Origin of the sequence: Epilithonimonas mollis (assembly GCF_900142325.1) — a bacterium.
GTDB classification, from domain to species: Bacteria; Bacteroidota; Bacteroidia; order Flavobacteriales; family Weeksellaceae; genus Epilithonimonas; species Epilithonimonas mollis.
In genome coordinates this window covers 1,326,445-1,384,115 of sequence record NZ_FRAM01000001.1, presented here as the reverse complement: position 1 = coordinate 1,384,115, position 57,671 = coordinate 1,326,445, and the positions used below count along the sequence as shown (strand labels likewise).

Genomic DNA, 57,671 nt, shown 5'->3' with positions numbered 1-57,671 from the left:
ATTTCTCACCAAAACATCTTCAGGAAAATCTCTTTCCAAAACAGCAGAAATCTGAATGTTATTCGGCAATTGCGTCGGAACATCTTTCAGGGAATGAACGGCAATATCAATATCATTATTCAATAAAGCAATGTCCAAATCCTTCGTGAAAATACCTGTGATTCCCAAGGCGTAAAGCGGTTGATTCAGATTTTTGTCGCCAGAACTAACAATAGGAACAATCTCAGTCTTGAAACCAAGATTCTGCAGTTTCGATTCAACTTGGTGAGCCTGCCAGAGTGCAAGCGGACTATTTCTGGTTCCTATTTTTATTGTGTTCATCAGAGTCTTGTTTATGAATGTCGAGGATGTCTTCCATCATTTTTGTGATTTCGTCTGCGCGGGAAGGGTTTTCCAGAATATATTTTGCAAACCGGTTCGTGATTTTCTGTACCAGATTATTGGACAGTTCCATATCCTCAATTTTGGCGTAATGAAATTTCTTATGGATATTATGCATCTCGTGCTGCTCAATTCTTTTCAAAGAATTTTTGAAATGATTGATATTCGGAGCCAGTTTTCTTTTCTTTTCCCAGTCTACGAATTCCTTTGCCATTTCTTTGATGATACCTTCCGCTTTCGGGATTTCCTTTTTTCGCTGTTCCATCGTTTCCTTGATGGTTTGTGAGAGTTGATCCACATCTATCACTGTTACGTTTTCCAGATCACCAATTTCCTTCTGAACATTGTTCGGAATCGATAAGTCTATGACTAACATGGGCTTATTTTCAGGGAAATTTGATTCGTCAATGATATATTTCTGAGCACCGGTTGCAACAATCAGAACATCAGTTTGTTTCAGTTCTTCAGGGAAACTGTTGAAATCGATTTGAGGAATATTGTATTTGTCAGCAATTTTTTCGGCCTTCTCAAAAGAACGGTTTGCAATTTTGATTTTCGGCTGGTAGATGTGTTTTACAAGATTCTCTATCGTGTTTTGACCGATCTCTCCAACGCCTAAAAGAAGAATATTTTTTTCGTGGATATGTCTTGTATTGTTCAGTATATAATGAACCGCAGCATAAGAAACCGAAGCAGAACCTGTGCTGATGCCGGTTTCGTTCTTAATTCTTTTTGAAATCTGAATGGATGAATTAATAGCTCGTTCCAGATAGGGATTGGAAAAGTCTTTATATTTTTTGAACCGATGGTATGCGTTTTTGATTTGAGAAACAATTTCAAAATCACCGATTATCTGACTTTCCAGGCCTGCGGCCACACGAAAAAGGTGAAATAAAGCATCTTCACGCTGGATGACATTGACATATTTCAGGAATTCGGAAAGACTCACGCCTACAGTATTACAGTATAATTCCGCAATGTGAAGGTAATTTTTCGTAGTGGAATAGATCTCTGTCCTGTTGCAGGTGGAAACCACAAAGGCATCACCGTAATCCTGTTCATGGATCTGATTCACAAAAGATTTGATGTGCTCATCGAAGAATGCAAAACGGCCACGCGTTTCGGCATCGGCTTTTTCATAGCTGATGCTGAGAACAGCAAAATCAGAAGTCTGGTGAAATTTATTTCTCTGGCTCATTTTCAGTGAGCAAATTTACGATTTTTAAAACTAAGGCTGATGATGAATGTCAGTTTACCGAATTGAAAAAATCTATATTATTTATTAAAATACTTAAACCAACGATCATAACTAAACACGGATTTCATAAATTTTTTTTGCAATTTTGATAATTTACAACACGAAAATTTAATAAAATTTTAACCAAAAAAAATGGATTTGCATCTTTAGAATGTATCTAAATTTATATCTTTGTAAACTTAATAATTATTGAACGGAAATGGGTTTATTGGATATGTTCACGCAAGAGATTGCGATTGACTTAGGGACGGCAAATACGCTAATTATACATAACAACAAAATCGTTGTGGATCAGCCTTCTATCGTGGCGATAGAGCGTTCGTCCGGTAAGCCGATAGCAGTGGGAGAACAGGCAAAACATATGCAGGGTAAAACCCACGAAGATATCAAGACAATTCGCCCGCTGAAGGATGGTGTGATTGCAGATTTCCACGCTTCCGAACATATGATTAAGGAATTCATCAAGCAGATTCCGGGTATTAAAGGAAAGCTTTTTCAGCCAGCACTCAGAATCGTGATTTGTATCCCGTCTGGTATTACTGAAGTTGAAAAAAGGGCGGTTAGAGATTCTGCTCAGAAAGTGAATGCCAAAGAAGTTCGTCTGATTTACGAGCCAATGGCAGCTGCAATAGGTGTTGGAATAGATGTTCAGAAACCGGAAGGAAATATGATTATCGACATAGGTGGTGGAACAACGGAGATTGCTGTAGTAGCACTTGGCGGAATTGTTTGTGACAAATCTGTAAAAATTGCAGGTGATGTTTTTACCAATGATATCGCTTACTACCTGAGAACACATCATAATTTATATATTGGGGAAAGAACGGCTGAGAGAATCAAATTAGAAGTTGGTTCGGCAGTTGAAGAATTGGATGTTCCCATCGATGATATTCCTGTACAAGGTAGAGATTTGATTACAGGGAAACCAAAAGAAATTATGGTCAATTATAAAGAAATTGCCAAAGCGCTTGATAAATCCATTATCAGAATCGAGGATGCGGTGATGGAAACATTATCACTGACGCCTCCGGAACTGGCAGCTGATATCTACAAAACAGGTATCTATCTTGCAGGTGGTGGTGCGCTTCTGAGAGGTTTGGCAGACAGGCTTCACAGAAAAACAGGACTTCCTGTTTTTGTGGCTGAAGATCCGTTAAGAGCAGTTGTAAGAGGAACTGGAATTGCTCTGAAAAATATGGATAAATTCAATTTCTTAATCAAATAATAATCTTCTTAAAATTGCAATGATTGTAAATTTTTGATACTTCTGAAATCGAAGCCTGAAAAATTATTTATCAATCATCAATTATCATTTATAACTTAGATGGGTGCTCTGCTAAGATTTTTTTCCAAGAATGCATTATTTGTGTTCTTCATATTTCTACAATTGGTGGCAGTTGTATTGATATTCAGCAAAAATTCTATGCAGCAAAGTTTTATCGCTGCTAAAACAGCGGCTTTCAATTCCTGGGTTTCCGGGTATATTGATGAAGGAACTTCTTATCTGAAATTAAAACAAATCAACGAAGATCTTGTTGCCCAGAACAAATCACTGATGCTGGAACTTTACGGAAAAGAGAAATCAAAAAATCCAGAATTCCGGAGGGTTTATGATACCATTGGCGGCGGACAGATTTATACTTTTGTTGACGGCGAAGTGGTCTTTAACAGTATCAACAGAAAGGATAATTACTTTACGATCAACAGGGGCAGACTTCAGGGTGTCAATTCCAAAATGGGTGTCATTGCACCGAGAGGAATTGCCGGAATTGTGATTAATACTACCGATAACTATGCTTTGGTTCAGTCTGTTCTGAGTATGAATAAAATCAAAATCAGTGCGGCGCTCAAAAAGTCCGGTTATTTCGGAACATTGTCATGGAAAGGCGATGATTCCCGGACGATGACACTTTCTGACGTTCCGAAATATGTTCCTCTGAAAGTTGGTGACACGGTTGTAACAGACGGAAAATCTTCTATCTTCCCAGCCGGGATATTAGTAGGTACGGTTGCCGGTTATGAAGTGGACAGCAAAACAGGTTTCTGGGATATTTCTGTAGAACTCAGCGAGAAAATAGGAAAATTAAGCAAGGTTTTTGTGGTTAGAAACCTTAAAAAATCTGAGGTTCAGAAAATTGATGATACCTTAAAAGTACAAATCAAAAAAGATGGTCAGTAGAAACATTGCATCGGACTTGCTTCTAATAGCACTGCTTACAGCTTTTCAGATTTTTATTCTGAATAGGATTGCTTTGTTTGGACAGTATATTCCTGTGCTTTATCCTGTATTTGTCATGTTTTATCCGTTTTTCCGAAATCAGTTTCAGTTTCTGGGATTGAGTTTTTTATTAGGATTATGTATTGACGCATTTCTCGGAACTTGGGGGATCAATGCATTTGCAACTACGGTTATCGCATATTTCAGAACGATTATATTCAGAACTTCTACGGATACAACAACGGATTTTTTCTCATTCCAAAGTATCCAGTGGACACAGTTTATATTTTTTATAATAACCAGTATTTTTATCCACCAGTTTTTGGTGCAGTTTATTGAGTTTTTTAAATTCACCAGATTTTTTGAAATTTTATTCAATGTAATAGTAACCAGTCTAATTTCGTTTGTATTTATACTAGCCTATACATTAGCATTTAAAATCAAGCAAAAAGTTTGAAATCACAATATCTTAAAATCCTTCTCGCTCTTTCTGTTATTGCAATTATTTTCATTGCAAGGCTTTCGTATCTGCAGTTATTTACAGACAGATATGCACTTAACGCAGCGAATACTTCCATCAAAATCGAATACGTTATTCCGCCAAGAGGCGTCATTTTTGACAGGAACGGGAAGATACTCGTAGGCAATCAGCCTGCATTCGAGATCTCTTACACTGCCGCACTTCTGAAACCCGATTTCGACACCCTTGGTTTTTGCAAGCTCATGAATATGACCAAGCCGGAGTTCATCAGAACAATGAAAAATATTGAGAAGGAAAAATATTATTCCCGGTTGACACCGATGACGTTTATGAAGAATCTAAGCCGCGAAGATATGGCGAGAATTCAGGAACTGATTTTTAAATATCCGGCATTCAGCATTGTTCCGCGTCCCCAGAGACAATATGAAATCAACACTTCTGGCAATCTTCTGGGTTATACCAATCAGGTTAATGACAATGATATCAAAAAAGATTCACTTTATTATCTGCCGGGAGATATTGCCGGCAAAAGCGGAATTGAGAAAGCCTATGAAAAAGAACTTCGTGGTGAGAAAGGTATGAAATATATCCAGAAAGACATCCGCCAGAGAAGTATCGGATCATACAAAAACGGAGAGCTTGATAAAGAAGTCGTTACAGGAAAAGATTTGACGCTGACCATTGATTACGATTTGCAGCGAATGGCAGAAGAGATGCTGGTTAATAAGCATGGAGCGATCGTTGCAATCGACCCGAATAATGGCGAGATTCTGACAATGGCAACAGGCCCGGATATTGACCCGAATCTTTTTACAGGTCCGGAAAAATCCAGAAACCTTTACCGGTTAGCCAATGATACGATTTATGAAAACAAGCCTACATTTGATCGTTCTGTGCAGGCGGCTTATCCGCCGGGTTCTACTTTCAAGTTGTTGACGGCACTTGCAGCCATGCAGATGGGTGTGATGACAGATAAAACGATTTTTCCTTGCGGTGGCGGATTCAATTACAGAGGTCTCAGAATCAAAGGACATGGCGGTGCGGATCCGTTGATTCCTTCCATTCAGGTTTCCAGCAACTGTTATTTTACTTATGCGTATCTGAATATTATTAATAAATATCCAGGCAATCCGTCCAAAGGTGTAGATGAGTGGAAAAATATCATGAACAGCTTTGGAGTCGGCGAATTCCTGAATAATGATTTGGCAGTTGGAGCAAGAGGTAGAATCCCATCCGGTGAATTCTATGAAAAAAGAATGGCAGGTATTTATAAGGCCAGCGGTTCTAAAAAAGACCCGAAAAACTGGGATCCACTGGCAACAGGTGCGGTTTTCAACGGAATGGGTCAGGGTGACGTCCTGCTGACGCCTATTCAGATGGCCAATGTGGTGGCGGCCATTGCAAACAAAGGATGGTATTACACGCCCCATATTGTTAAATCTATTGATGGAAAACCAAATCCCGATAAGCGTTTTAAAAAGAAACATTACACGATGGTTCAGAATCCGCAATTCTATAATGTGGTGATTCAGGGTATGGAAGCTGTGATGCTGAGAGGAACGGGACGTGGATTGATGTCAAAAGATTTTACCCAACTGGCAAAAACAGGAACAGCACAAGTTCCGCAGGGAAAGGATAATTCGATTTTTGTTTTGATTGCACCTGCTGATAAGCCAAAGATTGTTGTCGCTGCGGTGATGGAGCATGCAGGATTTGGGGCAACTTGGGCCGGACCGGCGTGTACAACTATTGCAGAAAAATATGTCACAGGCGAACTGAAAAGGGAACATCTTTACAAGAAAATGATAACTTCCAGCTTTATGCCGGAGTATAAAAGACAATATATCGCCGATATGAAACGTAAAGGCTGGTACAAAGAACCACCTAAAGACTCGGCGCAGCTGAAGAGAATCAAAGACAGTTTGCAGGCTATTCAGAATAAGAAATTAAAGAAAGACAGTACCAAATTGAAACCTCTAAAAACCAATGCGAGATGAAGTGGGCGGAAGGAATAGATAAACTTGGGATATCTCTTTATGTCCTGCTTTGTGTTTTTGCTATTATTAATATTTATAGTGTAAAAGCAGAGTTGGGTCAGAAACAGCTGATTTTCTTCGGCATCTCCTGTTTTGTCGGGATCATCATATTTTTTATGAGAACCAAGTTCTTTGAAAATATGTCTGCCGTGATTTATGTTGGCGGTATTTTGCTGTTGGTGGGATTATTCCCTTTCGGAACAGAAATTCTAGGGCAGAAAAACTGGTATAAGTTCGGAGGATTCACGATGCAGCCGGTTGAGTTTGCAAAAATAGGAACATCACTGATGCTGGCAAACTATGTGTCGAATCAGGACTTTAATATCAGTAACAGAAGATCGCTCATAACTTCGATGGCTATCATTGCGATTCCCGGCGCCGTTGTCCTTATGATCCCGGATGTGGGTTCCCTTTTGGTATTTGTTGCCTTCGTAATAGCTCTGTACAGAGAAGGTCTGTCAGGAAAGCTGTTTGTAGTCGGGAGTTTATTCGCTGGTGTTTTCCTGATTGCAAATTACCTCAATGATCCTTTGAAAATCAGTCTTTGGTATTTCATGATAATCATTCTTGTTTTAGGCGCAATATGGTTTGCCTTCAATGTTTTCCTTCTGAATAAAAATATTTACAGTCTTTTGCCAGCTGCAGGGATTATTCTTTTGCTGGCAGGTTTGTCTGTGATCTCACCAATAGTTTTTGAAAAGCTTCCGAAGCACCAACAGGAGAGAGTCGAGGTTTTGTATAAAGGAGAAAGAGAATTCCGTGATACTTCGGGTTACAATTTGCTTTATTCCAAAACAGCCATCGGCTCTGGCGGTATGATGGGCAAAGGATACAAACAAGGTTCAGTAACGCAGGGCAAGTTCGTGCCGGAGCAGGAAACCGATTATATTTTCTGCACCGTCGGAGAAGAATGGGGGTTCGTCGGGAGTACAATTCTGATTCTGTGTTATGCCATTTTTATCGGCCGGATCTATTATCTGGCAGAAAATCAGAAAACAATATTTAACAGGGTCTTTGGCTATTGTTTTGCTTCGATTCTTCTTATTCATTTCAGCATTAATCTCGGGATGGTTATGGGGCTTTTTCCGACAGTTGGGATTCCTCTGCCTTTTTTCAGTTACGGAGGAAGCTCGCTTTTGGCCTTCTCAATAATGACATTTATTTTCTTCAAGCTTAATTATGCTGATAAAAACAGTCTGGTATAGGTACAGCTAATTACAATAGATAAATTCTCAAAAAGCCGTAAAGTTTATAGATTCAAAAACAAAAGCATCCCGAAACTCGAAATGCTTTTTTGTGTCAGTTTATTTTTGTTATTCTGGATTAAGAATACATCTGCTCTTGGAGTTCCTTTATCTTTTTGTCACCAAGATATTCATCATAAGTCATATCTCTGTCGATAATGCCTTTTGGCGTCAGCTCAATAATTCTGTTACAAACAGTCTCCAGCAATTCGTGGTCATGGGAAGAAAGCAAAAGATTGCCTTTGAAGTTGCTCAGTGAGTTGTTCAACGTTGTGATACTTTCCAGATCCAGGTGATTGGTTGGCTCGTCCAGAAGGAGTACATTCGCTTTCTGAAGCATCATCCTGCTGAACATACAACGCATTTTTTCTCCTCCGGAAAGCACTTTACAAGATTTAAGCGCTTCATCTCCGGAAAACAACATTCTTCCCAGGAAACCTCTCATAAATTCTTCATGACGCTCTTCGTCATTTTTCGTGAATTGTCTCAGCCAGTCTACCAGATTAACGTCATCCTGAAAATAATCTGTGTTGTCCAAAGGCATATAAGACTGGTTCGTGGTTACACCCCAGTTATAAGTTCCTTTGTCCGCTTGCGTAGTTCCGGAAAGGATCTGGAAAAACTCTGTGATGGCCAATGAGTTTCTAGAAATAACAGCGACTTTATCACCTTTTTTAAGATTAAGATCGATATTCGAGAACAATAATTCTCCGTCTTTTGTTTTTTCAAGACCTTTTACATCCAGGATCTGATCTCCAACTTCTCTTTCTATATCGAAAATAATGGCAGGATATCTTCTTGAAGATGGTTTTATATCATCAATGTTCAGTTTATCAATCATCTTCTTACGTGCTGTTGCCTGTTTTGCTTTTGCCACGTTGGAACTAAATCTCGCGATGAAATCCTGTAATTCTTTTTTCTTTTCTTCAGCCTTTTTGTTTGCCTGAGCTCTTTGTCTCGTTGCCAGCTGGGAAGCCTGATACCAGAACGAGTAGTTACCTGTATAAAGATTCAATTTTGAATAATCCAAATCTCCGATGTGTGTACAAACGGCATCCAGGAAGTGACGGTCGTGTGAAACAACGATTACGGTGTTTTCATAATCTGCGAGGAAATCTTCTAACCATGCGATCGTTGCGATATCCAGGTCATTGGTAGGCTCATCCAGAATCAAAACATCAGGATTCCCAAACAATGCCTGAGCCAATAAAACTCTTACTTTGTCCTTATTTTCCAGTTCCGACATCATTTGCCAGTGCATATCATCTTTGATGCCGACATTCGAAAGCATGGTCTGTGCATCAGCTTCTGAGTTCCATCCGCCCATTTCATCGTAGATTACACCTAGTTCCCCAGCTTTGATACCGTCCTCATCGGAGAAATCTTCTTTGGCATACAATGCATCCATCTCTTCTTTGATCTCGAAGAGCTTTTTATTTCCTCTCAGAACGGTTTCCAATACTGTGAAATTGTCGTATGCAAAGTGATCCTGCTCCAGAACGGACATTCTTTTTCCCGGCTCCAATGAAACATTGCCAGAAGTGGATTCCTGCTTTCCACTCAATATTTTAAGAAATGTGGATTTCCCGGCACCGTTTGCACCAATTATCCCATAACAATTTCCTTTCGTGAATTTTATATTAACTTCGTCAAAGAGAACTCTCTTCCCGAACTGTAAAGATAAATTAGATACTGTTAACATATAGTTTTGTAAATTTGTTGCAAAAATACGAAAATTAGTTGGGATAGTGAAGTGTCACCAATCATTAACATATGAAAGTTAAAATCGAAAAAACTGTTAATATTCTTAACAAGAGAGCACGGTTCGAATATGAAATTCTGGATGAATATGAAGCCGGGATTGTTTTGACGGGTACAGAGATAAAATCATTACGATCTTCCAAGGCATCCATTACAGAAAGCTTTTGCCAGTTTATAAACAATGAATTATATATCATTAATATGATGATAGATGAGTATAAACTTGGCACGTTTTATAACCACAAAACAAAAAGGGAACGGAAATTGCTACTGCATAATTACGAATTGCAAAAACTTAAAAAAAAGTTAAAGGATGTTGGGAATACTATAATCCCTCTTAAGCTATACATTAATAATAAAGGAAAAGCAAAATTGCTAATTTCTCTTGCCAGAGGAAAAAAACTCTTTGACAAAAGAGAAGCAATAAAAGAAAGAGAGACTAAAGTTAACATCCAGCGATTGTTAAAGAAAAACTAAAAAAACTTTGTTTATAAAGAAAAATTATATTTATTTTGCATTATCAATTATTTAATCATTTAATTCTATGAAAAATCTAAAATTAGGAATTTCAGCATTAGCACTTACTGTTGCTTCTACTGTTTTCGCACAAACTACGACCAATAAGTGGGTTATTGGTGTAGGTGCTCATGGAGTGAATCACGTTGCTCAGAGAGGTAACTTCAGCAACACGTTCTCATTCAACAATTTCAAAGACAATTTATTTGGTGTATCTAAATATTCTATTACACCTCCACTTTCTAAATTGACAGTTGCAAGAAGCCTTGGAAAAGGTTTGGTTCTTGACTGGCAAACAACAGTTGGGAATGTAGAGAATAAAAGATTCGCTATGGATAAGGAGTTTTTCCTTATGACAGGTTTAGGTGTTCAATTCAAAGCAGCTGGTTTGCTTTGGGATGAAGAGTCTTGGTTTGACCCTTACTTGAGAGTTGGTGCGAACTATTTGAGACATGACTATACAGGTCTTACTTTTCCAAAAACAGATACAAAAGGTGAGTATTATGGTGCTTACAATGAAGATGGAGACATGACAGGTAAAGCTAATCACTTTACGGTTAGTACAGGCGCTGGTATCAACTTTTGGGTAACTAAAAACTTCGGTTTAGGTGTTCAGGGAGATTATGTTACTACTCCGGTTGATAAATCAAATGTAACTAACTTCTGGCAAGCATCTGCTTCATTGTTATTCAGATTTGGAAATACAGACAGAGATAAAGACGGAATCCCTGACAAAGATGACAGATGTCCTGATACGCCAGGTTTACCTGAGTTCCAAGGATGTCCTGATACAGACGGAGATGGCATTCCAGATATCGATGATCAATGTCCAGACGTAGCTGGTCCAAAAGAAAACAATGGTTGTCCTTGGCCAGATACAGACGGTGACGGAGTATTAGATAAAGATGATGCTTGTGTTGACGTTCCTGGTCCAGCAGAAAACAAAGGATGTCCTTGGCCAGATACTGATGGTGACGGAGTATTAGACAAAGATGATGCTTGTCCTACTGTTCCAGGTCTTCCAGAATACCAAGGTTGTCCTAAACCTAAAACAGTAACAGCTACTCAAGTTGAAGCTAAACTAGGAAGCGTATTCTTTGATTTCAATAAAGCAACAATCAAAGCTGAGTCTAAACCAGCACTTGATGAAGCTGCAGAATTAATCAAAAAAGATGGAGGTAACTATCTATTAGAAGGTAGAACTGATGCTAAAGGATCTGAAGCTTATAATTTGAAACTTTCAAGAGAAAGAGCTGCTGCAGTAGTTGCTGCACTAGATTCTAGAGGTGTTGATCCATCTGCTCTTAAGTCAATTGGGGTAGGAAAAGCAAAAGCTACTGTTCCTGCAACTGCTTCTGATGCAGAAAGACAAGTTGACAGAAAAGTTGTTGTAACTGCTGTTGAAGATGCGGCTCAATGGAGTGCTCTTAAGAAAAGAGATTACGACGATCCAACTCCAGTAAAAGTTAAGAAAAAAGCTACAGCTAAGAAAAAAGCTCCGGCTAAAAAGAAAAAATAATTTTAAATAAATTAATTTTCTAAATATAAATACCTCCAATTTTATTGGAGGTATTTTTTTTGTTTTCAGATTTCAGTACTTTTGTAGTATAAAATAAAAACTGTAATGGGAAGAGCATTCGAATATAGAAAAGCTTCAAAGATGGCCAGATGGGATAAGATGGCTAAAACATTTTCAAAGATTGGTAAAGACATAGCTCTGGCGGTAAAAGCAGGCGGCCCAGACCCCGATTCTAATCCGGCCTTAAAAAGATGCATCCAAAATGCTAAAGGTGCCAATATGCCCAAAGATAATGTCGAAAGAGCCATTAAAAAGGCAAGTGGTGCAGATGCGGAAAACTATGAAGAAATCACTTATGAAGGCTACGGGCAAGGCGGAGTTGCTTTCTTTGTAGAATGTACAACAAATAATCCTACAAGAACTGTTGCCAATGTAAGAGCGATTTTCAACAAGTTCGACGGTAATCTTGGTAAGAATGGTGAATTAGCTTTTATCTTCGACAGAAAAGGTATTTTCACAATCGAAAAATCTCAGATCAAATCGGACTGGGATGATTTCGAAATGGAAATGATTGACGGTGGCGCAGAAGAAATCGACCAGGATGAAAACGAAGTAATGATCACAACAGCATTCGAAGATTTCGGCTCAATGTCTCATAAGCTAGATGAACTTGGAATCGAGGCAAAAAGTGCCGAATTACAAAGAATTCCTAACAATATAAAAGGAATGACCGATGATCAGTTCAAAGCCAATATGAAGATGCTAGAAAGATTCGAAGAAGACGATGATGTTCAGAATGTATTTCACAATATGGAGTTTACAGAAGAACAATTGGAATCTATGTAATTTAGAGATCAAATCATAAAAAATCCCAACTGAAAAGTCGGGATTTTTTATATTATAAAACGCTGTTGATTATGCGTTTGGCTCGATAGATACAAAAGATCTATTGTTTGCTTTCTTTCTGAAAACTACAGTACCGTCAACAAGAGCGTGCAAAGTGTGATCTTTACCCATTCCTACATTTTCACCCGGGTGGTGTTGCGTACCTCTTTGTCTGATGATGATGTTCCCTGCGATTGCAGTTTGTCCTCCGAAAATCTTAACACCTAATCTTTTAGAATGAGATTCTCTACCGTTTTTGGAACTACCAACTCCTTTCTTATGTGCCATTTTATTTTAAGCTTTTGGGGTTAAAAATTATTCAGCAGTTTCGCTGGTTTCAGTTGCTACTTCAGCTTTAGCCGCTTTCTTAGGAGCTGCTTTTTTAGCCTCTTTTTTCGCACCGTCAAAACCGGTAATACCAGTTACAACGATTTGAGTTAATTGTTGTCTGTGACCGTTTTTCTTAGCATAACCCTTTCTTCTTTTCTTTTTGAAAACGATTACTTTGTCAGCCTGAACGTGGTCAAGAATTTCTACATCTACGGTAATACCGCTTACAGCCGGGGCACCAACAGTTACTGCACCGTTCACAGTAAGAAGAACTTTGTCAAAAGAAACTTTCGCTCCTTTGTCTCCTTTCAAACGGTTCACAAACAACTTTTGGTTTTGCTCAACTTTGTATTGAAGCCCTGCTATTTCTACAATTGCAAACATTGTTTATAAATTTTTATAATTATTCGAGGTGCAAAAGTAATCTTTTTATTTAAAAAATACAAAACAATTTCTAAATATTTAATTTTCTGAATGTTAATATTTATTTGGGCAGCTTGATCCGCCTTCCGCTCCCAATCTTTTTTGCCGACGATATCAGCTTAGATATAATTTTAAGGATGGCAAAAAAGGATTTCCGCTCAAGTCGGGCTGCAGATTCGACACAAAAACAAACTTTAAAATAAGAAATAACATTTGTCATTGAAAATTATCTAGGCGAGCCCCCCTTTGTGACCTAAAGACATTTAGATATAAAAATCTTTGTGAATTTTGTGTTTAAAAACTATAATACAAAGTACCTTATATACAAGATAAACTCTAAATTTGAAAATCGAAATTTTTTTGCGAAATGCTAAATTTTATAAAGAAAAACATTGCTCTAATCTGGGCGAAAAAACATATTGAAAAATCCAAAAGTTTTAAAACCAATGCAATTCAAAATCAGCAGGAATTGCTTTTAGATTTGGTGAAAACAGCCGAAAAAACATTATTCGGAAGAGAACATCAATTTGAAGATATCAAAACTATTAAAGATTTTCAAAGTAAAGTTCCTGTTGCAGATTACGAAGATTTAAAATCTTATATAGAAAAAGTAAAAAAAGGACAATCCAAAATCCTTTGGCCAGATTTGCCGGAGTATTTTGCAAAAACATCCGGAACAACTTCCGGATCCAAATATATTCCAATTTCCAAAGAAGCAATGCCTTTTCAAATAGCTGCTGCACAAAGCGCCATTTTTCATTACATTGGAAAGAAAAACAACGCCGATTTTGTTAACGGAAAAATGATTTTTCTGCAAGGCTCTCCTGAACTGGAAGAAATCAACGGGATTAAAAACGGAAGATTGTCCGGAATCGTTGCCCATCACATCCCTGATTATCTCCAAAAAAACAGACTGCCAAGCTGGGAAACAAACTGCATCGAAGATTGGGAAACCAAAATCGGTAAAATTGTAGAAGAAACCGAGAACGAAAATATGACCCTAATTTCCGGGATTCCGCCGTGGTTAATCATGTACTTTGAAAAATTGATTGACAGACACAACAAAAAAATCACACAAATTTTCCCGAATCTCCAATTGATCATCACAGGCGGCGTAAACTACGAACCTTATCGCGATAAAATGAACGAATTGCTCGGAAAAACGGTTGATATTGTTCAGACTTTTCCTGCTTCGGAAGGTTTTTTTGCTTTTCAGGATGATTATCAGAAAGATGGATTGTTACTGCTGACTAATCACGGAATTTTCTACGAGTTCATTCCCCTCGAACAATATGGAAAACCCAATGCACAACGATTGACGCTTAAAGATGTTGAGATGAACAAAGATTATGCTTTGGTTTTGACTACCAATTCCGGACTTTGGGCTTATTCCATTGGTGATGTTGTCAGGTTTATTGATAAAAACCCGCACAGGATTTTGGTTTCGGGAAGAACTAAGCATTTTACTTCGGCTTTTGGGGAACATGTTATTGCGTTTGAAGTGGAAGAAGCTTTGAAGGCAACAGTTGATAAATTTCCTGCTCAAATTACGGAGTTTCATCTTGCGCCAGAAGTAAATCCAACCGATGGATTGCCTTATCACGAATGGTTCATTGAATTTGAAAAAGAACCGAAAGATTTTGAAGCTTTTAAATCTGAGTTGGACTTACAGCTACGAAAACGGAATACCTATTATGACGATTTGATTTCCGGGAATATTCTACAGCCTTTAATCATTACGAAATTGAAAAAAAATGCCTTTCAGGATTACGCAAAATCTGAAGGAAAATTAGGCGGACAGAATAAAATTCCTCGCCTGGCGAATGACAGGAAAATTGGAGATTTTTTGACGGAGTTCAAATTGTAATCTTATTTTTAATATTGTTAAAGATTCGGGACTTTGACAAAGTGTGGTTTTCAGCGGAAACGCCGATTGAAGGGCAATCTCATAGCCCCGATAAAAGCGGCATCCTTTTTTGTTTTTCTTTTGTTTTCTTTTTTATGACAAAACGTTCTTAACAAAAAAGATACAGCGGATAGCGGGAAGCAGCTCCTTAAAAAATCAATGACTAACGGCTTTCAGCCCGACAATGGAGGCAATCAGGGTGAAGACGAAAAATAGCCGCCAGAAGGTGGCCGGCTCTTTGAAAATCAGAATCCCGACAACAACGCCACCCACAGCGCCAATGCCCGTCCAGACAGCATATGCCGTTCCGATTGGTAAACCGCTCTCGCCGGATATAGCTTTGAACATCAGAAACATACTGGTGAAAAGACAAAGAAAAAATCCTATCCACCAATAGATGCTTTCTTTCCCCGAGCTTTCCTGCGCTTTTCCAAGGCAGGTTGCAAACCCCGTCTCGAAAAGTCCTGCGATGATGAGTATAATCCAATTCATGCTGCGAAGATAAAATTTTGAAAATTAATGTGTAATTGTATGCGATCGATTATTTTTGCATAATGATTTCCTTTACACCACTTCGAGTTTTAAAAAATATAGAATTCCGACATCTTTTGACAGGGCGTTTTTTCCTGATCATTGCTTTCCGGATGCTCGCTACTTTGTTGGGGTGGTGGGTTTATAAGTTGACAAAAGATCCTTTTTCTATTGGTCTTATCGGGCTTTCTGAGGTGGTCCCGGCAGTTTCCTGTGCGTTGTACGCTGGCCATATTATTGATATGAATGAAAAGAAAAAGCTGTTGCTGATCTGTAATTATGCTTACGTAGTTCTGATAAGCCTGCTATTGATTCCGGCTTTCTTTGGTCACAGAATGCATTTTACAGGTCACGAGATCACTTATTTTATCTATGGTGTGATTTTCTTCACAGGCATCTGCCGTTCGTTTTTGGGGCCATTGGTACCAAGCATGATTCCTAGGATTGTGAAGCGGGAGAATCTGCCATATGCTGTCACGCTTAACCAGGCGACATTTTTGATCGCATCGGTTTCGGGCCACGCTTTAGGTGGTTTTCTGATTGCACTTATTACAATAAAATGGACTTTGGTGGTCATCATAAGCAGTATTACGCTGGCATCCCTGTTTTTCTGGACCATAAACAGGCAGTATTCTGAAAACGAAAATAAAGATGTGAACGTCTTTGAGAGTATGAAGGAAGGACTGGCCTATATCTATAAAACTAAGGAGATCTTTGGTGCTCAGATGCTGGATATGTTTGCAGTTCTCTTTGGCGGAGCAGTGGCGATGATTCCGGTTTTTGCAAGTGACATTCTGAAAGTCGGCTCGGAAGGGTTTGGACTTCTGAATGCGGCTTCTGATATTGGCTCGATGTTGATTATCATTACACTTTCTCTGGTTCCACTTAAAAAAAATCAAGGGAAGATTTTGCTTTTTGTAGCAACTGGTTTTGGGTTGTGTATTATAGGATTCGGATTGTCAAAAATGTATTGGCTGTCTTTTGGATTCCTGGTTCTGAGCGGAATGCTGGATGGAATCAGCGTGGTAATTAGAGGAACGATTGTCCAGCTGAAAACACCTGAAGAAATCCGTGGACGGGTTCTGAGCGTCAATTCAATTTTCATCATGTCAAGCAATGAACTGGGACAGTTTGAAAGTGGATTGACAGCAAAATTAATGGGCGTTGTCCGTTCCGTAGTTTTCGGTGGAACGATGACCGTTTTGACGGCTTTGTTTATCGGTGCGACTTCTAAGAAGCTGAGGAAGATGGAGTATTAAAAGTCTTAGCAAATTGAAGTCTGCAAAGTACCAAAACAAGTCTGTTTGGAAACAAATAAGAACTACAGAAGTTTCCCGCAAGTTGTTTGAAACTAAATACAAAATACGGAAGTCTAAAACAAGTTGTTTGGAAACAAATAAGAACTACGGAAGATTCCCGCAAATTGTTTGGAACAAATTACAAAGTACGGAAGTCTAAAACAAGTAGTTTGGAAACAAATAAGAACTACAGAAGTTTCCCGCAAAATGTTTGGAATAAATACAAACTGCTTGTGTTTTAAAACAAGCGTGATTGTAACTAAAAAAGGAAGCAAAAATTGGCTTCCTTTTATTTTTATATTAAACTTCTGATTTTCGCAATCATATCATCGCCCAATTTATCAGCTTCTTCCTGAGAAAACGCTTCGGTATAAATCCTGATGATCGGTTCTGTATTAGACTTTCTCAAATGGACCCAATTTTCGGCGAAATCGATTTTTACACCGTCAATTGTGGAAACTTCTGTCACATTGAGCGAAGTCGAAATGTCTTCATTTTTAAATTCTTCCTGAACTTTTACCAGCAAAGCGTCCACGTCGATTTCCGGCGTCAGTTCGATTTTCTTCTTGCCCATAAAATAAACCGGATAACCTGCCCTGAGTTCAGAAACGGTTTTGTTTTCCTTTGCGAGATGCGTCAAGAATAAAGCAATGCCCACCAAAGAATCCCGCCCGTAATGCAAATCTGGATAAATAATTCCGCCATTTCCTTCGCCTCCGATTACAGCATTTTTTTCTTTCATAAGGTTAACGACATTTACCTCGCCCACTGCACTTGCAAAATATTCGGAGTTGTGATTTTTGGCAACATCTCTCAAAGCTCGGCTTGAGGAAAGATTGGAAATAGCCACGCCTTTTTTATCTTTTAAAAGGTAATCAGCAACGGCTACCAGTGTGTATTCTTCGCCAAACATTTCGCCTTTTTCATCGACCAAAGCCAGTCTGTCAACATCAGGATCCACCACGATTCCCATATCTGCTTTTTCTTTGATAACCAATTCGCAGATGTCGCCAAGATGTTCTTTCAAAGGTTCAGGATTATGTGGGAAATGCCCGTTCGGTTCGCAATATAATTTCACAACTTCAACACCTAGTTTCTCCAAAAGTGGTGGAATGGAAATCCCGCCGGTAGAGTTGACAGCATCCAAAACTACTTTGAATTTTTTAGCTTTTACAGCCTCAATATCAACTGCAGGCAAATCCAGAATTTGTTTTATATGAATATCGAAAGCATCATCTCTGGTTTCATACTTTCCCAAATCATCCACCTCAGCATAATCGAAATCTTCATTTTCTGCCAAAGCCAAAACTTCCGCACCATTTTTGCCGTTGATGAATTCGCCTTTGTCATTCAACAATTTCAAAGCATTCCATTGTTTTGGATTGTGCGAAGCGGTTAAAATAATTCCACCGTCCGCTTTCAGTTCAGGAACCATAATTTCGACCGTTGGCGTTGTGGAAAGACCTAAATCTATCACATTAATTCCCAAACCTTGCAAAGTGGAAGCGACCAGAGAAGAAACCATTTGACCGGAAATCCTCGCATCGCGACCGATAACCAAGGTCAGATCTTTTTTATTTTTATTGTTCTGAAGCCAGGTTCCGAATGCCGAAGCAAATTTTACCACATCCAGCGGTGTCAGATTATCATTGACTTTTCCACCGATTGTTCCTCGGATTCCGGAGATTGATTTTATTAATGACATTGTAAATTATTAAGGTTTTTCTGACTGCAAATGTATTAAAAAGAAGTCGTTTTGTTTTTAATTCTCTATTAAAGCTCAGGAATTTTATCCTGTATTTTTTCATAGACTTTTTTTATTTTTGAAGGGGCATTCATTCTATAACCGAGAAAGAAAAGTACATAGAAATCATTATTGGTGATATTCGAGCCAAGATCATCGTAATGATTGCCGGAATAATTGAACTTTGAACCAAAGAAAAATTTCTCAGAATTGTAGCCAAGATGTAACCCTGCACCGAAGTTTTGAGTGAAAAAGTTTTGTTTTTCTTTTTCAGATTCTGTGATGTCAGATTTATAAGTACTCCATTTTTTTCCTAATCCTGCAAATGCAAAAGGTGCAATGTTGAAGTGTTTTGTTACAACGTAATTGTAATAATAACCTAAATCAAAACTAAGATTCAGTTGATGTTCACGGGATTTTATAGAATTTAATTGGTCTGAAAAAATTACATAATCATAGTTCAAGGACGGTACAAAACTTCCACTGCTGTTTTTCTGCCATTCTTTTTGATAATAGATTCCCTTCAGAGAAAAATTATCGTTGAAAATATAAGAAGTAGAACCTCCAAAACTTTGAATCCTCAAATCCGGAAAAGTCAAATAAGCGTCTTTCCCTTTTTGCCAGATACTAACAAAATCGCTGGTGTTGCTCACATAATAACCTTTACTGTTCTTATAAGAAAGTGTCTGGATAATATTTTTCGGAAAGAATCGGAAAGTATAATTGGTAAAACTACTTTTTCCCTTTAAGCCGTTATTATTTCCCTGTAAAAAATCTGGAGCGAAAGAGATCGATGCGCTGATGATTTTATAGTCAAATCCAAAAGTGGTATTGATTTGATTGTTGAGATTCAATCTTGGTTTGATGCCTAATTCCTTAGCAGAAACCACATAATTATCTATGTTGGTGTCGAGGTTGAAACGAAGGATGATTTTTTCATCATACGAAATCACATTATGATTTAAGCTGTCAATCTGTGCAAATATAACGATGCAGAAATGAAGCAGGATAAAAGTAAGGATTCGCATTGATTAGCTTTAATATGAGCTAAAGTAAGATTTTTTCTATTATGAAGAACAACCGCAATCCGGACCGCAATTTTTTCCGTTATCTTTCTTCTTAGAAAATGTTTTTGAAAATTTGCGGATAATCACGTAAATAGCCGCTAAAACGATAATGCCAACGATAACATATTGTATGATTAGTGAATTGTCCATTTTAAAATCATTTCAAAATCTGATAAACAATCAGTGCCGAAAAGTATGCCAAAAACGTCATTGAAACCGTTTGTAATATTGTCCATTTCAGGCTTCGGGTTTCTCTGTAAACTACAGCAATAGTTGAAATACACTGCATTGCAAAAGCGTAAAAGATCAAAATCGAAACGCCTGTTGCAAAACTGAAAACCTTTTCACCATTGGGTTTGACATCCAATCTCATTTTTTCAATCAGTTTTCCTTCCGGTGCTTCATCGTCCAGGCTGTAAAGTGTAGATAATGTTCCCACGAAAACTTCTCTTGCCGCAAAACTTGTCAGGATCCCGATTCCCATTTTCCAGTCGTAACCAAGTGGCGCAATGGCAGGTTCCATAGTTCTCCCGATTCTTCCGAGATAGGAATGATCAAGCGAAGATTCTGTTGCGAGGATTTCGTTTTTATGCTGAGGCGGACCAAAATAACTCAAAGCCCAAAGAATGATGCTGACTGTGAAAATCACTTTTCCGGCACCTGAAATAAACTCCCAGACTTTCCCCAAGACCAATTTGAAATCATATCCGAATAAAGGCATTTTATAAGTCGGGAGATCCATCACCAGGAAACTTTTGATTTTCGTTTTGATGAAACTTTTCAGAATAAAGGATGAAATCAACGCCATCAAAAAGCCCAAAAGGTACATCAGCATCAAAGCAATTGCTCTGTATTTGATGCCGTAAAAATTGTTATCAGGAATGATTAATCCAATAATTATACTGTAAATTGGCAGTCTTGCAGAACACGTCATAAAGGGCGTTACAAGAATTGTAATTAGCCTTTCTTTTACATTTTCGATGTTTCTGGTCGACATAATCGCTGGAATTGCACAAGCTGTTCCGGAAACTAATGGAACGATACTTTTTCCGTTCAGTCCAAAAGGTCTGAGCATCCTATCCATCAGGAAAACAACTCTTGCCATATAGCCCGAATCTTCCAGAAGATAAAGGAAATACAAAAGAATTCCGATCTGTGGTGCGAAAACCATAATCCCGCCGATTCCAGGGATGATTCCGCTGGAAACGAGAGAGTTAATTGGTCCTTCCGGGAGATGTTCTGCAGATCGTTCTGATAACCAGGTGAAAAAACCTTCAATCCAGTTCATCGGATATTCTGCTAATAAAAAGACACTTTGGAATATTAATAATAATATTATTAAAAATACAGCGTAACCCCAAATTTTGTGTACGAGGATTTTGTCAAGTTTTTCTGTCAGTAGCTGTTTTTTCTGTGGTTTTTTCTCTGTGATCTGCAAAATAATCTTATCAATATTCTGATATCTTCTGACTGTTTCCTGAATCTGGAGACGTTTCGGAACACTGCATTTTGAATCTTCCTGAGTGATGATCTCGTGGATGTTGTCGATTTTTCCGAGGTAGGTATCTGCGGCAAGCAGCGTCCATATTTTATAAAGATTATTTTCAGACGTAGTGGTTGAAATTTTATAAACCAAAGCTTTTTGCTCTGTCGGAATTTCAAATGAATTGGCTTCAGAAACTTTGAAATCATTATTGAAAACGGCTTCCCGAACAGTTTCTATTCCAATATTGAGTTTTGCATTAGTTTCCAAAACCGGGATGTTAAGTATCTCAGAAAGTTTTGAAATATTGATTTTGATGCCACGCTTTTCAGCTTCATCGATTTGATTCACAACAATTATTGCCGGAATTCCCAGGTCCTGAATCTGCTGGAAAAGAAGAAGGCTTCTTCTCATATTAATGGCATCGGCAATGTAAACAACACCAAAATAATGTTCCTGTTCCTGGATCAGGTAACGGGAAAAAATGGCTTCGTCTTCAGAAGTCGGGTAGATGCTGTATGAACCTGGCAAATCTATAACTTCAATTGACTCATTTCTGTAAGTGTAATTTCCGGAATGGCTGGCAACGGTTACACCCGCATAGTTTCCTGTCTTTTGTTTTTTGTTACAAAGAGTATTGAAAAGTGTAGATTTCCCGACATTGGGATTCCCGACCAGTAAAATTTGTTTTTGCTTTTTCTGCTGCATTATTCCGATAATTCTACCTGTAAGAATCTTGCTTCAGCTTCTCTCAGGGCGATTCTGGTTTTTTCAGAGCCATATTCGATGTATAGCGGTCCGCCAAACGGAGCCTGATAAAGAATTTTAAAACTCGTTTCCGGAAGCAGTCCCATCTCGATTATTTTTGTCGGCATCTGAAGATTTTCATTATCATAACCAATGATTTTCCCGATTTTATTTTTCGGAAAACAACAGAGCTTATCAATATGCTTTTTTTGCAAGACTTAAATTTTGGACTACAAAGATAGCTTATTTTAAATAAATCTAAATAAGATATTTATCACAAAAAAACCGGAAACTAATTTCCGGTTGAATATTATTTCTTCTTTTTATCCGTGACTTGCACCACTTCTATCGGGTTGTCTGTAGATTTGAAAAAGTCATTGAGCATTTTTTCCTGATTCTTCAGCATCTCGCCGATGGTGAGATCGCTTCCAGGCATTTTCATTGAAAGCATGTTTTGTGGAATTTGCGTTCTTGCTTCTGCCATTGGATCTTGTTTGAAAGCGGCATAAGATTTTTCAAATTTATCTTTTGCAATGATTTTTTTCTCATTGCTCATTCCATATTTTGCATTGACTTCTTCTGCGTAAGTGAATTCTTTCCAATCCTTCACCGTTTTGTTACCGGACAGTAACCATGAATAATTTTTTTGATCATCTTCGATCTTTACAATCAGTCCCGGTAATCCGTAGAACTTATATGGTCCGTCCTGGAAAGGAATGTCTGTTGAGAACCAGGCTGTCCATTTTCTACCACCGAATTCTGTTGTAGCCTTCTGTGTATTATAAGTTCCGATCTTTTCTTTATCTGTAAGGATTTTCCAGTCAAATTTTAGGGTTTCTTCATAGGCAAAGAGATTTCTGCTGATTCTGTCCACATACATTTCTGTCATTGCAGGATAGGCCTTATAGATTTTATAAGAGAACTTCGGCCATTTGATCATTTTGGACATATCCTTGAAGGTTTTGGTTTTTTCCATCTCTTCAACAGCGGATTTTATGATAGAATCCTGAGCAGGTAAAGTAAAATCCTGATAAATTGATTTGTCTTTGGCAATGTCGAGAGTGGTCATTACTTTATCCAGCCTAGCAGAATCTTTTTTTGGCTTGTAGGTCAGTTCGTAAAAGAAACGGTTGGCGGTTTCCTGAGCTGAGGCTATTAATCCTAATAATATAACCGGAAGAATGATTAATTTTTTGAGAGATTTCATATTTTTTATTTTCTGTTCTGAACAATTAGTGTAAGAATCTAAAAAATGTTACATTATTTATCATACATTTTTTTGATGGATTCATTCATCATTTGATAGATTCTTAAATGTTCTTCTTTGGTAATAAGATCTTCATGAAGTTTCAGAACTCTTTCGTCACCTCTCACCGCAGGACCGGTCTGGGCAAGTTTTGGCTCCATATGATGTATTTTTTCTACAGTTTCATCAATTAATGGGATGAAATATTGAAAAGGCAAATCCTGAGAATCTGAGATTTCTTTGGCTCTGGCAAACAGGTGATTCACAAAATTGCAGGCGAAGACCGCAGTGAGATGAATATATTTTCTCCTTTCGTAATCAGAAGTTTCAACATTTTCTGAAATTATAGACGCAAGTTCAAAGAGAGATTTTTCATCAACCTGGCTTTCAGCTTCAATAAAAAAAGGAATTTTTGAATAATCGAGATTTTTAGTTTTTGAAAAAGTCTGTAAAGGATAGAAGCTTGCTTTTCTGTAATTGCCTTTCAGGATTTCCATGGGAAGAGAGCCGGATGTGTGAGCTACCAAAACATCGTCTTTTTTAATCCAGGAAGAAACTTCTTCCACGGCATTGTCAGAAACGGAAATCAGATAAAAATCCGCATCCTCCAATTGTTCCGTTGAAAAAGGAATATTGAATTTTTCAGATATATTTTCCAATTCGATGTCATTCCGGCCAAAGATCTGATGAACAGTAATATTATTTTGTTTAAAAGCTTTTGCAAGATGATAAGCAACATTTCCAGAACCGATAATAACTGTTTTCATAAGACAAAGATAAAATTTTGTGAGATAGGTATGATTTTTTATCATCAACAAGACAGTTGAACTATGTTTTTCAGATGAAATTCAAAAAATAATTTAACTTTGGTCTTATTTTTTAATCAAAACTACGAAACATCTGAATGAAGCTCAAAGATGAGGAGATTGTAAAACTTTTATTAGCGCCACCAACGCTGGAAAGAGGTTTGCGTGCAATGATGGATGCCTATCAAAGCAGGTTGTACTGGCATATCAGGCGTCTGATTGTGGATCATGACCTGGCTCAGGATGTTTTGCAGGATACTTTTATCAAAGCGTATCAGAACATCCATCAGTTCAAAAGTGACAGTAAGTTGTACACCTGGCTGTACAGAATTGCAACCAACGAATCTTTGCAGCAACTTAATAAAATGAACCGGATGAAAAAGACAGATGAAGATGCAGAATATCATTTGCAGAATCTGGTAGCCGATAACGCCGGAAAAGATGCAGAAGAAATTACAGTATTGCTCCAGAAAGCAATTCAGACGCTTCCGGAGAAGCAAAAATTGGTGTTCAATATGCGTTATTATGATGATCTTCCTTATGAAGAAATTTCAAAAATTCTGGATATGTCGGTTGGAACTCTGAAAACCAATTACCATTATGCAAAAGATAAGGTGGAACATTATATAAAAGATAATTACTCGGAAGAGTTTTAAAATAAAATAAGAAAATAAAAGTAATGAATATTGATATAGAAAAACTGAACAGAAAAATGCCTTATCCGGAACCTTCGGAGACATTTTTCAAAACGCTTCAGGATAATGTGATTTCGAAAGTCGCCGCAGAAAAAGCTCCGGCTGTTAAGAAAGAAACAAAAGTTTTCTCACTCAACTTCAAATGGGTTGCTGCTGCGGCTGTAGTGCTGATTGCAGGAATTACAGCTTTTTTTGGACTGAATGATAATCCTGAAATGCAACTGGCTCATCAAAAACCAATTGTTGACAGCGTATACGAGACTCAGCAGCCAACAACCGTTTTAGCAGATAATAACGATGAAGTTTCTGTCCAGACTCAGCCTTCTCAATATAAAACTGAATCACATAAACCGAATCATTCCACAGCTCATCTGCAAAAGTTTCAAAACCGGAGAAACAACAGTTTTGATAATACAGACATACAGGATTATGCCGTGGAAAACAAACGTAAATCCGAAACTGAAGTAGAAAAAGTTCTTGCAGCTTTCACGCCGGATCAGCTGAAAGACCTTGATAAAAACAGTGAACAGGATGTTTATCTTGACCTTTATAATTAATAACAAAATTAGAAAAAAATGAAAAAATTGTTATTGACTATTTTGATCTCCGGATTGTTTTTTGTCCACACTACAAAAGGACAGGAAAGGAGATCAGGAGGAAATACCACTCAGAGATCAGCAGGTAATCCTTCTTTCAGGAGCAGTGCACCGACAACTTCTTTTTCTCCCGCCGGAACAATGATGAGACAACAAAATATCCCGAGAACTTCCGAATGGAAAACAATGAACATGCAGGAAAAAAAGGAGGTGATCAATGGGATGTCTGTAAAAGAACGTTCGGCGTTTCTCCAAAAGATGAAGGAGAACATTGTGATTGATGACATTGATATTGCGACGGACAAGCAGGAAGAATTCAAAAATTTGTATGCAGAATATCAGAACAATCAGAAGCAGATCAAAGAAAAGTTTATTTTTGATAATAATTTTGAGAAGCTTTCTGATGAAGAAGCCACAAAGCGATTGAGCCAGAGCTTCGAAGTGGGGCAGCAATTGCTGAATAACAGGAAAACCTATGCTGATAAGTTTCTAAAACTTCTGACACCGCAACAGGTACTGAAGCTGTTCCAGACAGAAGGCAAAATGCGGGAAAAAGTCCTCGATAAAAAAAATGCCAGATAAAATGGTAAACCTCTGTAATATGGAGGTTTTTTTTATTTTAGAACACACATTCACAAATGTTTCTAAATAATTTTTCCTATTCTCTTAAAAATATGTATTTTCGCAGACTGATTATAAACACTTAATATAAAATGGCAATTTTAGGCGAAATTAGAAAAAGATCGTGGCTGTTAGTTGGCGTTATTGCATTAGCACTTTTGGCTTTCCTGGTAAATCCGGATACGATAGACAAGGTTTTTGGTAAAAATCCGAACATCCTTGGTAAAGTAAACGGAGACGAGATCACAAGAGACGAGTTCAGCGACCAGCTTTTCATCATGCAGCAACAGGCTCAGCAACAAGGGCAGCCTACAAAAGGTCTGGAAGAGCAGGCTTGGCAGATTCTTGTTCAGTCCAAACTGATCAAGCAGCAATTTGAGAAAATGGGGCTTGAGCTTACAGATGATATTTTCTGGAGTCAATTACAATATGACCCTATTTTTGCTCAGAACCAACAATATTTTGACGAGAAAGGAAACTTTAAACTTCAGGAAATCAAATCAGAAATTGAGAAATCTCAAACGATGAATCCTGATAATTATTCTTTCTGGCTTAAAAACAAAAAAGCCATCGAGTACAGAATGATGGCGAGAATGCTTTTTGGAAATATCACTTCCGGAATCACAACCAGCAAAAAAGAAGCTGAACTGATGATAAAATTCCGTGATGATATGGCAAACATAGATTTCGTGAAGGTGGATTATCTGGAATTCTCAAAGAAGAATAATGTAAAAGTTACGACACAGGATCTTGCCGATTATATCAAACAACATCCAACGAGATTCAAAGTGACTGCAAGCAGGAATATTGCTTATGCTTATTTCCCTGCAACACCAAGTGCTCAGGATGATGCAGCAACTCTGAACGAACTGAATAAATTATACCTTAAAGGAACAGATGCTTCCGGCGGAACAGAAAACTTCCAGAATACAAAGAATGATTCTATGTTCGTGGAATTGAACTCGGACATACCATTCATCCCTCAGTATGTTAGCCCGACACAATTACCTTCTGAACTGAAGGATAAAATTGCAACGGCGGCTATTGGACAGACTTTTGGTCCTTACAAGGAGCAGACACTTTATGTCGTTTCAAAATTATTGGATAAAAAAACGTCAGATTCTACTTTGTCAAAACACATACTGATTGCTTACAAAGGAGCGGAAAGATCAACTTCTAACAGAACGAAAGATGCTGCCAAGAAAACAGCAGATAGTCTGTTTGCAGTAATCAAGGCTGATCCCGCAAAGTTCGCAGAAGGTTTGAAATTATCTGATGAGCCTAATGCTGTAGAAAGAAACGGAAGTGTAGGATGGACAACACCGGCAAGTCAGTTTGCGCCAGGATATTTAAGCTTCTTAGCAAACAATCCAAAAGGAGCAACCGGATTGCAGGAAACAGCTTTTGGTTATCATATCATTAATATTGAAGATAAGAAAAGCGGGGCAATGACTTATAAAATTGCACACCTTGCAAAAAATATCAAAGCGTCTGATAAAACAGAAAATCAAGTGTTGACACAGGCAACCAGATTTATCCAGCAAACAGAAGGGAAAAGCTTCAATCAGTTCAAAAATCTGGCTGAGAAAAACAAATACAGATTCGATAATCCTAAAACAGTTGGCCGTTTCCAAGGGTCACTTCCAGGACTTAACACGGACAAAGATGCGGATATCATCACTTGGGCATTTGACAAGAAAAGAAATGTTGGTGACACAGACATCTTCACGGTAGAAGGAACTGGTGACAGAATTGTGGCTTACGTTGTCGGAAAACAAGATGAAGGTCTTGCTGATCCAGAAACAGTGAGAGATCAGATCGAGCCGATTGTAAAAAATAAATTACTGGCTAAAAAGATCATCGATAAGATTAATGCGGGTAAATATACATCACTTGATCAGGCTGCAAAAGCATTCGGAACAGCCAAAGCAAGTGGAACTGTAAACCTTTTCAACCCGAATGTAAATGGTGCGATGGAACCAAGAGTTGCCGGAGCTGCATTCGGAGCACAGCCTAACAAATTGTCCAATCCTGTGGAAGGGATGACAGGGGTTTATCTGGTATTCAAAAAATCAGTTTCTACCAATAAATTGCCTGGTGATGTCAAGCAGATTACAGAAGGTATCACGCAACAGAATTCTCAGCAGTTCACAGGTGCATTCCTGAGAAGCCTGCAGGATAATGCGAAAATCAAAGACTACAGAATCGAAGTTTGGGACAAATCACCACAACAATAATTTTGTAACATATCAAAATAAACAAAAGCGGCATAATTGTCGCTTTTGTTGTTTTTTTATTTTTATCGATTATAAATCCAATATTCATATATTTGCTAACCAGTAAAAAAAACAACAAACGTGAAGTTAAGTAAAGAATTAAAAGCAGGACTGATCGCAATTTTTGCCATTATAAGTTTCGTCATACTTTATCAGTTTATGAAAGGGAAAAATCTCTTTACGACTGATAATGTATTCTATGCGAAATATGACAATGTGGAAGGCCTTGCAGTGTCTAATCCTGTTTCTATCAACGGACTGAAAGTGGGACAAGTGGATGAAATAAAACCGATCACAAAAGGCGGGAAGCTGCATTTTGTAGTGAAGTTGACTATTGATGATACTTTCGAGTTTTCAAAGAATTCTACTGTAGAGATTTTCGAGCCTGGACTGATGTCGGGAAAGGAAATGAAAATCAATCTTTTCTATGACGGAGAAACAGCAAAAGACGGGGACACACTGAAGGGGAATTATCAACTATCGATGCTGAATTCCCTCTCTTCACAAGTGAAGCCTGTGAAAGATCAGCTCTCCAACGTATTATTGAAGTTAGATTCTACTTTAGCAAGTACGAACAAGATTGTTGATGAGCAGAACAGAAGAGAAATAAAATTACTTCTTTCCAATCTGAACCAGACAGTAACAGCCTTCAAGGGTACAGCTGAACAGACAAACAGAATCCTTTCTTCTAATGAAAATGGGCTGCATAACGTCATCGATAACGCCAACAAGACACTTCTTACGACCAACGCTACGGTTGAAAAATATGGAAAAGTGGCGGAAAGAGTGGATATTGACAAACTGAATCTTACAATTGATGAATTCAGCAAGACTGCAGCAAAGCTCAATAACGTTATTTCGGGCATACAAAACGGTGAAGGTTCTCTTGGAAAATTGGCAAAAGATGAGCAACTTTACAATAACCTTACTAAGACCTCTGAGAATCTCAATAAGCTGGTAGAAGATTTGAAAACAAATCCGAAACGCTATCTGAATTTCTCAGTTTTTGGAAAGAATAATAAAGACTAATTCTATGCAATATATTGACAATGTAATCTTTCTGATTCTCCTGATTGCTGGCTTTGGATTATTTGTAAAAAGCCTTAAAGAGCTTTACCGTAATATAAAACTGGGTAGAGAGATCAACCGTACAGACAGAAAAGCAGAGCGATGGGCAACAATGGCTCGTGTCGCACTTGGACAAAGCAAAATGGTAAAAAGACCAATAGCAGGGATTTTACACATTTTCGTTTACGTTGGGTTCGTCATTATCAATATAGAACTTTTAGAAATCATTATTGACGGTATTTTCGGCACACACAGATTTTTACAAAGTGTTTTTGGAGATTCGTTTTATTCTGTATTCACTTCCTTTTTAGAAGTTTTGGCTTTAATGGTTTTATTTGCCGTTGTTGTTTTTTTCATCAGAAGAAATTTTTATGGCGTTAAAAGACTGACAATGAAAGAATTGTTTGGCTGGCCAAAACGTGATGCCAATTGGATTCTGATTATCGAATTTGCATTGATGCTTGCATTCTTCACAATGAATGGTGCAGATTATTATTCAGATGTAAACCGTTTCGGCAGCAATTTTCCAATCTCAAAATATCTTTTTCCATTCTTTAATAATTTCAGTTCAGATACACTTCATATTATAGAAAAGTCAGCCTGGTGGTTTCACTTTGTCGGGATTTTATTCTTTATGAATTATCTCTATTATTCCAAGCATCTTCATATTATTTTTGCATTTCCAAATACGTGGTATGCTAACCTTGAGAAAAAAGGAAAATTCAATAATCTCGATTCTGTTACAAAAGAAATCAAATTAATGATGGATCCTAACGCTGATCCATACTCAGCACCGGCTGAAGGTGCAGAAGAAGTGCCGTCTAAATTTGGGGCTGAAGATATCTTTGATCTTAACCAACATCAGCTTTTAAGTGCTTACTCTTGTACAGAGTGCGGAAGATGTACTTCAGTTTGTCCGGCTAATATCACTGGAAAGAAACTCTCACCGAGGGCGATTATGATGAAAACCAGAGACCGACTGGAGGAAGTTGGTAAGAATATCAACAAGAATGGAAAGTTTGTGGATGATGGCAGAAAACTTCTGAATGACTACATCACTAAAGAAGAACTTTGGGCTTGCACCACTTGTAATGCTTGTGTGGAAGCTTGTCCTGTTCTGATTGATCCATTGTCCATCATTTTCGAGATGAGAAGATTTTTGGTAATGGAACAGTCGGCAGCACCTCAGGAGCTGAATCTGATGATGACCAATGTGGAGAATAATGCTGCGCCTTGGCAATACAACCAGGCAGACCGATTGAACTGGGCTAATGATTAGTTCTGTAGTACAATTATATTAATACAAAATACATTTACAATAAATGGATTTCACTATAAAAACAATGGCAGATTACGCTGCGGAAGGTAAATCTCCGGAAGTTCTCTTTTGGGTTGGTTGTGCCGGAAGTTTCGATGATCGCGCAAAAAAAATAACCAAAGCATTCTGCAAAATTTTAAATAAAATCGGGGTAGAATTTGCTGTACTAGGGCAGGAAGAATCTTGCACAGGCGATCCCGCAAAACGTGCCGGAAATGAGTTCGTGTTCCAGATGATGGCTTTAACCAACATCGAAGTTCTGAATGCTTACGAAGTCAAAAAAATCGTAACAGCATGTCCCCACTGTTTCAATACACTGAAGAATGAATACCCTAGTCTGGGCGGTAATTATCAAGTTATTCATCACACACAGTTCCTGAAAAACCTTATGAATGAAGGCCGGCTTAAAATAGAAGGAGGAAGTTTCAAAGGAAAAAAAATCACATTCCACGATCCTTGTTATCTTGGAAGAGGTAATGATGAGTACGAAGCACCAAGAATGCTTCTAGAGAAACTGGATGCCGAACTTGTAGAAATGAAACGCTGCAAAATCAACGGTCTCTGTTGCGGAGCTGGTGGTGCACAGATGTTCAAAGAGCCAGAAAAAGGAAATAAGGACATCAATGTGGAAAGGACAGAAGAGGCGCTTTCATTCGAACCAAAAATCATTGCAACCGGGTGTCCTTTCTGTAATACGATGATGACAGACGGCGTGAAGCATTTCAATAAAAATACGGAAGTCGAAGTCAAAGATATTGTGGAACTTTTGGCGGAAGCAGAAGATTTATAAGATCGCTTAGAAAATAAAACCTCAGAATTTCTGAGGTTTTTCATTTGAAAGAATTGAATTAAAATCCGTAATTTTATACACTCAAAACATTTTAGATAAACGCTTTTCAGTGATTGCAAAAACCTTAAATATCTTATTATGAAAATCGAGGAATCCAATATTGTAGAAACAAACGATTACCGTGTGATTATATATCCGGCTTCAAGGCCTTTCACAGCGAAGGAAAGTAAAACCATTGCGGAGAAATTGTATGATTTTTTAGCAGGCTGGGCAGCACATGGAAAAGCACTTTCCTCCTCTTTCAAGATCGAGAAAAATCAGTTCATTGTTATTTGTGTTGATGAAGAGAAAGAGGCCGCTTCGGGTTGTAGTATTGATGCTTTGGGAAAAATTATGAGAGAATTGGATTCTGAGTTTGATCTTGGATTGTTTGACAGGATGAAAGCAAGCTTTGTAGAAAATGGTGAAGTGAAAACACTGAAGCTGTCAGATTTCAAAAATAAAATCCGAAACGGTGAACTGTCAAAAGATATCGAAGTTTTTGATTTTTCTAAAAATACCTATCTCGACTTTCTGAGTCATTTTTTACAACCCTTCAACAGAAGCTGGGCAGCATCCATTTCTTAATTAGTTTTATTTAAATTTCAAATTAAGATCTTGAGAATACTTTTTATTTCCTCTTGGTTCCCTAACAGACTGGAGCCTACAAACGGCAATTTTGTGCAGCGTCACGCAGAAGCAGTCGCTTTGAAACACGATGTCGAAATCTTGCACACCATAGGAAATTTTGATCAGGAAGAAGTTTTTATTTCTGATGACAAAGTGATTAATGGGATCAGGACTCTGATTATCTATTATAAGAATTCCAAAAATCCAGTTCAGAATTTTATCAGAAGAATGAAGGCCTACAAGATGGGATTTGCTAAGATGCAGAAGCCGGATCTTGTCCATGCCAATGTTCTTCATAATAATATGTTTTTTGCAGTTTATTTGAAGAGAAAATTTAGAATTCCGTTTGTCGTATCAGAACATTGGACGTCTCTTCAGAAGGAAAACCTTAAGAGAACTTCAGGTAATATCAAGAAAATTGCAAAATACATTGCAAAGCACGCAGACTATATTTTGCCGGTTAGCGAAAATCTGAAACATAGCCTGCGGATATTAGGAATAAAAACGCCGATGAAAGTGATTTCAAACGTTGTTAATACCGATGTTTTTGAAATTAAAAAGACAGAGAAAAATAAAACTGTCAGGTTCCTCCATGTTTCCAGTTTGATCCCGAGAAAGAGACCGGATAAAATTATTGAAACGGTTTTTAAGCTCAGGAAAAGCGGTTATGACGTTGCGCTGGAAATCGGTGGCGATGGCGATACGGAATCCTTGAGGAAACTTGTCAGAGAGTTTGATGCGGAAAGTTATATTGAGGTTTTTGATGAAATTACTTATGCCGAGGTTGCAGAAAAGATGCAAAAATCCGATTGCTTTATTTTGTTCAGTGATAATGAAACCCAGGGTTGTGTGATTCTGGAATCTTACGCCTGCGGAAAACCTGTCATTGCAACAGAAGTTGGCGGTGTCCCCGAATTTATAAAACCGGGATTAGGCGTACTGATTGAAAAAGCGAATGAAGAACAGCTGTACAGTTCTATGAAGAATTTTGTGGACAACACTACAAAATTTGAAGATCCGGAAGTTCTGCGAAAATTTGTAATTGATAATTTTTCTAAGGAAAGTATAGCAGAACAGTTTACGGAGGTTTATGAGAGCGTAATCAGGCAAATCAAAAACAGATAATGAACAGCTTAAAAGAATTTTTGAGCAACTTTCTGAAAAACAAAGGCCATCATGTTTTTCTCTCTTTCCTGATTGCCAAGATCTGCGGTTTTCTCGGTTCTATTGTCATCATCAGGCTTCTGCCGGAGAATGAATATGGTATTCTGAGTATTGTAATGTCGGTTTATGCTATTTTCCTTCCTTTTTCCGGGTTGGGAAGCAATCAGATTTTGCTGAGGTATGGATCCATTTCCCAGAATGAAAATAAACAGAGATTATCATCATATCTATTTTATAAAGGCCTTTTTTACGAGATTTTACTGGTTCTTATTTTTATTGTTTTTTCCCTTTTCTATGAAAATAAATATGACAGTATCTTCATCATCTTCCTTTTCTGCGGGATACGCCTGATGGGCTTTTACTTATCAAATCATATCCAGACCTACTACAGAATCACGGGCAAAAATAATGTTTTTGCCAATGTCAATAATGCGATCAATATCGGCGGCTTTATTATCCTTCTGGTTTTCACCTATTTTTGGAAATTTTACGGCTATCTTATTGCCATGTCGATTATTCCCTATTTGTCACTGTTCTGGCTTAAAAAAGCAATGTTTTCTGCGAAAAACAGTCAGCCTGTAGATAAAAAAGAAATGTGGAGGTTCGGGATTTTCACAGCAGCTACATCTGTCATTTCGGAAACATTGTTTTCTCTGGATGTGATACTTCTTGGTATTCTGATGAATGAAAACGCTGTTGCGAATTATAAAGTTGCCATCCTGCTGCCTTCAAACATTCCTTTTTTAGTCATTAGCTTTATGCAGAGCGATTACCCTTTGCTATCAAAAAATTACAGGAACAAAGCCTTTCTGGTATCATACATCAGGAATTATTATAAAATATTTATTCCCATCTGTTTTGGGATTTTTGTGTTTTTTTACTTCTTCAAAGATTTTTTACTGACTTTTTTCTTCGGCGCAAATTATGTGGAAAACAGTAATCTGATGATGATCCTTTTACTGGGATTCACATTCGGGATGCTATCCAGAAACTTGTTTGGTAATCTGTTGCCGGCAGTAGGGAAAATAGAAGTGAATACATGGATATCTGCATTGTCATTGCTTTTATTATGTATAGTTTCTTATTTTGCAGTCGCATCATTCGGAGTGGTCGGTATGGGTATTTCTCTGGCAGGCATGCTGGTTTGGGAAGGCCTGGCTTATATGTTTTTCTTCAGGAATTATCTGAACAAACTTTCCTGATCATTAATTTTAAATTTATCTTTGCAAAGATGAAACGAAGAATATCCATAATTTTAACAGCAATAGTCCTGTTGTTTTCCTGCAGGGGAGACGGTAATGACTTTCAGGTTATCGACCAGGTTCTGAAGCTCTATGTCAGAAGCGCAAATAATCCGGATCTGCTCAATAATCAGATCGACGGCTCATACTCTTCCGTAGTTTTATATGATCTTCTGAATCCAACGGCACTGACAATAGTTCCCGGGACAAGTCTGCTAAAGGATGCAGATGCGATCACTTATCTGGATTATACTGCCGGTGCAATCAGACAGTTAAAAGATTCCATCAGCCCGGAACTGAAAACCTACAAATCCAGATTTATTATCCGCTATTCAAAAACAGTAAATTCGGAGGTTGTCAATGATGACGATATTATTGAGATCGAATACAGATGGACGCCTTCACTTTTTGAGCTATCCAAACTCTCGTACGATAATGAAGTTAAATTTACAAAAGTTCCCGGACAGCCGAACATTGTCAGAATCGTGAAATAAAATCATTAAATTTGCACAACTTATGTTGGATAATGGAAGCGGGATGATGGAAGTTCCGCTAAAAAATCTAACACCAAACACCTAACACCCAACAAAAATGTTACAGGTTAATTTTTTGCGCGAGAACAAAGAACGCGTTTTGGAAGGCTTGAAGAAAAGAAACTTCAAGGAATTAGATTTGGTCGATGCAGCGGTAAATGCTGACGACGAAAGAAAAAGATTACAGTTTGAGCTGGACTCTCAACTTTCCGAGATGAACAAAATTTCGAAAGAAATCGGAATCTTGATGAAAGACGGAAAAAAAGAGGAAGCTGAAGCCGCAAAATCCAAAACATCGGAATTCAAAGAATCGAGCAAAGAATTACAAAATCAATTGACTGAGGTTGAGAATTCGCTTCTTTCTATCCTTTATCAGATCCCGAACGTTCCGTACGAAAAAGTGGTTGCCGGCGTTTCTGCCGATGACAACGAGATTGTTTACGAATCTACAACGGTAGAAGGTTTGGGAGAAGGCGCAATTCCTCACTGGGAATTGGCAAAGAAATACAACTTGATTGATTTTGAATTAGGTGTGAAAGTTGCCGGAGCTGGTTTCCCTGTTTATTTCGGGAAAGGCGCAAGGTTGCAGCGCGCATTGGTTCAATATTTCTTAGATAAAAATGTCGAGGCTGGTTATCAAGAAGTTAATGTGCCACATGTTGTGAACGAAGCTTCTGGCTATGGAACCGGACAACTACCTGATAAAGAAGGACAGATGTATCACGTTGGCGTAGATGATTTGTATCTGATTCCAACGGCAGAAGTGCCTGTGACCAATATCTACAGAGATGTGATTATTGATGAAAAGGATTTACCAATCAAAAATACCGCTTTCTCTCAATGCTACAGAAGAGAAGCTGGAAGTTACGGAGCGCACGTGAGAGGACTCAACAGGCTTCATCAATTCGAAAAGGTGGAAATTGTAAGAATCGAGAAGCCGGAGAATTCTTATGCTGTTTTGGAAGAAATGGTAGAGCACGTGAAGTCGATTCTGGAAGATCTGGAATTGCCGTACAGAATTCTTAGACTTTGTGGTGGTGATACCGGTTTTGCTTCTGCAATGACTTATGACTTCGAGGTTTGGAGTGCGGCTCAGGAAAAATGGCTGGAAGTAAGTTCTGTTTCCAATTTCGAAACCTTCCAGGCCAATCGTCTGAAATGCCGTTATAAAGGTAACGAAGGTAAGTCTCAGCTGGTTCACACATTGAATGGATCTGCAATGGCTTTGCCTAGAATTATGGCTGCTTTGCTGGAAAATAACCAAACGCCTGAAGGCATCAGATTGCCAAAAAAAATCGCAGAATATGCAAGATTTGAATTGATTAATTAATTCAGGAAAACAGAATTTAACGCAAAGGCGGAAAATTAAATCTTATATAAATTTCAAAAGTCGCAAATTAAACTTTGCGACTTGTTTTTTGGAAATCTTTGCCAAGTTTTACGTCTTTGCGAACTTAGAAACATTGAATTGCAATTTAAATCTTTGCGGACTTTGCGTTTAAAACGACTTTACTTCTTCAAATTCAAAAAATAATTCCAGATCAGACGAATCTCGCCATAATCAAAATCCGCAGGCAGCGCCGCTTTCCAATCGTTGATACTATCTTTTGGATTTTCCTTGAAAACCTTTTCAAAAACAGTCACTTTTTCCTTTGGATAGATTCTCAGTAAGTCATTTCTGTCCAGTAGATTCTGCTCGGCATATTTAGAAAGATGTCCGAAAATAGTAGAGTTTACAAGACCTCTTTCTTTCGCAATCTCAGCAACTGTTTTTCCGTTTTGGAACAATTGATAAGTCAGAACGTGAGTCGGTACCTTTTTGATTGTCATTGAAACTTCCACATCTTTTTCTTTGTCAAATAAAGGCGTTTCTAACAGATAAACTTCTTTCAAATCCTTCAGATAATCTTCAATATCATCCAGCCAGATCCGGAAATCTTCATTGAAACCTTTCAGACCTTTCACGCCTTTGGTTTCCGAATAGAAATCCTTGAGTAGCGAAAAAACTTTTTCATTCACGTTGCTAAAAAAGAAATTCACAGCACCTTTTGCCTTATCTTCGATCTCGCTCCACTCTTCTTCTTTGTTTAGGGATTTTTGGGTTTTCTGAACCAATATTCTTTCAAACTTCTGGAAGATATTTACCAGATTTGTGATTTCCGGTTTAAGACCTTGATACAGCTGATTCATTCTCTCTTTCTCAATGAATTTCGCCGTTTTAGCCGAAACATTGAAATTTTCTAAAGCCGAAATAAACCAGGTGCAATCAATCCTTCTGATGACTTTCTGAATGCTGTAATCGTATTTTTCAGAATTGAGAATTTCTTCTATTTTCGCATTGGCGTGCGTCTCATCCTGAAACTTAGAAACCCGTTTGTCACTGAAAATCACTTCAGGCGTAATCTTAGATTTAAGGACAATTCCTTCTAAAGTTCGGCAACGCGAAAGCGCAACATAAACCTGCCCGGAAGCGAAACTTTTTCCTGCATCGATAATCAATCTGTCAAACGTCAAACCTTGACTTTTATGAATTGTAACTGCCCAAGCCAGGCGAATCGGAAACTGTTTGAAACTTCCCAAAACCTCTTCTTTGATGTTTTTTTCATCGTCCAGAGAATATTTTTTCTGTTCCCAGGTTTCCGCTTTCAAAGTGATTTCTTCCTCGCTTCCATCGAGGATCACGGAGATTTCGTCCTCATCAAGATAAGAAATCTGAGCGAGTTTTCCGTTGTAATATTTTTTGTCTGGCGAGGTGTCATTTCTGATGAACATGATCTGCGCGCCAACTTTCAGCTCCAGAACCTCATCATTTGGGTATTGCGTTTCCTTGAAATCTCCTACAACATCGGCTATGTAAGAATGAACTTTTCCACCCAATTCTTTTATTTTTTTCTGGTTGATATCATCCGCCATTTTGTTATGTGAGCATAGATATACATAGGCTTCATCCTTAGTATTAAATTCAGATTGGTATCTTTCGTTTAGTTTATCAAAATCTATATCTTCAATGATGCCGTCTCGGATGGCGTTTAGGATTTCAAGAAAATATTCGTCAGTTTGCCGGTAAACTTTGGTGAGTTCCAGCGTGATGAAATTACTGCCTTCCAAAGCTTTAGCATGAAAGAAAAAGGGTGAAGAATAATACATCGCCAGGACATATTCGTCCCTCACAACCGGTGGCAACTGGTAAAGGTCGCCAATGAACAACATCTGAACACCACCAAATTTCTGCTGATTCCGGCGAACGTGCCTCAGGGCAAAATCCATCATATCCAGAACATCAGCACGTAACATCGACGCTTCATCAATAATGATAATTTCGATTTCACGAAGGAGTTTCAGCTTATCTTTTCTGTATTTGAAATGCGGCATCAGATCCGCAATATTGTTCGCTAGATTTTGGTCGATTCTTTCAGTGGTTGGAAGAAAAGTTCTGAGAGGTAAACCAAACATAGAGTGGATAGTAACGCCACCAGCATTGATTGCTGCAATTCCTGTCGGTGCAACTACAATGTGTTTTTTCTTGGTTTTTTTTACAAAATCGTTGAGAAATGTAGTCTTTCCGGTTCCTGCTTTTCCGGTGAGAAAAATGTTCCGGTTGGTATGTTCTACGATTTCAAAAAGAGAGTCATTCATCGATTCAAAGATAAAGAATCAGGAGAGACGAATCAAGTAAGACGAATCAAGTAAAAAATAAAAGATGTCAAAATAATAGACTTCTTGAGCATCAGCAAGACAAAAAATCCATCAACAAACAACCGACAACTACTTAATCCTGTCCGGATTCTGTTTCAGAAAGCTGTCCCAGCCAGAATAGGATTTATCAGTTGAAATACTTCCGGAATTAAAATGATGACAAACGGCAACCGCCAATCCATCCGAAGCATCCAGATATTTTGTAGGAAATTCTTTTAGTTTCAGAAGGTTTTGAAGCATGCCGGCCACTTGTTCTTTGCTGGCATTTCCGTTGCCGGTGATGGCCATTTTTACTTTTTTTGGAGAATATTCCGTGATCGGGACATCTCTATGGAGACTTGCGGCCATTGCAACACCCTGGGCGCGCCCAAGTTTCAGCATACTCTGGACGTTCTTTCCGAAAAAAGGGGCTTCCAGTGCGGTTTCATCAGGGTGATATTCATCAATCAGGGCCAGGGTTTTATCAAAGATAACTTTGAGTTTAGTTTCGTGATTCTCATATTTTTTCAGGATCAACTCGTGGATGGCAATCATCTCCATTTTATTTCCTTTTACTGAAATAATTCCGAAACCCATCACTGCCGTTCCCGGATCGATGCCTAAAATGACTTTTTCGACTAACATATATGCAAAAATACGTTAAGATTTTCATAAATATTGAAGGGGAAAATATATTTTCAATGAAAGTTATTAAATTTAGAAACCGAAAAATAACTATAAATCAAAGCATGAAGAATCTTTTACTGACTGCGGCAGTCGTTTTCTATGCAGGTTACATAACGCCTGTATTTGCACAAAAAGCCGAAACACCAAAATTTATTAGTAACACTGAAGGAATCAAGGAATATTCCTTAAGTAATGGTATGAAGGTCCTTCTGATGCCTGATCCTTCACAGAGTAATGCAGTTGTCAACATCGTTTACAATGTGGGTTCCAAGCATGAAGGTTATGGCGAAAAAGGAATGGCGCATTTACTGGAGCACATGTTGTTCAAAAGCACCAAAAAACTGGGTGATATCAAGAAAATGTTGTCTGACAAAGGTGGAAATGCCAATGGAACCACTTGGTATGACAGAACCAATTATTACGAAGTTTTCCCTTCGAATGATGAGAATCTGAAATGGTTCTTAGAAATGGAAGCCGACAGAATGATTAATGCCACGATTCTTCAGTCGGATCTGGATAAAGAATTTTCTGTGGTAAGAAACGAATTCGAAATCGGGGAGAACAGTCCGAGTGGCGTATTGATGGAACGTATCGTTTCTGCTGCTTATCTGTGGCATAACTACGGAAACAGCACCATTGGAAGCAAAGAAGATGTAGAAAGAGTAAAAGCAGTGACGCTTAGAAAATTCTATGAAAAATATTATCAGCCGGATAATGCAACTTTGATTGTTGCAGGAAAATTCGATGAGAAAAAAGCGTTGGAATATATTGCGCAATATTTTTCAACCATTGCAAAACCGGCCAGAGTCCTGGATACACCATATACTGTTGAGCCGGCTCAGGACGGTGAACGTTTTGTAGAACTGAAGCGTGCAGGCGACAGCAAAGTTGTAGGAGCACTTTATCACACAGCCCCTTATGCGGATAAAGATTATGCAGCTTTGGATGCATTGCAGGAGATTTTGACGTCTGACCCTTCTGGTTATCTTTACAAAGCGATGATAGACTCTCACAAAGCAGCTTCCGTTTATGCTTATCAGCCGCTGGTGAGAGATGCAAGTTATATGTATTTCGGACTGGATATTCCGGCGGATAAAGATCTGAAAACGACGGAGAATGATTTCCGTGCCGAGCTGGACAAAATCGCAACCATCAAATACACAGAACAGGACGTCGCAAGAGCTAAAGCGAAAATCCTGAAGCAGGTAGAAAATATCAAAAATAACACGATTGGTTATGCTGTAGAACTCACCGAAATCATTGGAGCAGGGAACTATAAATTGGGAATGATTTATCGTGATACTGTTGAGAAACTGACTGCTGCGGATATCCAGAGAGTGGCAGCTAAATATTTCAAAACCAATAACAGGACGGTGGGCGTTTTCATCCCTTCAAAAGACGAAGTGAGAGTAAAAAATGTAGAATATACAGATGACCAGATCGCTACTTTGACCAAAGATTACAAAGGAAAAGCACTGGAAAAAGATGCCGCACCTTTCGAAGCAAGTATCAAAAACCTGAAAGCTAATCTGACGGAAGGAAAACTAAGCAACGGAATGAAATACGGCTTGATCAAAAAAGATATCAAAGGCGGAAAAGTATTGGGAAGCTTCAAATTCCCAGTGAGTAATGCGAAAGATTTGACCGGAAAATCCGATGTTGGTGCCCTTATGGCTCAGGTTCTGAAAACCGGAACCAGATCTCACACCAAAGAACAGATCCAGGATATGCTTGACGAATGGAAATCCAACATCAACTTCGGGTTCAGTGGTCAGACCTTGTTCGTAAATTTCAGCACGTATAAAGACAACCTGCCAAAAGTAATTGCTCTCATCAAAGAAATCCTGACCGAATCTACCTTCCCGGAAGCAGAATTGGTAAAAACTGTGAATGAGTACAACACCTATCTCGAAAGTTCATTGAACGACCCGCAGTCTATCGCTTTCACAGAAATAGAAAAAATAACGGAGAATTACCCTAAAGAAAGTATCTACTACACGGCTTCTACTCAGGAACAGATCGATAACAACAAAAAAGTGAAAAGAGAACAACTGGTAGATTTCTATAAAAAAATCCTAGGCGGTAACAACGGTGTTGGCACAGTGATTGGCGATGTGGACAGCAAAGCGGTTGCAGCATTATTGGAATCGACTTTCGGAACTTGGAATTCCAAGTCTAACTACGAGTACATCAAACCGGAACTGTTCGCCACCAAAAAACAGGACAAAGATTATCTGACGCCGGACAAAGAGAACGCTGCAGCAGTGGGAAAAATCAGTTTTTCTATGGATAGAAAATCTCCGGATTATCCAGCTTTTGTCATCGCCAACGAAATGCTTGGAAGTGGTGGTTTCTTGACTGCAAGAATACCGACCAGACTTCGTGAAAAAGAGGGAATAAGCTATGGCGCAGGCTCTTACGTCAATATTCCTATTGATAACAATGTGGCGTCTTGGGCTTGGTATGCGTTCTTCAACCCGACCAAAAAGGATGCAGTGAACAAAGCTTTGAAAGAAGAAGTAAACAAAGCGGTGAAAGACGGTTTCACAGAAGAGGAATTCAAGTCCAATCTGACCTCTTGGCTCAACTCCAGAAAAACCGGTTTAGGGAATGATAATACTTTGATGAATCTCGTCAATTCTCAGCTTCAATACGGACAATCTTTGGATGAATACGATGCTTTGGAAGCGAAGGTTTCTGCACTGAAAGTCTCTCAGGTGAATGAAGTTCTCAGAAAATATATCAGCGAAGATAAGCTGACTTCTGTATTTGCAGGAGATTTTAATAAGAAATAATTTTAAAGAAATATTATTCCAAAAATAACCCTTTCAGAGTTCCAAACTCTGAAAGGGTTTTATATTAAATACTTTATCAAGTTAGATGCCTGCAATAAAGAATAAATCAATAATAGAATTTTTGTCATTCTGAAAGAATCTAAAGTAATTATTAATTCTTATATGTAAACCTCTCTATGAATTTATCAAAAATGTGTTTAGATTTATCCTCTACTTTTTCTATTTCGGATAAATTTATATTTAAGTTTAAATAACTGTCGAAAAAAGATTTAAGCAAAAATAAACTTCCATTTTTTAGGAACAAATCTAAATTTGGAATTATGTGAAAACTCAAAATAGTTTCCACTTCTTTTATATAAAATTTGGTTTTAGGATTTATTTCAAAAAGATTTATGTAGGCTTCATATATATTTCCAGTTCTTAAAAGATTGTCGTATAAAATCGTATTGTCGTTTAGTATTTCTCTAGGAAGTAGAACATCAGAAGAACTAATAAAACACTTGTAAGGAGAAGTCTTTTTTAATTCCATCGTAAAAGCTACATAACGACCAAAACAAGCTACAATGTTTAGGAATAATTTATTTTTAATCTTAGAGTTAATAGGGATTAATAAATCTGAGAATTCATTCCAATCAATTTCATCATTATTTTTTAATCCTAATACGGACTTGTTTCCGTGAGTTTCTATATGTAATAAAATCGCATCACTTTCTACAGATTGTGTTTCTATTTGTTTTAAAATTTTCTGAAGATCATTTTTACTTTCAAATTTTTCAAAAAATATTTCTATGTCGGAATTATAAAACTTCTTGTATCTATAAATAGTATCATTATATAATTCTTCTCCTGTTTGTATTTCATCAGAGGGAATACTTTCCAACACATATATTTTATTTATCATTATTAATTTTTAAAGTAAATAAAATTATAATTCACAAAAGCAAACTGTCAAAAAACTCAAACAAAAACCCGCTTCAAATACTTGAAACAGGTTAAATTTATTTTTTAATTCTAATGTCAGAAACAATAATCTTATAACGGTCACAATCTTCAAAACAGATTCCGTTTTCTTTCCAATAAGGATTTTTCGGTTGCAAAATGGGAACTTTGTGAGATTCCAGATTGGAAATAATCTTCTGAAATTCTTCCAAAGTCTCAGGATAAAAAACCAGGATATCATCTTCATCAAATTGAGATTTAGGAATGTTGCTGTCTTGAGTGAATTCCAAATGCCAGTTTTCTTTGTCTTTTCCAAGAAAAACACCGTCATAACCGTTGTGGTCTTTGAAATCACCAAGAACTTTAAAATCCAAAACTTTGGTATAAAATCCAATCAACTTCTCCAGATTCTGAGTATGTCTTTCGTATCGGAAAATCATTGGATTTAGAAATTAATGAAAATATAAATCGTTCAGTTTTTCTTCACAAAGCGTTTTCACCACATTCACCCAACTTTGTTCCTCATTCAGACAAGGGATATAATCGAATCTTTCACCTCCACCGTGAAGGAAGATTTCTTTGCCTTCTTCTGAAATTTCTTCAAGAGTTTCCAGACAATCGGACACGAAAGCCGGGCAAACTATTGCCAGTTTTTTGATGCCTTTTTTGCCAAGACCTTCCAAAGTAGCGTCGGTATAAGGTTCCATCCATTTGTCTTTTCCTAATCTAGATTGGAAAGTGACTAATGCCTTCTCTTTCGGAATGCCCAACTTTTCACAAACCAACTCTGTCACTTTATAACACTGGTGTCTATAACAGAATTTATGCGAAGGATTGTCCTCTTTCGAGCAGCAATTATTCATATTGCAAGTCTTGGTAGGGTCGGTTTTGTAAATATGACGCTCCGGAACACCGTGATAAGAAAACTGCAACAAATCAAAATCTGCAGGTAGTTTTTCCCGGATACTTTCTGCCAGAGAATTGATGTAAATTTCGCGGTTGTAAAACGGTTCTACATAATTGATTTTAACATCTGGAAAAAATTTCAGGCGAACTTCTTCTGCTTTTTCAATTACCGTTTCCGTTGTGCTCATCGCATATTGAGGATAAAGAGGGAATAGTGTGATATTGGTAACACCTTGATCTACCAATTCCTGAATGCCTGTTTTGATAGATGGTTCTGCATAACGCATTCCCAAACCAACCGGAACATCTACCAACTTTTGAAGTTCCTTCTGCAGATTTTTTGAAATTACAATCAAAGGAGAACCTTCATCTCTCCAAACCGTTTTGTACGCTTCCGCTGATTTTTTCGGTCTGGTTTTCAGGATGATGCCTTGAACCAAAAGTGCGCGAAAAATCCAGCGATAATCAATGACTTTTTCGTCCATCAAAAATTCATCAAGATAATCTTTTACATCGTTGACATCAGTAGATTTCGGCGAACCTAGATTGACTAGGAGAATTCCTTTTTTGTTGTTGGTTGTCGGTTGTTGATTATTGGTTTCCAATTTTGAAATAATTACGATTTATAAAGTCTTCGACTCCGCTCAGACTGACATTCTTCAAAAACATTTATTTTAAAAATTGTCACACTCAGCATTTCGACTACTCTTAATATAAACTTTGTCAAAGCGTTAATTTAATAATTTTTAATTGATGATTAATCAATCAACCATCAACCAAAAACTATCAACTAAATATTATCCATTCACAGCTTCTACATTTTCTACCAATTCCGGAACGAATTGTTTCAGAATGCTTTGGATGCCGTTTTTCAATGTTGCAGTGGAAGATGGACAACCGCTGCAAGCGCCCTGAAGCAGCATTCTTGCGGTTTTGTTTTCCTGATCGTATTCTATCAGAGAGATTTTTCCGCCATCGTTTTCTACAGCTGGCGCCACATATTCGTTCAGGATGTCGCTGATTTTCTGCTCGTCATTCGTATATTCCCTGTTGATGATTTTCAAGACAGGATTTTCGTGCTGATGAGGTTCCAGATTGGATATCGTTTTTCCGGCCTGAAGAAACTCAGCGATGAAAGAACGAACCTGATTCATAATTTCGTGCCATTGGAACTGGTCATCTTTAGTCACCGCCACGAAATTGTCGCTCACATAGATTTCTTTTACAAAATCAAAAGCGTTGTATAATTCTTTTGCCAAAGGTACTTCATCCGCTTCTTCACGGGTTTTAACTTCTATGAATCCGTCCATTAGCATCTTGCTGGAGATGAACTTCATAACCGCAGGATTCGGTGTCATCTCAGAATAGATCTGATACATCTCTTTTCTTTTTTGAAGATAGATTCTCGGATTTGCCAGCAATTCGTCCTCTATGATGCTTTTCAGGCTTTGTGTAACGTGTTCCCATTCTACTGTATCTTGTTTTGCCACAGCTACGAAATTAGCTGTGATGAAAATCCTGTCCACAAAAGGATAATTGAAGAGTTCCTGCGCCAACGGAATTTCGGAAATGTCAGAATCCCGGTCCAGTTCCAGCGAACCCGGAATCAGATTATAATCTGCGATGAATTTCATCACCTTCGGATTCTGAGTCGGTTCTATAATGATTTCTCTCATTTTAAAGTAATTGAACTACAAAAATATCGTAATTTGGTGGAAGAAAAAAGCCGATAAATCCCAATCTTATGTTAAGTTTTGATTATGAGAAGCTTTGCTGATTTTCGATTTTTTCTATGAGATTGATTTTGGTCAAACTGAATTGAAATTTGATTTAAAAACCCAATCTGCGCCCCGGCCTGAACGGAGCTCTTTTTATTTTTCTAGGGAAATAAAAAAGCGGGAGTGGAGGACGGATAAAGGCGCCCAAGAAATTACAAACAACAATTAATAATTTATAGATGGCAATTATCAGAGAGCTTTTAGGCAAAACACCTCAACTTGGAGAGAATACTTTTGTAGCAGAAACAGCAGTGATCATTGGTGATGTTACGATGGGAAGAGACTGCAGCATTTGGTATAATGCGGTTTTACGGGGCGATGTACATTTTATCAAAATGGGAGATAAAGTGAATGTCCAGGACAATGCGATGATCCATTGCACATATCAGAAAAGTCCGACAATAATTGGAAACTGTGTGTCCATTGGACATAATGCGATTGTGCATGGCTGTACTATAAAAGACAATGTTCTGATAGGGATGGGCGCAATTGTAATGGATGACTGTATCGTGGAAAGTAACTCTATTGTTGCTGCAGGAGCAGTTGTAACAGCAAACACACATATCAAAGAAGGCGAAATCTGGGCTGGTGTTCCGGCGAAAAAAGTGAAGGATGTTTCTCAGAATCTGATTACGGGTGAGATCGACAGGATCGCAAATAATTATGTTAAATACTCAGGCTGGTATAAACAGGAGTAAGTTGGTACAGAGATTGAATTTCCCAAGAAAAATTAAGAATGAAAAAAATCAGCACGCTTTGGGAAATTCTGAAAGAAACCTTCACTGAATGGATGACATCATCCGCAGCAAAAGACAGTGCGAGTATGGCTTACAATGCGATATTCTCTCTGCCGGGTCTGTTGATCATCATTATCTGGGTTGCCGGTCATTTTTTTGGGGAAGAAGCTGTAAACGGTGAAATCCGAAGACAGATCCAGGGGATAATGGGCTATGATGTAGCGAAGAGTATCCAGGATATTGTGGCAAGCGCAGTTATAGACAAGCAAAACTTCTGGATGAAAGCTTTGGGAGTGGGAACTCTGGTTTTTGGTGCCACCAGTTTGTTTTTCCAGATGCAGAATACGCTGAATAATCTTTGGGATGTGGAAGCGGCTCCAAAAAAGGCGTGGCAAAAATTTATCCTTGACCGTGCCAATTCACTTGGGATGATTCTGATTATTGCTTTCCTTCTTTTGATCAGTATGTTATTATCCTCACTTGTTGGTTTAGCAAACGATCTGATAACCAGATATTTTGGTTTTGAAACTTATGTTATAATCCAGACCAGTAATTTTATATTAGGTTTTGGTGTCGTGACGGTTTTATTTGCATTTATGTTCAAGGTTCTCCCTGATGTTGAGATCAGATGGAAATCTGTATGGATAGGTGCAATTGTAACGGCTTTTCTCTTTAATATAGGGAAAATGCTGATGAGTTTTTATTTTGATTTTTCTAAGCCTACATCCATTTTCGGAGCTGCTGGAACTATTATTTTGCTGATGATGTGGATCAATTATTCCTGTCAGCTTGTATTCTTCGGAGCAGAATTTACCAAAATCTACGCTTACAAGAAAGGTCACAAAATTATCCCTTCCAAACATGCAAAATGGAGCAGGGACAATCTATACAGGGATTCAGAACATCAATAGTTCCGGATCAGAATTTATCTTGAGTTTTTCATTAATGTCGTTTATTTTAATAAATCATATTGCCAAAAGTTTTGGTACGGACATCGATAATAGGTTTTACCTAATACTATTTGTAACAAATTAACGTTATCAAAGACAGATATGATGAATTTATAAAAAAATGAAAAATACTAACACACATAAAATGAACTGGTTTCAGCAGTTTCTGATGGTATGTTCGGGTGCGAATATCCATCTGCTGAGAAAGTCTCCGAGTGAATGGAACAAGTTTGCAGGAATCGGCGGAATTGTTTTATTTACAGCAATTTTTGCGACATTGTCTGCGGGATATGCAATGTTCACCGTTTTTGACAGCCTTTGGACTTCCGTAGGTTTCGGTTTGCTTTGGGGCTTGATGATTTTTAATCTGGATCGGTATATTGTGTCTTCAATTAAAAAAACGGGAACCTGGTGGAATCAGATTCTGATGACAATCCCACGTTTGATTCTGGCAACTTTTCTCGGCATCATTATTTCAAAACCTTTAGAACTGAAAATCTTTGAAAAAGAAGTCAACAAGCAACTGAATACAATTATCCAAAGAAATAAAAAACAACTTCAGGCAGAGATGAACGGAAGGATTTTGCAGCAGTCCGGTCCTTTTGATCTGGAAAAGAAACAGATCCAGAATCAGATCAAAAATTATCAGATGGCTTATGATTCGGCTTCCGTGGAATTAGAGAAAGAGATTCTAGGAAAACAATCCGGCTTAACCAGCGGAAAAGTTGGCTACGGGAGCAATGCCAAAAGAAAAGCAGAACTGAAAGAACAGAAACGCGCTGATCTGGAAAATTACCAAAAACAACAACAGGAGCGATTACAATATCTGGATAAAGAAATCTCGAAGGTTTATTCTAATCTTGAAACCGAAAGAAAATCGACAGAAACTTTTGAAGACAGGTTCAACGGGTTTGCAGCAAGGCTGCAGGCGTTGGATGAATTAGGGAAAAATTCGGCAATCATTGCTTTGGCAGCAAGTTTCATTATGGGCTTATTTATTGTCCTGGAAATTTCGCCCGTTTTGATAAAACTAATTTCTTCGGTTGGTCCTTATGATTACCTTTTGGAGAAAACAGAAAATGAATTCAGGTTATATGCCAGAGAAAAAATAAGAAAAGGAAATTCTTTGACAGACTACAGGATTGATGATTTTGAAGATGATCTCAAAATCCAAAAGGAGAAAAAACAGAATCAATAAATTATAAGTGAAAAGCTTCCGGTCTGGAAGCTTTTTTTATTTCAATTCACCAACCACAAATGGCTGATCGGCATTTTCATTATAATCTCTTATGAATCCGATTTCTTTTGATCTGGTAATTTCAGATTTAGAGGCTCCGGAAAATCCATCCCCAAAATCGATACTGAAATCGATATAGCTTAATCTGTTTCTGCTGAATTTAATTTTATTGAAAACCAAAATGATGTTCTTTTCCTTTAGGTTCTTCTGAAGACTCATCAGATCCTGCCTCGTCATTTCTTTATTGAAAACAACAGCTATTACTTTCTTATTAGGAGCAAAAGAAAGTATTCCGAAAACAAAAACAGTTAAAAATAATAGTGGGAAAAGTGTAGTCTTCTTCATTGGTTTAATAACGCTGCAAAATTATAAAATTCTCATCAAACTTAGCACCAAAGTTTTTGTTTTTTAAAAGATTATAGGAATATTTTTAAAATTATTTTTTATTCTTTAAAAATGCTGACTATATAATTTCATATTTAAAATTAAATGAATGTTTGTTTTTATAAGAAGAAACCCTATATTTGAGGTCCTAATTTTTTAAACTTCAATTATTATGAAAAGAATTTTATCTTTTTCTTTAACAGCAGTAATGGCTTTAACTGCTTACTCACAAAACTTGTGGAGTGATACATTCGAAACGTACAGTGTTGGCAACCTGGGAACCCAGGGCGGATGGCAAAGAGATGGCGGTACTAATGCAGTAGCCAAAGTTGCAAATATTGATGTAGCTCATGGAAAGTCTTTCCAGTTTGCAAGTACTGCAAGTAACAATGCTGATGGTGCTTTCATCTACCATGATACAAAATGGTCTTCCAGAACCAGTGAGAACGGAATTTTCGTGGCTGAGTTCGACGTTTATACAGGAAGTACTTTTTCTGAGATTCAGTTTTATGACGTAGATTCTGATTATTTTGCAGTTGCTGACTTATACATGAGTTCAACAAATGGCGTATTTTTAGCAGATCAGTATGATTTTGACAATGAAGATTCCGGGATAGAATTGCCACTGACTGTAACTGCCAATACATGGTATAAGGTTAAATTCACTTATGATGTGATGGGCAGCGGAGAGATGACGGTTACTATAAACGGAACTGAATACGGTCCTTTTGAGAAAGAACCAGGCTGGTTCCCGACAGAAGTTGATTTTGTTGCAAGCGGTGCTAGTACATCAGGTTTTGATAATCTTAAAACAAGCGCAGTTGCAACATTAATGGCTGTGTCCGATGTGGCTGGTAAGTCAAAATTGTCTGTGTATCCGAACCCAGCAACCGATGTTATCAATGTGAAATCCGAAAGCAAAATTGCTCAGGTTTCTATCTATGATATCTCAGGTAAGGCTGTTAAAACTACTACAGAAACTACTGTTAATGTAGAAAATCTTGCAAAGGGTTCTTATGTTGTAAGCATCAAATATGCTGACGGAACTACAGAAAGCAAAAAAGTAATTAAGAAATAATATTTCTCAATGTTAATCAATCAAAGGCTGCAATTTTTTGCAGCCTTTTTTATTTTTCTCTGAGGGAATATTTTTTGCAATTCCAAGATTATGCCTTCATCAGTGGTCAACAGTTACATGTATCTGGAAGATAAAAAAATACTCCGAATTGTTTATCAATCCGGAGCAGTCTATGATTATCTGAATGTTTCTCAGAAAATTTTTGATGAATTCAAATCTGCTTTCTCAAAAGGAATATTTCTTAATAAAGTCATTAAACCGAAATTCAGTTTCAAAAAAATAAGCGATTAATTACAAAGAATAATTCGGCGCTTCCTGAGTAATGATCACATCGTGCGGATGAGATTCTTTCAATCCGCTTCCTGTAATCATCACCAGTTTAGAATCTTTTTGTAAAGCTTCAATGTCTTTTGCACCACAATAGCCCATTCCGGCACGCAAACCACCAGTCAGTTGGAAAATCACATCTTCCAGTTTTCCTTTATGCGGAACTCTACCTTCGATGCCTTCTGGTACAAATTTCTTAGCTTCACTCTGGAAATAACGCTCTTTCCCGCCACGTTTCATTGCAGAAAGAGAACCCATCCCCTGATAAGATTTGAATTTTCTGCCCTGGAAAATAATCTCTTCTCCCGGAGCTTCATCTGTTCCGGCTAAAAGTGAGCCTAACATTACTGCACCAGCACCACTCGCAATCGCTTTTACAATATCGCCAGATAATTTGATTCCGCCATCTGCGATAACCGCAACGTTTTTCTTTTTAGCAAATTCATAAACATTGTAGATTGCGGAAAGTTGCGGAACACCAACTCCAGCAACAACTCTGGTTGTACAGATAGAACCAGGTCCAACACCAACTTTCAAAACGTTGGCACCAGCTTTTATTAAATCTTTGGCTGCATCTGCTGTTACGATATTCCCTCCAACGATATCCAAGTCCGGGAACGTTTTTCTGATTTCTGAGATTTTATCCAAAACACCTTTTGAATGGCCGTGAGCAGAATCGATGGCAACAATGTCAACGCCGGCTTTTACCAATGCTGTGATTCTTTCGATCGTATCTTCGCCAACGCCAACGCCCGCACCAACAATCAGTCTGCCGTTTTGGTCTTTGTTCGCATTGGGGTATTCTAATTGATTGTCGATGTCTTTAATAGTAATCAACCCGACCAGTTTATTTTTCTTATCAACGATGGGAAGTTTTTCGATCCTGTTTTTAAGCAAGATTTCTTTTGCTTTTTCGAGGTTCGTATTCTTATCAGAAGTGATGAGGTTTTCTTTGGTCATAATTTCCTCCACTTTCACATTAAGATTTTCCTGATATTTCACATCACGATTGGTGATGATGCCGATAAGGTAATTGTTTTTATCTACGACGGGAAGTCCGGAGATTTTATAGTTGGCCATCAGCGCCTTCGCTTCTGCCAGCGTATGGTCTTTTGACAAAGTCACCGGGTCGGAAATCATACCGTTTTCGGAACGTTTCACACTATTGACCTGCGCAGCCTGCTCAGCAATCGTCATGTTTTTGTGGATGAAGCCCAAGCCGCCAACTCTCGCTAAAGCAATCGCCAAATCAGCTTCTGTAACTGTATCCATAGCTGCGGAAACGATTGGAACATTAAGCGAAATTTTGTCTGTAAGTCTTGATTTTAGGGAAACCTGATTAGGTAAAACTTCTGAATAAGAAGGAACTAGAAGCACGTCATCGAAAGTGATGGCTGTCTCTACAATTTTGTTATGAATAGACATCTTTACTTTCTTTGCAAAATTAAGTTATTTTTATGGAATCTGAAAATAGATGTTTTTATTTGAACTAAAGTTAATATTATAATGTCAACAAGTTTTCAGGATATTCTAATTTTTATAACCCAGGTTGGTATCAGAAAAGTAATGTCCATCGTCAGATAAGGCGATTTTATAGTTAGAAGACTGTGCGTTACCGTCCGCTTTTCTGTTGATGGTTTCCGAAAACACGATGATGAATTCCGAAGCTTTATTGATGACCTCCGAAGACTCTGTGATGCAGTCCGAAGACTCCGTGACGGCATACAACGCCCATCAAATGGACAAATTGGGATTTTTAACAATGTTGCGAATTTAGAGTCATTCAGATCATCTTTTGATGGTCAAAACCGGCTCAATATTCCCCAATGGATTTTGATTTCGTTGAATTTAAACGGATTTCCAAACTCATTTCCGTTGGAGATCTGGAAACTCATCAAGCCGACGGGAAGGAAAAAGTTGAAACCAAGACCTAAGCTGTAGAGTTTTGGCGTGATTCCGAGAGCCTTGTTGGACATTTGTCCGTATTGTGCAAACAGATCGAAAAAGGCCTGGTCGTTCACGAGATAGCGGTATTCAGCGCCGGCATAGGCGTAAAAATCGCTGACAAGACTCTGCTCATTGAAACCCCGAAGCGAGTTCCAGCCGCCAAACCGAAAGAGTTCGTTCGTGGATAATTCGTTTTTAGAACTGAGCAGAGCGGATTCTCCCTTGATGTTTAGGAAATGATTTCCGGATAGATTAAAGTTGTGTTCCGCAAAAAGAAAATACCGGATTTGGTCGAGTTTTTCCTGAGTGTCGTCGTAAGTTGTTTTCAGAAAATCGGCTTCCAGACGGATGTTGCTTTTGTTGATGAACAGCGGAATGTCGCTCCCTTCCTGGTATTGATAATAAATTCCAATTCCTTTTTTGCTGTAATCGCGACCACTCGTGTACAACGAATCTAAAATTGCAGACGACTCGAAAGTTCCTTTGAGACCGAGTTTCTGTTTCGGCGAAAGATGATAATAAATGGCAGGCATAAATTTGACATTCGCAAATGTGGAATCCTGGCGGAAAATATTGACATTAACATTCAAACCTACGTTGCTCCCAAACGTGTACGGAATGTCCGTCTGCATATCGAAAGTCTGACCTTTGTCGGGATTTCGTTGCCAGTAAATGCCGATGCTTTCAAAGCTGTTGAACATATTTTTCATCTGGACATTCAGCGTTCCATTGACTGTGAATTTCTCAGTTTTATCATTTCCAAAGCCAATCATTCCGTCAAAAGTGTTGGTTTTTCTTTTTTGAGTGAAGAGAAAAACCTGCGTAGAATCTTTGGTAAATAAAGTCTGAGGCGGTTTTTCCAGTGACACGAACTGATGATTTTGCAAAGACTGATTCATAGAAACCAAATTCTTGTCATCATAGCTTTTGCCAAGATATTGCTTATTGAGGTTCTTAACGAATTGTTTTGGTAAACGCGTGTAACCTTTGAAAACAATACCGTCAATTTTCCTTTGCGAAGCCGGAACGACCGAGATTTTGACCGACGGAATTCCGTTTTCCATTTTCTGGAATTTGGTTTTCACACGGTTAAAAGCGAAACCTTTATCACGGTATTTTTGATTGATATTTTTCTTGAGTGAATCTAAGTTTTTGGTGTAAATCTCGTTCTTCTGAAACTTCAAATCGTTAACTAAAGAATCAGAAAATTTCACATTAGCTTTGTTGAAATTTGGACCTTTATCATAATAGATTTCTGTCCGATTTTCGATTTGTTTAACATCTTTCAGTTCTGTGAAGAAGTAAGAGTTTTCTGCCAAAGAATCCAGAAATTTAACTGCTTTAGCCGAATCAGAAACAATTTTTTTTACATTCGTTTCTTTGTCGATGAGCCAGAATTCTTTTTTCTGCGCAAAGGATAATGTGCTCAGAAGTAATAAGATTATATAGAAAAACTTTTTCAATTTTCGGTTTATATCTTTGAACGCTTCGACACCGCTCAGCGTGACATCTTTATTAAACGATTTGTTTTAGACAGTGTCAGGCTGAGCGGAGTCAAAGCCTTTTACAAGATTACTAGAATGACTATTATTTTGACAAATAGAAAGTTCTTTCAATTTCTACCAATTCTTATTGATAATAGCTTCTTTTTTCTTTCTACTCCAACCTTTTACTTGTTTTTCGAAAGCAATTGCTTGTTCAATTTCATTAAATTCATTGTAAAAAACCAATTGAGTTGGTCTTCTGCTATGCGTGTAACTTTCAGGGTAATGTCCTGATTGATGTTTAATAAGTCGAGACTCCAAATCGCTTGTAACTCCTGTATAGTAGGAGTTATCACAACATCTTAATATGTAAGCAAAATATTGTTTCATCTTGTGGGAAGCACTTCGACTCCGCTCAGTGTGACATCGCTAATACTAATTGTTTTCATTTCAAAGATGTCAGTAACACCAAAGTTCATTTTAAACGGTGTCAGTCTGAGCGGAGTCGAAGACCTTAATACTTTATAACTAAAACCGAAATCAATCCATTTTATTATACTTCTTCATCAGATTTTCGTAGGTATTCTGAGGAAGAATCCATTTCAAAGGAACGCCAATTTTTTGACCGAACTTCCCAAAATAATAATGTGCTTTCCATTTTGACTTTCCTAAAAGCTGGTCAACGTAAACTGCAACATCCAAAGGTTCTGTTCCGTCGCCAACGTGAGAATTCATCAAAGCATAAACTTTATCAAAGACATTTTTGTAAGGTTCGGAGACTTTTGTTCTGACACGGTTTTCTGCAATATTGGTTTTGATATCACCCAGATGAAGCGAGCAAACGTGGATGTTCCAGGGGTAAACCTCGTAGCGCATTGCTTCCGTCACTTTGTCCAAAGCTGATTTGGATGCGGAATAAAATCCCCGGAACGGCAATCCCATCTCAGAACCGATGCTGGAAACATTGATGATTTTCCCCGATTTCTGCTCACGCATTTTTGGAAGAACAGCTGTCATCATCTGAACAGAACCAATCAAATTAAGATTGAACAACTTTGAAATATCGTCTTTCGTAGAATCTTCCACGGCGCCAACCATTCCCATTCCCGCATTATTAATCAGAACATCGATTCTGGTTTCTGTTTTCAGGATTTCAGAAATCGCACTGTCGATTTGTTCTTTTTCGGTTATATCTGTCGGAATCGAAACAAAATAATCAGAGCTTACGGCTTTTCTGCTCAAACCGTAAACTTTGTTGCCTTTCTTTCCGAAATATTCTGCCAGCGCAAATCCGATTCCGGATGATGTGCCTGTGATGATGATAGTTTTGCTCAATGTTTAGTTTTTTAATTAAAAGTTTTTCTACAAAATAAAACTTTGCCAATTTTGGCAAAGTTAAATGATTCAAAATATTATTATCACTAAAATTCATACAAATTCTCCGTAGAAAATTTTAAGTCTGGGAATTTAATGGACTGAAGTATTTCTCCGTCTGCAACTGGTTTACGGCTGATATATTCTCCATTTTCTAAACTATAAATCAGAATAAATTTTTCGCTTGAATCTACCACCCAGTATTCCGAAACGCCATATTCTTCATACAAACTAAATTTCAGATTCATTTCTTTTTTAGAATTTCCAGGAGAAAGGATTTCAACCACCAAATCTGGTGCACCAAGGCAACCTTTGTCGTCAATTTTTGTGCGGTCACAAATCACACACAAATCAGGTTGAACAACAGTGAGGATTTCCCCAGTTTTGTTGGGTAGACGTACATCAAAAGGTGCGTAAAATAGTTCGCAAGGCTTATTTTCAAAAAACGGATAAAGTTTTTGATTGATTTTTTGTGAAATTCTCTGATGAATCGGAGCCGGAGCAGGACTCATTTTTAGGATTTTACCTTTGATGAGTTCAACCCTTTCTTTGAATCTCCACATCAGATAATCCGCAAAAGTGTAAGTTTTATTAAGGTCCAATTGATCGATATTTGTGATTTCCATAATGCTGCTTTTTTAAATTAACTGCTTATTAATAACAAAGATAAGTAATTTAAAATCTCAAAATTGAGACAAATTTCTTAGTTATTGATTGGTTACCTCAGCAAAATCCTCCCAAAACTCAGGATAAGATTTCTCCACAACATCTTCTTTTTCGATATTCAATTCCTTAACCAAAGCAAACGGCGCAAAAGCCATCGCCATTCTGTGGTCGTTGTAGGTCGCAATAGAAATATTTTCTTCGGGTTCAATAAACTCGCAGGATTCAATTTTATCAACCGTGATATGAGTTTTTGCTCCGATTTTCAATAACTCATTCTGAAGCGCAACCAATCTGTCGGTTTCTTTTACTTTCAATGTGTGAAGTCCTGTGATGACAAACGGAATTTTCAATGCTGTTGCCGTTACACAAAGCGTTTGCGCAATGTCCGGACAATCGTTCATATCGAGCGTTATCAATTCCGGATATTCGAAAGCAGGCTCCGGCAAAAGTGAAATCGAGTTTTCTGCATAATCCGAAACCGTGTTTATGCCGAAATATTTCAAGTAGATTTCCTTAATCACGCTGTCGCCTTGCAGAGACAACGTGTGATAACTTTTCAAAGTGATTGATTTTCTGCCGATGGCGCACAAAGAATAAAAGTAAGACGCTGATGACCAGTCACTTTCTACTTCGTAATGTTCTGTTCTGATGTGGTTTTTATGCGAAACGATTTCGATTCTGTTTTCGGCAAAATGAGATCTGATTCCGATTTCGTTCAAAATTTTCAAAGTCATTTCAAGGTAAGGTCTTGAGGTGATTTCGCCTTCCAATTCCAAAGTCAAACCGTTTTCCAATTTTCCTCCGATTAAAATTAATGAAGTTAGAAACTGGCTGGAAACATTGGCTGAGATTTTAACCAAATTTTTTTCCAACTTCTTTCCGATGATTTGCAACGGTGGAAAACCTTCTTTTTCAAGATAAGTAATATCTGCACCAAGTGACTGGAGCGCATCTACCAAAGGTTTTATTGGACGGTTTTTCATTCTGTCGGAGCCTGTCAAAATGGTTTTTCTGCCTTCAAAAATGGAATAATAGGAAGCCAGAAAACGCATCGCAGTTCCAGCGTGGTGGATGTCAATGCTTTCAGAGTCGGATTCCAAAGCTTTTTTGAGCAAAGTTGTGTCCTGAGAATTGGAAAGATTGAGCATATCAATGTTCCCAAACAATTTCCCTAAAATCAAAAGACGGTTCGAAATACTTTTCGAACCGGTGATTTTAATATTTTTTCCGTCTATAAGTTCAGACTTTTTTATAATCATAATTTTGTGTGATGTGAAAAGTAAGATGTAAGCGGTCAGTAAAAAAATTATTCATTGTTCGTTTATTAACCTAAAGCTTCGACAAGCTCAGCTTGACATTGCTAGAAATCAAGCGTTTAGTATTAGAGATGTCACACTGAGCTTGTCGAAGTGTCTGTTGTAACTAATTGATTTTTATATCAATGCATAGTAATAGGTTGTTTAACGGATATTAAAAAAAACTTCTGACTTCTAACATTTTACTTCTCACTATTTTAATTTTTCATTATTCTGATGTCGTTCTTTGTCTCTATCAGTCTTGACTTTCATTTTTTTATCGAAGGCGGATTGCAAGTCTGTTCCGGTTTGATTGGCTAAGCAAAGCGTTACAAAAAGTACATCGGCCAATTCTTCGCCCAAATCTTTGGATTTATCGGATTCTTTTTCAGATTGTTCTCCGTATCTTCTGGCGATGATTCTGGCCACTTCGCCCACTTCCTCGGTCAGCATTGCCATATTCGTCAGCTCATTGAAATAGCGGACGCCAATGGTTTTTATCCATTCATCAACCTGATTTTGAAGTGTTGTAATTTCCATTACTGATAAGCTCCTAAAGTT

The 57,671-nt window shown here is 37.8% G+C and carries 57 protein-coding genes (2 of these 57 only partly in view); 28 read left to right on the top strand and 29 right to left on the bottom strand.

The annotated features are described in order from the left end of the window. Both hemC and hemA read right to left on the bottom strand, forming a co-directional pair. On the bottom strand, positions 1-321 hold the 5' portion of the coding sequence (gene hemC / locus BUA97_RS06200; protein WP_072996934.1) for a hydroxymethylbilane synthase. 588 nt of this gene lie to the left of the window's left edge; only the first 321 of its 909 coding nucleotides appear in the window; the start codon lies at positions 319-321; its stop codon lies off the left edge, out of view. Beyond that, positions 290-1,579 carry a glutamyl-tRNA reductase gene (gene hemA / locus BUA97_RS06195; RefSeq protein ID WP_072996933.1) on the bottom strand — a complete coding sequence of 430 codons (1,290 nt, stop codon included), beginning with the start codon at positions 1,577-1,579 and terminating at the stop codon, positions 290-292. Before hemA ends, hemC begins: the two co-directional genes overlap by 32 nt. A 259-nt stretch (positions 1,580-1,838) precedes the next feature. Here hemA and BUA97_RS06190 point away from each other — a divergent pair, with 259 nt between their 5' ends. The 5 genes from BUA97_RS06190 to rodA all read left to right on the top strand — a co-directional run bounded on the left by BUA97_RS06190 (position 1,839) and on the right by rodA (position 7,579). Then, positions 1,839-2,864: a rod shape-determining protein gene (locus tag BUA97_RS06190; protein WP_072996932.1), complete on the top strand. Its 1,026-nt coding sequence runs from the start codon at positions 1,839-1,841 to the stop codon at positions 2,862-2,864. 99 nt (positions 2,865-2,963) lie between these two features. Further along, positions 2,964-3,818 carry a rod shape-determining protein MreC gene (gene mreC / locus BUA97_RS06185; protein ID WP_072996931.1) on the top strand — a complete coding sequence of 285 codons (855 nt, stop codon included), beginning with the start codon at positions 2,964-2,966 and terminating at the stop codon, positions 3,816-3,818. Continuing rightward, positions 3,808-4,314 (top strand): rod shape-determining protein MreD, encoded by a 507-nt coding sequence (locus tag BUA97_RS06180; protein WP_072996930.1) that lies wholly within the window; start codon positions 3,808-3,810, stop codon positions 4,312-4,314. The genes mreC and BUA97_RS06180 overlap by 11 nt, the downstream gene beginning before the upstream one ends. Continuing rightward, entirely contained in the window at positions 4,311-6,335 is a 2,025-nt protein-coding gene (locus BUA97_RS06175; RefSeq protein ID WP_072996929.1) for a peptidoglycan D,D-transpeptidase FtsI family protein, read from the top strand. The genes BUA97_RS06180 and BUA97_RS06175 overlap by 4 nt, the downstream gene beginning before the upstream one ends. Next, positions 6,332-7,579, top strand: a complete 1,248-nt coding sequence (rodA, locus tag BUA97_RS06170; protein ID WP_072996928.1) for a rod shape-determining protein RodA — start codon at positions 6,332-6,334, stop codon at positions 7,577-7,579. The genes BUA97_RS06175 and rodA overlap by 4 nt, the downstream gene beginning before the upstream one ends. 118 nt (positions 7,580-7,697) lie before the next feature. Here rodA and BUA97_RS06165 read toward each other — a convergent pair whose 3' ends face one another. Further along, positions 7,698-9,320: an ABC-F family ATP-binding cassette domain-containing protein gene (locus BUA97_RS06165; protein ID WP_072996927.1), complete on the bottom strand. Its 1,623-nt coding sequence runs from the start codon at positions 9,318-9,320 to the stop codon at positions 7,698-7,700. 71 nt (positions 9,321-9,391) lie between these two features. Between BUA97_RS06165 and smpB the strand changes: the two genes are divergently transcribed. The 3 genes from smpB (at position 9,392) to BUA97_RS06150 (ending at position 12,260) form a co-directional block, all read left to right on the top strand. Then, the gene (smpB, locus tag BUA97_RS06160; protein WP_072996926.1) at positions 9,392-9,856 is read left to right on the top strand and encodes an SsrA-binding protein SmpB; all 465 of its coding nucleotides are present in this window, start codon (positions 9,392-9,394) and stop codon (positions 9,854-9,856) included. Between the two features lie 67 nt (positions 9,857-9,923). Continuing rightward, the gene (locus BUA97_RS06155; protein ID WP_072996925.1) at positions 9,924-11,414 is read left to right on the top strand and encodes an OmpA family protein; all 1,491 of its coding nucleotides are present in this window, start codon (positions 9,924-9,926) and stop codon (positions 11,412-11,414) included. Between the two features lie 105 nt (positions 11,415-11,519). Continuing rightward, positions 11,520-12,260 carry a YebC/PmpR family DNA-binding transcriptional regulator gene (locus tag BUA97_RS06150; protein ID WP_072996924.1) on the top strand — a complete coding sequence of 247 codons (741 nt, stop codon included), beginning with the start codon at positions 11,520-11,522 and terminating at the stop codon, positions 12,258-12,260. Positions 12,261-12,329: 69 nt separating this feature from the next. Here the strand turns inward: BUA97_RS06150 and rpmA are convergent, their stop codons facing one another. Continuing rightward, positions 12,330-12,587: a 50S ribosomal protein L27 gene (gene rpmA, locus BUA97_RS06145; protein ID WP_072996923.1), complete on the bottom strand. Its 258-nt coding sequence runs from the start codon at positions 12,585-12,587 to the stop codon at positions 12,330-12,332. A gap of 27 nt (positions 12,588-12,614) precedes the next feature. Next, positions 12,615-13,013: a 50S ribosomal protein L21 gene (gene rplU / locus BUA97_RS06140; protein ID WP_072996922.1), complete on the bottom strand. Its 399-nt coding sequence runs from the start codon at positions 13,011-13,013 to the stop codon at positions 12,615-12,617. 406 nt (positions 13,014-13,419) lie between these two features. Here rplU and BUA97_RS06135 point away from each other — a divergent pair, with 406 nt between their 5' ends. Next, on the top strand, positions 13,420-14,919 hold the full coding sequence (locus BUA97_RS06135; protein WP_072996921.1) for a GH3 auxin-responsive promoter family protein: 1,500 nt from the start codon (positions 13,420-13,422) through the stop codon (positions 14,917-14,919). Between the two features lie 195 nt (positions 14,920-15,114). On the opposite strand, the gene BUA97_RS06130 is transcribed toward BUA97_RS06135, so the two are convergent. Then, positions 15,115-15,450 carry a DMT family transporter gene (locus BUA97_RS06130; protein WP_072996920.1) on the bottom strand — a complete coding sequence of 112 codons (336 nt, stop codon included), beginning with the start codon at positions 15,448-15,450 and terminating at the stop codon, positions 15,115-15,117. A gap of 62 nt (positions 15,451-15,512) precedes the next feature. Here BUA97_RS06130 and BUA97_RS06125 point away from each other — a divergent pair, with 62 nt between their 5' ends. Further along, on the top strand, positions 15,513-16,748 hold the full coding sequence (locus BUA97_RS06125) for an MFS transporter (RefSeq protein ID WP_072996919.1): 1,236 nt from the start codon (positions 15,513-15,515) through the stop codon (positions 16,746-16,748). Between the two features lie 334 nt (positions 16,749-17,082). Here BUA97_RS06125 and glmM read toward each other — a convergent pair whose 3' ends face one another. The 7 genes from glmM to BUA97_RS06090 form a co-directional block, all read right to left on the bottom strand. Further along, complete coding sequence (glmM, locus tag BUA97_RS06120; RefSeq protein WP_072996918.1) at positions 17,083-18,492, bottom strand: phosphoglucosamine mutase; 1,410 nt, start codon at positions 18,490-18,492, stop codon at positions 17,083-17,085. Positions 18,493-18,560: 68 nt separating this feature from the next. After that, positions 18,561-19,559, bottom strand: a complete 999-nt coding sequence (locus BUA97_RS06115) for a DUF4421 family protein (RefSeq protein WP_072996917.1) — start codon at positions 19,557-19,559, stop codon at positions 18,561-18,563. A 39-nt stretch (positions 19,560-19,598) separates the two neighbouring features. Continuing rightward, positions 19,599-19,748 carry a FeoB-associated Cys-rich membrane protein gene (locus tag BUA97_RS17465; protein ID WP_084081264.1) on the bottom strand — a complete coding sequence of 50 codons (150 nt, stop codon included), beginning with the start codon at positions 19,746-19,748 and terminating at the stop codon, positions 19,599-19,601. A gap of 7 nt (positions 19,749-19,755) precedes the next feature. Further along, positions 19,756-21,789 (bottom strand): ferrous iron transport protein B, encoded by a 2,034-nt coding sequence (feoB, locus tag BUA97_RS06105; protein ID WP_072996916.1) that lies wholly within the window; start codon positions 21,787-21,789, stop codon positions 19,756-19,758. Beyond that, positions 21,789-22,043 carry a FeoA family protein gene (locus BUA97_RS06100; protein WP_245795814.1) on the bottom strand — a complete coding sequence of 85 codons (255 nt, stop codon included), beginning with the start codon at positions 22,041-22,043 and terminating at the stop codon, positions 21,789-21,791. Before BUA97_RS06100 ends, feoB begins: the two co-directional genes overlap by 1 nt. Positions 22,044-22,138: 95 nt before the next feature. After that, entirely contained in the window at positions 22,139-23,035 is an 897-nt protein-coding gene (locus tag BUA97_RS06095) for a GLPGLI family protein (RefSeq protein ID WP_072996915.1), read from the bottom strand. Between the two features lie 53 nt (positions 23,036-23,088). Further along, positions 23,089-23,841 carry a Rossmann-like and DUF2520 domain-containing protein gene (locus BUA97_RS06090; RefSeq protein WP_072996914.1) on the bottom strand — a complete coding sequence of 251 codons (753 nt, stop codon included), beginning with the start codon at positions 23,839-23,841 and terminating at the stop codon, positions 23,089-23,091. Between the two features lie 137 nt (positions 23,842-23,978). Here BUA97_RS06090 and BUA97_RS06085 point away from each other — a divergent pair, with 137 nt between their 5' ends. The 12 genes from BUA97_RS06085 (at position 23,979) to serS (ending at position 36,181) form a co-directional block, all read left to right on the top strand. Then, positions 23,979-24,536 carry an RNA polymerase sigma factor gene (locus tag BUA97_RS06085; RefSeq protein WP_072996913.1) on the top strand — a complete coding sequence of 186 codons (558 nt, stop codon included), beginning with the start codon at positions 23,979-23,981 and terminating at the stop codon, positions 24,534-24,536. 23 nt (positions 24,537-24,559) lie between these two features. Continuing rightward, positions 24,560-25,132 carry a hypothetical protein gene (locus BUA97_RS06080; RefSeq protein ID WP_072996912.1) on the top strand — a complete coding sequence of 191 codons (573 nt, stop codon included), beginning with the start codon at positions 24,560-24,562 and terminating at the stop codon, positions 25,130-25,132. Between the two features lie 18 nt (positions 25,133-25,150). After that, a complete protein-coding gene (locus BUA97_RS06075; RefSeq protein ID WP_245795812.1) occupies positions 25,151-25,753 on the top strand; it encodes a hypothetical protein in 603 nt (200 codons plus the stop codon). A 131-nt stretch (positions 25,754-25,884) separates the two neighbouring features. Then, on the top strand, positions 25,885-28,029 hold the full coding sequence (locus BUA97_RS06070) for a peptidylprolyl isomerase (RefSeq protein ID WP_072996911.1): 2,145 nt from the start codon (positions 25,885-25,887) through the stop codon (positions 28,027-28,029). Between the two features lie 120 nt (positions 28,030-28,149). Next, entirely contained in the window at positions 28,150-29,097 is a 948-nt protein-coding gene (locus BUA97_RS06065; protein ID WP_072996910.1) for an MlaD family protein, read from the top strand. 4 nt (positions 29,098-29,101) lie between these two features. After that, complete coding sequence (locus BUA97_RS06060; protein WP_072996909.1) at positions 29,102-30,415, top strand: 4Fe-4S dicluster domain-containing protein; 1,314 nt, start codon at positions 29,102-29,104, stop codon at positions 30,413-30,415. A 43-nt stretch (positions 30,416-30,458) separates the two neighbouring features. After that, the gene (locus tag BUA97_RS06055) at positions 30,459-31,244 is read left to right on the top strand and encodes a (Fe-S)-binding protein (RefSeq protein WP_072996908.1); all 786 of its coding nucleotides are present in this window, start codon (positions 30,459-30,461) and stop codon (positions 31,242-31,244) included. Positions 31,245-31,382: 138 nt separating this feature from the next. Beyond that, the gene (locus BUA97_RS06050; protein ID WP_072996907.1) at positions 31,383-31,871 is read left to right on the top strand and encodes a hypothetical protein; all 489 of its coding nucleotides are present in this window, start codon (positions 31,383-31,385) and stop codon (positions 31,869-31,871) included. A 30-nt stretch (positions 31,872-31,901) separates the two neighbouring features. After that, positions 31,902-33,038, top strand: a complete 1,137-nt coding sequence (locus BUA97_RS06045; RefSeq protein WP_072996906.1) for a glycosyltransferase — start codon at positions 31,902-31,904, stop codon at positions 33,036-33,038. After that, a complete protein-coding gene (locus tag BUA97_RS06040; RefSeq protein ID WP_072996905.1) occupies positions 33,038-34,279 on the top strand; it encodes an oligosaccharide flippase family protein in 1,242 nt (413 codons plus the stop codon). The genes BUA97_RS06045 and BUA97_RS06040 overlap by 1 nt, the downstream gene beginning before the upstream one ends. A 29-nt stretch (positions 34,280-34,308) precedes the next feature. Beyond that, positions 34,309-34,812, top strand: a complete 504-nt coding sequence (locus tag BUA97_RS06035; RefSeq protein ID WP_072996904.1) for a hypothetical protein — start codon at positions 34,309-34,311, stop codon at positions 34,810-34,812. Between the two features lie 97 nt (positions 34,813-34,909). Next, on the top strand, positions 34,910-36,181 hold the full coding sequence (gene serS, locus BUA97_RS06030; RefSeq protein WP_072996903.1) for a serine--tRNA ligase: 1,272 nt from the start codon (positions 34,910-34,912) through the stop codon (positions 36,179-36,181). A 179-nt stretch (positions 36,182-36,360) separates the two neighbouring features. Here serS and BUA97_RS06025 read toward each other — a convergent pair whose 3' ends face one another. Next, positions 36,361-38,487 carry a helix-turn-helix domain-containing protein gene (locus BUA97_RS06025; RefSeq protein WP_072996902.1) on the bottom strand — a complete coding sequence of 709 codons (2,127 nt, stop codon included), beginning with the start codon at positions 38,485-38,487 and terminating at the stop codon, positions 36,361-36,363. A 129-nt stretch (positions 38,488-38,616) separates the two neighbouring features. Further along, positions 38,617-39,171 carry a crossover junction endodeoxyribonuclease RuvC gene (ruvC, locus tag BUA97_RS06020; protein WP_072996901.1) on the bottom strand — a complete coding sequence of 185 codons (555 nt, stop codon included), beginning with the start codon at positions 39,169-39,171 and terminating at the stop codon, positions 38,617-38,619. A gap of 104 nt (positions 39,172-39,275) precedes the next feature. On the opposite strand from ruvC, the gene BUA97_RS06015 reads away from it, so the two are divergent. After that, entirely contained in the window at positions 39,276-42,008 is a 2,733-nt protein-coding gene (locus BUA97_RS06015; RefSeq protein WP_072997221.1) for a M16 family metallopeptidase, read from the top strand. A gap of 151 nt (positions 42,009-42,159) precedes the next feature. Here BUA97_RS06015 and BUA97_RS06010 read toward each other — a convergent pair whose 3' ends face one another. From BUA97_RS06010 to BUA97_RS05995, 4 genes are all read right to left on the bottom strand, one after another. Beyond that, positions 42,160-42,909, bottom strand: a complete 750-nt coding sequence (locus BUA97_RS06010; RefSeq protein ID WP_072996900.1) for a C13 family peptidase — start codon at positions 42,907-42,909, stop codon at positions 42,160-42,162. Between the two features lie 97 nt (positions 42,910-43,006). Next, positions 43,007-43,387 carry a VOC family protein gene (locus BUA97_RS06005; RefSeq protein ID WP_072996899.1) on the bottom strand — a complete coding sequence of 127 codons (381 nt, stop codon included), beginning with the start codon at positions 43,385-43,387 and terminating at the stop codon, positions 43,007-43,009. Positions 43,388-43,399: 12 nt separating this feature from the next. After that, complete coding sequence (gene hemH, locus BUA97_RS06000) at positions 43,400-44,458, bottom strand: ferrochelatase (protein WP_072996898.1); 1,059 nt, start codon at positions 44,456-44,458, stop codon at positions 43,400-43,402. Between the two features lie 192 nt (positions 44,459-44,650). Further along, complete coding sequence (locus tag BUA97_RS05995) at positions 44,651-45,529, bottom strand: NifU family protein (RefSeq protein WP_072996897.1); 879 nt, start codon at positions 45,527-45,529, stop codon at positions 44,651-44,653. Positions 45,530-45,810: 281 nt separating this feature from the next. Between BUA97_RS05995 and BUA97_RS05990 the strand changes: the two genes are divergently transcribed. The 3 genes from BUA97_RS05990 (at position 45,811) to BUA97_RS05980 (ending at position 48,516) form a co-directional block, all read left to right on the top strand. Then, positions 45,811-46,329: a gamma carbonic anhydrase family protein gene (locus tag BUA97_RS05990; protein WP_072996896.1), complete on the top strand. Its 519-nt coding sequence runs from the start codon at positions 45,811-45,813 to the stop codon at positions 46,327-46,329. A 38-nt stretch (positions 46,330-46,367) separates the two neighbouring features. Then, the gene (locus BUA97_RS05985; protein ID WP_072996895.1) at positions 46,368-47,279 is read left to right on the top strand and encodes a YihY/virulence factor BrkB family protein; all 912 of its coding nucleotides are present in this window, start codon (positions 46,368-46,370) and stop codon (positions 47,277-47,279) included. A 160-nt stretch (positions 47,280-47,439) separates the two neighbouring features. Further along, positions 47,440-48,516, top strand: a complete 1,077-nt coding sequence (locus tag BUA97_RS05980) for a DUF4407 domain-containing protein (RefSeq protein WP_072996894.1) — start codon at positions 47,440-47,442, stop codon at positions 48,514-48,516. Between the two features lie 36 nt (positions 48,517-48,552). Here the strand turns inward: BUA97_RS05980 and BUA97_RS05975 are convergent, their stop codons facing one another. Next, positions 48,553-48,900, bottom strand: coding sequence for a hypothetical protein (locus BUA97_RS05975; RefSeq protein ID WP_072996893.1), 348 nt, complete (start codon positions 48,898-48,900; stop codon positions 48,553-48,555). 211 nt (positions 48,901-49,111) lie between these two features. On the opposite strand from BUA97_RS05975, the gene BUA97_RS05970 reads away from it, so the two are divergent. Then, the gene (locus BUA97_RS05970) at positions 49,112-50,017 is read left to right on the top strand and encodes a T9SS type A sorting domain-containing protein (protein ID WP_072996892.1); all 906 of its coding nucleotides are present in this window, start codon (positions 49,112-49,114) and stop codon (positions 50,015-50,017) included. Positions 50,018-50,107: 90 nt separating this feature from the next. Next, a complete protein-coding gene (locus BUA97_RS05965; protein WP_072996891.1) occupies positions 50,108-50,308 on the top strand; it encodes a KTSC domain-containing protein in 201 nt (66 codons plus the stop codon). Here the strand turns inward: BUA97_RS05965 and guaB are convergent, their stop codons facing one another. The 9 genes from guaB to BUA97_RS05920 all read right to left on the bottom strand — a co-directional run. Then, positions 50,309-51,769 carry an IMP dehydrogenase gene (guaB, locus tag BUA97_RS05960; RefSeq protein WP_072996890.1) on the bottom strand — a complete coding sequence of 487 codons (1,461 nt, stop codon included), beginning with the start codon at positions 51,767-51,769 and terminating at the stop codon, positions 50,309-50,311. It lies immediately after the preceding gene. Positions 51,770-51,874: 105 nt separating this feature from the next. After that, complete coding sequence (locus tag BUA97_RS05955) at positions 51,875-52,072, bottom strand: hypothetical protein (protein WP_072996889.1); 198 nt, start codon at positions 52,070-52,072, stop codon at positions 51,875-51,877. 74 nt (positions 52,073-52,146) lie between these two features. After that, the gene (locus tag BUA97_RS05950; protein WP_245795809.1) at positions 52,147-53,754 is read right to left on the bottom strand and encodes a BamA/TamA family outer membrane protein; all 1,608 of its coding nucleotides are present in this window, start codon (positions 53,752-53,754) and stop codon (positions 52,147-52,149) included. A gap of 156 nt (positions 53,755-53,910) precedes the next feature. Further along, entirely contained in the window at positions 53,911-54,165 is a 255-nt protein-coding gene (locus tag BUA97_RS05945) for a GIY-YIG nuclease family protein (RefSeq protein WP_072996887.1), read from the bottom strand. Between the two features lie 150 nt (positions 54,166-54,315). Continuing rightward, positions 54,316-55,110 carry an SDR family oxidoreductase gene (locus tag BUA97_RS05940; protein ID WP_072996886.1) on the bottom strand — a complete coding sequence of 265 codons (795 nt, stop codon included), beginning with the start codon at positions 55,108-55,110 and terminating at the stop codon, positions 54,316-54,318. 86 nt (positions 55,111-55,196) lie between these two features. Next, positions 55,197-55,775 carry a Uma2 family endonuclease gene (locus tag BUA97_RS05935; protein ID WP_072996885.1) on the bottom strand — a complete coding sequence of 193 codons (579 nt, stop codon included), beginning with the start codon at positions 55,773-55,775 and terminating at the stop codon, positions 55,197-55,199. Positions 55,776-55,856: 81 nt separating this feature from the next. Next, positions 55,857-57,074: a 3-phosphoshikimate 1-carboxyvinyltransferase gene (locus BUA97_RS05930; protein ID WP_072996884.1), complete on the bottom strand. Its 1,218-nt coding sequence runs from the start codon at positions 57,072-57,074 to the stop codon at positions 55,857-55,859. 249 nt (positions 57,075-57,323) lie between these two features. After that, complete coding sequence (locus BUA97_RS05925; protein WP_063970810.1) at positions 57,324-57,650, bottom strand: nucleotide pyrophosphohydrolase; 327 nt, start codon at positions 57,648-57,650, stop codon at positions 57,324-57,326. Beyond that, positions 57,650-57,671 carry the 3' end of a hypothetical protein gene (locus tag BUA97_RS05920; protein WP_072996883.1) on the bottom strand. The gene runs 1,370 nt beyond the window's last position, so 22 of the gene's 1,392 nt are visible here — the last part of the coding sequence; its start codon lies beyond the right edge, outside the window — the gene reads right to left on this strand; its stop codon occupies positions 57,650-57,652. Before BUA97_RS05920 ends, BUA97_RS05925 begins: the two co-directional genes overlap by 1 nt.

Bases quoted from the DNA above. Each gene is read 5' to 3' on its own strand.
- BUA97_RS06155 (WP_072996925.1), top strand. From the start codon at position 9,924: ATGAAAAATCTAAAATTAGGAATTTCAGCATTAGCACTTACTGTTGCT.
- BUA97_RS06125 (WP_072996919.1), top strand. From the start codon at position 15,513: ATGATTTCCTTTACACCACTTCGAGTTTTAAAAAATATAGAATTCCGA.
- BUA97_RS17465 (WP_084081264.1), bottom strand. From the start codon at position 19,748: ATGGACAATTCACTAATCATACAATATGTTATCGTTGGCATTATCGTT.
- BUA97_RS06050 (WP_072996907.1), top strand. From the start codon at position 31,383: ATGAAAATCGAGGAATCCAATATTGTAGAAACAAACGATTACCGTGTG.
- smpB (WP_072996926.1), top strand. From the start codon at position 9,392: ATGAAAGTTAAAATCGAAAAAACTGTTAATATTCTTAACAAGAGAGCA.
- BUA97_RS05930 (WP_072996884.1), bottom strand. From the start codon at position 57,074: ATGATTATAAAAAAGTCTGAACTTATAGACGGAAAAAATATTAAAATC.
- BUA97_RS06190 (WP_072996932.1), top strand. From the start codon at position 1,839: ATGGGTTTATTGGATATGTTCACGCAAGAGATTGCGATTGACTTAGGG.
- hemA (WP_072996933.1), bottom strand. From the start codon at position 1,579: ATGAGCCAGAGAAATAAATTTCACCAGACTTCTGATTTTGCTGTTCTC.
- BUA97_RS05945 (WP_072996887.1), bottom strand. From the start codon at position 54,165: ATGAAACAATATTTTGCTTACATATTAAGATGTTGTGATAACTCCTAC.
- BUA97_RS06040 (WP_072996905.1), top strand. From the start codon at position 33,038: ATGAACAGCTTAAAAGAATTTTTGAGCAACTTTCTGAAAAACAAAGGC.
- BUA97_RS06075 (WP_245795812.1), top strand. From the start codon at position 25,151: ATGAAAAAATTGTTATTGACTATTTTGATCTCCGGATTGTTTTTTGTC.
- BUA97_RS06150 (WP_072996924.1), top strand. From the start codon at position 11,520: ATGGGAAGAGCATTCGAATATAGAAAAGCTTCAAAGATGGCCAGATGG.
- BUA97_RS06165 (WP_072996927.1), bottom strand. From the start codon at position 9,320: ATGTTAACAGTATCTAATTTATCTTTACAGTTCGGGAAGAGAGTTCTC.
- BUA97_RS05935 (WP_072996885.1), bottom strand. From the start codon at position 55,775: ATGGAAATCACAAATATCGATCAATTGGACCTTAATAAAACTTACACT.
- serS (WP_072996903.1), top strand. From the start codon at position 34,910: ATGTTACAGGTTAATTTTTTGCGCGAGAACAAAGAACGCGTTTTGGAA.
- BUA97_RS06080 (WP_072996912.1), top strand. From the start codon at position 24,560: ATGAATATTGATATAGAAAAACTGAACAGAAAAATGCCTTATCCGGAA.
- BUA97_RS06055 (WP_072996908.1), top strand. From the start codon at position 30,459: ATGGATTTCACTATAAAAACAATGGCAGATTACGCTGCGGAAGGTAAA.
- BUA97_RS06090 (WP_072996914.1), bottom strand. From the start codon at position 23,841: ATGAAAACAGTTATTATCGGTTCTGGAAATGTTGCTTATCATCTTGCA.
- BUA97_RS05980 (WP_072996894.1), top strand. From the start codon at position 47,440: ATGAAAAATACTAACACACATAAAATGAACTGGTTTCAGCAGTTTCTG.
- BUA97_RS05925 (WP_063970810.1), bottom strand. From the start codon at position 57,650: ATGGAAATTACAACACTTCAAAATCAGGTTGATGAATGGATAAAAACC.
- BUA97_RS06010 (WP_072996900.1), bottom strand. From the start codon at position 42,909: ATGATAAATAAAATATATGTGTTGGAAAGTATTCCCTCTGATGAAATA.
- BUA97_RS05985 (WP_072996895.1), top strand. From the start codon at position 46,368: ATGAAAAAAATCAGCACGCTTTGGGAAATTCTGAAAGAAACCTTCACT.
- BUA97_RS06060 (WP_072996909.1), top strand. From the start codon at position 29,102: ATGCAATATATTGACAATGTAATCTTTCTGATTCTCCTGATTGCTGGC.
- BUA97_RS06095 (WP_072996915.1), bottom strand. From the start codon at position 23,035: ATGAAATCTCTCAAAAAATTAATCATTCTTCCGGTTATATTATTAGGA.
- BUA97_RS06135 (WP_072996921.1), top strand. From the start codon at position 13,420: ATGCTAAATTTTATAAAGAAAAACATTGCTCTAATCTGGGCGAAAAAA.
- BUA97_RS06085 (WP_072996913.1), top strand. From the start codon at position 23,979: ATGAAGCTCAAAGATGAGGAGATTGTAAAACTTTTATTAGCGCCACCA.
- guaB (WP_072996890.1), bottom strand. From the start codon at position 51,769: ATGTCTATTCATAACAAAATTGTAGAGACAGCCATCACTTTCGATGAC.
- BUA97_RS06180 (WP_072996930.1), top strand. From the start codon at position 3,808: ATGGTCAGTAGAAACATTGCATCGGACTTGCTTCTAATAGCACTGCTT.
- BUA97_RS05975 (WP_072996893.1), bottom strand. From the start codon at position 48,900: ATGAAGAAGACTACACTTTTCCCACTATTATTTTTAACTGTTTTTGTT.
- ruvC (WP_072996901.1), bottom strand. From the start codon at position 39,171: ATGTTAGTCGAAAAAGTCATTTTAGGCATCGATCCGGGAACGGCAGTG.
- BUA97_RS06035 (WP_072996904.1), top strand. From the start codon at position 34,309: ATGAAACGAAGAATATCCATAATTTTAACAGCAATAGTCCTGTTGTTT.
- BUA97_RS06115 (WP_072996917.1), bottom strand. From the start codon at position 19,559: ATGCGAATCCTTACTTTTATCCTGCTTCATTTCTGCATCGTTATATTT.
- mreC (WP_072996931.1), top strand. From the start codon at position 2,964: ATGGGTGCTCTGCTAAGATTTTTTTCCAAGAATGCATTATTTGTGTTC.
- BUA97_RS05970 (WP_072996892.1), top strand. From the start codon at position 49,112: ATGAAAAGAATTTTATCTTTTTCTTTAACAGCAGTAATGGCTTTAACT.
- rodA (WP_072996928.1), top strand. From the start codon at position 6,332: ATGAAGTGGGCGGAAGGAATAGATAAACTTGGGATATCTCTTTATGTC.
- glmM (WP_072996918.1), bottom strand. From the start codon at position 18,492: ATGTCATTAATAAAATCAATCTCCGGAATCCGAGGAACAATCGGTGGA.
- feoB (WP_072996916.1), bottom strand. From the start codon at position 21,789: ATGCAGCAGAAAAAGCAAAAACAAATTTTACTGGTCGGGAATCCCAAT.
- rplU (WP_072996922.1), bottom strand. From the start codon at position 13,013: ATGTTTGCAATTGTAGAAATAGCAGGGCTTCAATACAAAGTTGAGCAA.
- rpmA (WP_072996923.1), bottom strand. From the start codon at position 12,587: ATGGCACATAAGAAAGGAGTTGGTAGTTCCAAAAACGGTAGAGAATCT.
- BUA97_RS05990 (WP_072996896.1), top strand. From the start codon at position 45,811: ATGGCAATTATCAGAGAGCTTTTAGGCAAAACACCTCAACTTGGAGAG.
- BUA97_RS06070 (WP_072996911.1), top strand. From the start codon at position 25,885: ATGGCAATTTTAGGCGAAATTAGAAAAAGATCGTGGCTGTTAGTTGGC.
- BUA97_RS05995 (WP_072996897.1), bottom strand. From the start codon at position 45,529: ATGAGAGAAATCATTATAGAACCGACTCAGAATCCGAAGGTGATGAAA.
- BUA97_RS05965 (WP_072996891.1), top strand. From the start codon at position 50,108: ATGCCTTCATCAGTGGTCAACAGTTACATGTATCTGGAAGATAAAAAA.
- BUA97_RS06015 (WP_072997221.1), top strand. From the start codon at position 39,276: ATGAAGAATCTTTTACTGACTGCGGCAGTCGTTTTCTATGCAGGTTAC.
- BUA97_RS06005 (WP_072996899.1), bottom strand. From the start codon at position 43,387: ATGATTTTCCGATACGAAAGACATACTCAGAATCTGGAGAAGTTGATT.
- BUA97_RS06130 (WP_072996920.1), bottom strand. From the start codon at position 15,450: ATGAATTGGATTATACTCATCATCGCAGGACTTTTCGAGACGGGGTTT.
- BUA97_RS06025 (WP_072996902.1), bottom strand. From the start codon at position 38,487: ATGAATGACTCTCTTTTTGAAATCGTAGAACATACCAACCGGAACATT.